This is a genomic window from Caenimonas sedimenti, assembly GCF_007833165.1.
Classification (GTDB): Bacteria; Pseudomonadota; Gammaproteobacteria; order Burkholderiales; family Burkholderiaceae_C; genus Ramlibacter; species Ramlibacter sedimenti.
Genome location: NZ_VOBQ01000003.1, coordinates 1 through 55646, shown reverse-complemented (window position 1 = coordinate 55646; position 55646 = coordinate 1). Strand labels below are relative to the sequence as shown.

The 55646-nt window shown below is 66.8% G+C and carries 55 protein-coding genes (1 of these 55 running past the window's edge); 26 read left to right on the top strand and 29 right to left on the bottom strand.

Going from position 1 to position 55646, the window contains the following annotated elements; all coding sequences use genetic code 11:
- The 7 genes in view from FN976_RS03430 to glpD are tightly spaced (at most 47 nt apart) and all read right to left on the bottom strand, a layout consistent with a single transcriptional unit that may run on beyond the window.
- On the bottom strand, window positions 1-483 hold the 5' end (the start) of the coding sequence (locus tag FN976_RS03430; RefSeq protein WP_145891009.1) for an ABC transporter substrate-binding protein. The gene continues 1248 nt to the left of window position 1, outside the view; 483 of the gene's 1731 nt are visible here — the first part of the coding sequence; it begins with the start codon at window positions 481-483; its stop codon lies beyond the left edge, outside the window.
- Between the two features lie 47 nt (window positions 484-530).
- On the bottom strand, window positions 531-839 hold the full coding sequence (locus FN976_RS03425) for a DUF2160 domain-containing protein (RefSeq protein WP_145891007.1): 309 nt from the start codon (window positions 837-839) through the stop codon (window positions 531-533).
- 13 nt (window positions 840-852) lie between these two features.
- Window positions 853-1665 (bottom strand): carbohydrate ABC transporter permease, encoded by an 813-nt coding sequence (locus FN976_RS03420; RefSeq protein ID WP_145891005.1) that lies wholly within the window; start codon window positions 1663-1665, stop codon window positions 853-855.
- Entirely contained in the window at window positions 1662-2546 is an 885-nt protein-coding gene (locus FN976_RS03415) for a carbohydrate ABC transporter permease (protein WP_145891003.1), read from the bottom strand. Before FN976_RS03415 ends, FN976_RS03420 begins: the two co-directional genes overlap by 4 nt.
- Window positions 2543-3619: an ABC transporter ATP-binding protein gene (locus tag FN976_RS03410; RefSeq protein ID WP_145891001.1), complete on the bottom strand. Its 1077-nt coding sequence runs from the start codon at window positions 3617-3619 to the stop codon at window positions 2543-2545. The genes FN976_RS03415 and FN976_RS03410 overlap by 4 nt, the downstream gene beginning before the upstream one ends.
- A 1-nt stretch (window position 3620) precedes the next feature.
- Window positions 3621-4694, bottom strand: a complete 1074-nt coding sequence (locus FN976_RS03405) for an ABC transporter ATP-binding protein (protein WP_145890999.1) — start codon at window positions 4692-4694, stop codon at window positions 3621-3623.
- Window positions 4694-6238: a glycerol-3-phosphate dehydrogenase gene (glpD, locus tag FN976_RS03400; protein WP_255440093.1), complete on the bottom strand. Its 1545-nt coding sequence runs from the start codon at window positions 6236-6238 to the stop codon at window positions 4694-4696. Before glpD ends, FN976_RS03405 begins: the two co-directional genes overlap by 1 nt.
- Window positions 6239-6368: 130 nt before the next feature.
- On the opposite strand from glpD, the gene FN976_RS03395 reads away from it, so the two are divergent.
- A complete protein-coding gene (locus FN976_RS03395) occupies window positions 6369-7136 on the top strand; it encodes a DeoR/GlpR family DNA-binding transcription regulator (protein ID WP_145890995.1) in 768 nt (255 codons plus the stop codon).
- Window positions 7137-7193: 57 nt separating this feature from the next.
- Here the strand turns inward: FN976_RS03395 and FN976_RS03390 are convergent, their stop codons facing one another.
- The 9 genes from FN976_RS03390 to FN976_RS03350 all read right to left on the bottom strand — a co-directional run bounded on the left by FN976_RS03390 (window position 7194) and on the right by FN976_RS03350 (window position 15477).
- A complete protein-coding gene (locus tag FN976_RS03390; RefSeq protein WP_145890993.1) occupies window positions 7194-8159 on the bottom strand; it encodes an AEC family transporter in 966 nt (321 codons plus the stop codon).
- A 4-nt stretch (window positions 8160-8163) separates the two neighbouring features.
- A complete protein-coding gene (locus FN976_RS03385; RefSeq protein WP_145890991.1) occupies window positions 8164-9060 on the bottom strand; it encodes an NAD(P)-dependent oxidoreductase in 897 nt (298 codons plus the stop codon).
- A 15-nt stretch (window positions 9061-9075) separates the two neighbouring features.
- Window positions 9076-10053, bottom strand: a complete 978-nt coding sequence (locus FN976_RS03380) for a tripartite tricarboxylate transporter substrate-binding protein (protein ID WP_145890989.1) — start codon at window positions 10051-10053, stop codon at window positions 9076-9078.
- Between the two features lie 4 nt (window positions 10054-10057).
- The gene (locus FN976_RS03375) at window positions 10058-10762 is read right to left on the bottom strand and encodes an ABC transporter ATP-binding protein (protein WP_145890987.1); all 705 of its coding nucleotides are present in this window, start codon (window positions 10760-10762) and stop codon (window positions 10058-10060) included.
- Window positions 10755-11522 carry an ABC transporter ATP-binding protein gene (locus FN976_RS03370; RefSeq protein ID WP_145890985.1) on the bottom strand — a complete coding sequence of 256 codons (768 nt, stop codon included), beginning with the start codon at window positions 11520-11522 and terminating at the stop codon, window positions 10755-10757. The genes FN976_RS03375 and FN976_RS03370 overlap by 8 nt, the downstream gene beginning before the upstream one ends.
- Window positions 11519-12481: a branched-chain amino acid ABC transporter permease gene (locus tag FN976_RS03365; protein WP_145890983.1), complete on the bottom strand. Its 963-nt coding sequence runs from the start codon at window positions 12479-12481 to the stop codon at window positions 11519-11521. Before FN976_RS03365 ends, FN976_RS03370 begins: the two co-directional genes overlap by 4 nt.
- On the bottom strand, window positions 12481-13356 hold the full coding sequence (locus FN976_RS03360; protein WP_145890981.1) for a branched-chain amino acid ABC transporter permease: 876 nt from the start codon (window positions 13354-13356) through the stop codon (window positions 12481-12483). Before FN976_RS03360 ends, FN976_RS03365 begins: the two co-directional genes overlap by 1 nt.
- Before the next feature lie 56 nt (window positions 13357-13412).
- Window positions 13413-14582 carry an ABC transporter substrate-binding protein gene (locus tag FN976_RS03355; RefSeq protein ID WP_145890979.1) on the bottom strand — a complete coding sequence of 390 codons (1170 nt, stop codon included), beginning with the start codon at window positions 14580-14582 and terminating at the stop codon, window positions 13413-13415.
- A 142-nt stretch (window positions 14583-14724) separates the two neighbouring features.
- Window positions 14725-15477: a GntR family transcriptional regulator gene (locus FN976_RS03350; protein ID WP_145891456.1), complete on the bottom strand. Its 753-nt coding sequence runs from the start codon at window positions 15475-15477 to the stop codon at window positions 14725-14727.
- A 118-nt stretch (window positions 15478-15595) separates the two neighbouring features.
- Between FN976_RS03350 and FN976_RS03345 the strand changes: the two genes are divergently transcribed.
- From FN976_RS03345 to FN976_RS03330, 4 genes are read left to right on the top strand one after another with little or no spacing between them, the layout of a single operon-like run.
- Complete coding sequence (locus FN976_RS03345) at window positions 15596-16654, top strand: aromatic ring-hydroxylating dioxygenase subunit alpha (RefSeq protein ID WP_145890977.1); 1059 nt, start codon at window positions 15596-15598, stop codon at window positions 16652-16654.
- Between the two features lie 4 nt (window positions 16655-16658).
- Window positions 16659-17615 carry a PDR/VanB family oxidoreductase gene (locus FN976_RS03340; protein ID WP_145890975.1) on the top strand — a complete coding sequence of 319 codons (957 nt, stop codon included), beginning with the start codon at window positions 16659-16661 and terminating at the stop codon, window positions 17613-17615.
- 22 nt (window positions 17616-17637) lie between these two features.
- A complete protein-coding gene (locus FN976_RS03335) occupies window positions 17638-18747 on the top strand; it encodes a 5-methyltetrahydropteroyltriglutamate--homocysteine S-methyltransferase (RefSeq protein ID WP_145890973.1) in 1110 nt (369 codons plus the stop codon).
- A gap of 15 nt (window positions 18748-18762) precedes the next feature.
- Window positions 18763-19827: a response regulator transcription factor gene (locus FN976_RS03330; protein ID WP_145890971.1), complete on the top strand. Its 1065-nt coding sequence runs from the start codon at window positions 18763-18765 to the stop codon at window positions 19825-19827.
- A gap of 38 nt (window positions 19828-19865) precedes the next feature.
- Here the strand turns inward: FN976_RS03330 and FN976_RS03325 are convergent, their stop codons facing one another.
- The 7 genes from FN976_RS03325 to FN976_RS29355 all read right to left on the bottom strand — a co-directional run bounded on the left by FN976_RS03325 (window position 19866) and on the right by FN976_RS29355 (window position 29027).
- A complete protein-coding gene (locus FN976_RS03325) occupies window positions 19866-20768 on the bottom strand; it encodes an SDR family oxidoreductase (RefSeq protein ID WP_145890969.1) in 903 nt (300 codons plus the stop codon).
- Between the two features lie 67 nt (window positions 20769-20835).
- Entirely contained in the window at window positions 20836-22386 is a 1551-nt protein-coding gene (locus FN976_RS03320) for a SpoVR family protein (RefSeq protein ID WP_145890967.1), read from the bottom strand.
- Window positions 22383-23651, bottom strand: coding sequence for a YeaH/YhbH family protein (locus FN976_RS03315; RefSeq protein ID WP_145891454.1), 1269 nt, complete (start codon window positions 23649-23651; stop codon window positions 22383-22385). Before FN976_RS03315 ends, FN976_RS03320 begins: the two co-directional genes overlap by 4 nt.
- A 120-nt stretch (window positions 23652-23771) precedes the next feature.
- Window positions 23772-25694, bottom strand: a complete 1923-nt coding sequence (locus tag FN976_RS03310) for a PrkA family serine protein kinase (RefSeq protein ID WP_145890965.1) — start codon at window positions 25692-25694, stop codon at window positions 23772-23774.
- A gap of 294 nt (window positions 25695-25988) precedes the next feature.
- Complete coding sequence (locus FN976_RS03305) at window positions 25989-27011, bottom strand: SIS domain-containing protein (RefSeq protein ID WP_432417844.1); 1023 nt, start codon at window positions 27009-27011, stop codon at window positions 25989-25991.
- Window positions 26989-28131, bottom strand: a complete 1143-nt coding sequence (gene nagA / locus FN976_RS03300; protein ID WP_145890963.1) for an N-acetylglucosamine-6-phosphate deacetylase — start codon at window positions 28129-28131, stop codon at window positions 26989-26991. The genes FN976_RS03305 and nagA overlap by 23 nt, the downstream gene beginning before the upstream one ends.
- A complete protein-coding gene (locus FN976_RS29355; RefSeq protein WP_145890961.1) occupies window positions 28128-29027 on the bottom strand; it encodes a glucosamine kinase nucleotide-binding domain-containing protein in 900 nt (299 codons plus the stop codon). Before FN976_RS29355 ends, nagA begins: the two co-directional genes overlap by 4 nt.
- A 228-nt stretch (window positions 29028-29255) precedes the next feature.
- Here FN976_RS29355 and FN976_RS03290 point away from each other — a divergent pair, with 228 nt between their 5' ends.
- The 6 genes from FN976_RS03290 to FN976_RS03265 are packed head-to-tail and all read left to right on the top strand — an operon-like array spanning window position 29256 to window position 34540.
- On the top strand, window positions 29256-30062 hold the full coding sequence (locus FN976_RS03290; RefSeq protein ID WP_145890959.1) for an NAD-dependent epimerase/dehydratase family protein: 807 nt from the start codon (window positions 29256-29258) through the stop codon (window positions 30060-30062).
- A gap of 4 nt (window positions 30063-30066) precedes the next feature.
- Window positions 30067-30948, top strand: a complete 882-nt coding sequence (locus FN976_RS03285; RefSeq protein ID WP_145890957.1) for an SMP-30/gluconolactonase/LRE family protein — start codon at window positions 30067-30069, stop codon at window positions 30946-30948.
- A gap of 35 nt (window positions 30949-30983) precedes the next feature.
- Window positions 30984-31946, top strand: coding sequence for a TRAP transporter substrate-binding protein (locus FN976_RS03280; RefSeq protein WP_145890955.1), 963 nt, complete (start codon window positions 30984-30986; stop codon window positions 31944-31946).
- Window positions 31947-32441 carry a TRAP transporter small permease gene (locus tag FN976_RS03275; protein WP_145890953.1) on the top strand — a complete coding sequence of 165 codons (495 nt, stop codon included), beginning with the start codon at window positions 31947-31949 and terminating at the stop codon, window positions 32439-32441. It abuts the gene before it with no gap.
- On the top strand, window positions 32432-33727 hold the full coding sequence (locus FN976_RS03270) for a TRAP transporter large permease (RefSeq protein WP_145890951.1): 1296 nt from the start codon (window positions 32432-32434) through the stop codon (window positions 33725-33727). Before FN976_RS03275 ends, FN976_RS03270 begins: the two co-directional genes overlap by 10 nt.
- 48 nt (window positions 33728-33775) lie before the next feature.
- Window positions 33776-34540, top strand: coding sequence for an SDR family NAD(P)-dependent oxidoreductase (locus tag FN976_RS03265; RefSeq protein WP_145891450.1), 765 nt, complete (start codon window positions 33776-33778; stop codon window positions 34538-34540).
- A gap of 7 nt (window positions 34541-34547) precedes the next feature.
- Here the strand turns inward: FN976_RS03265 and FN976_RS03260 are convergent, their stop codons facing one another.
- Genes FN976_RS03260 through FN976_RS03250 form a run of 3 tightly spaced genes read right to left on the bottom strand, consistent with a single transcriptional unit; the run spans window position 34548 to window position 37410 of the window.
- Window positions 34548-35867: a TRAP transporter large permease gene (locus tag FN976_RS03260; RefSeq protein ID WP_145890949.1), complete on the bottom strand. Its 1320-nt coding sequence runs from the start codon at window positions 35865-35867 to the stop codon at window positions 34548-34550.
- Entirely contained in the window at window positions 35864-36346 is a 483-nt protein-coding gene (locus FN976_RS03255; RefSeq protein WP_145890947.1) for a TRAP transporter small permease, read from the bottom strand. Before FN976_RS03255 ends, FN976_RS03260 begins: the two co-directional genes overlap by 4 nt.
- Window positions 36347-36405: 59 nt before the next feature.
- Window positions 36406-37410: a TRAP transporter substrate-binding protein gene (locus FN976_RS03250; RefSeq protein ID WP_145890946.1), complete on the bottom strand. Its 1005-nt coding sequence runs from the start codon at window positions 37408-37410 to the stop codon at window positions 36406-36408.
- Between the two features lie 145 nt (window positions 37411-37555).
- Here FN976_RS03250 and FN976_RS03245 point away from each other — a divergent pair, with 145 nt between their 5' ends.
- On the top strand, window positions 37556-38164 hold the full coding sequence (locus FN976_RS03245; protein ID WP_145890944.1) for a 2-hydroxychromene-2-carboxylate isomerase: 609 nt from the start codon (window positions 37556-37558) through the stop codon (window positions 38162-38164).
- Here FN976_RS03245 and FN976_RS03240 read toward each other — a convergent pair whose 3' ends face one another.
- Window positions 38165-40003: an AMP-binding protein gene (locus tag FN976_RS03240; RefSeq protein ID WP_145890942.1), complete on the bottom strand. Its 1839-nt coding sequence runs from the start codon at window positions 40001-40003 to the stop codon at window positions 38165-38167.
- Window positions 40000-40875, bottom strand: a complete 876-nt coding sequence (locus FN976_RS03235; protein ID WP_145890940.1) for an amidohydrolase family protein — start codon at window positions 40873-40875, stop codon at window positions 40000-40002. Before FN976_RS03235 ends, FN976_RS03240 begins: the two co-directional genes overlap by 4 nt.
- An 89-nt stretch (window positions 40876-40964) precedes the next feature.
- Here FN976_RS03235 and FN976_RS03230 point away from each other — a divergent pair, with 89 nt between their 5' ends.
- From FN976_RS03230 to FN976_RS03185, 10 genes are all read left to right on the top strand, one after another.
- On the top strand, window positions 40965-41735 hold the full coding sequence (locus FN976_RS03230; RefSeq protein ID WP_145890938.1) for a crotonase/enoyl-CoA hydratase family protein: 771 nt from the start codon (window positions 40965-40967) through the stop codon (window positions 41733-41735).
- A gap of 4 nt (window positions 41736-41739) precedes the next feature.
- On the top strand, window positions 41740-43581 hold the full coding sequence (locus FN976_RS03225) for a feruloyl-CoA synthase (protein ID WP_145890936.1): 1842 nt from the start codon (window positions 41740-41742) through the stop codon (window positions 43579-43581).
- Window positions 43578-44342: an SDR family NAD(P)-dependent oxidoreductase gene (locus FN976_RS03220; RefSeq protein WP_145890934.1), complete on the top strand. Its 765-nt coding sequence runs from the start codon at window positions 43578-43580 to the stop codon at window positions 44340-44342. The genes FN976_RS03225 and FN976_RS03220 overlap by 4 nt, the downstream gene beginning before the upstream one ends.
- A 34-nt stretch (window positions 44343-44376) precedes the next feature.
- Window positions 44377-45366 (top strand): Bug family tripartite tricarboxylate transporter substrate binding protein, encoded by a 990-nt coding sequence (locus FN976_RS03215; protein ID WP_145890932.1) that lies wholly within the window; start codon window positions 44377-44379, stop codon window positions 45364-45366.
- A 33-nt stretch (window positions 45367-45399) separates the two neighbouring features.
- The gene (locus FN976_RS03210; protein WP_145890930.1) at window positions 45400-46389 is read left to right on the top strand and encodes a Bug family tripartite tricarboxylate transporter substrate binding protein; all 990 of its coding nucleotides are present in this window, start codon (window positions 45400-45402) and stop codon (window positions 46387-46389) included.
- A 10-nt stretch (window positions 46390-46399) separates the two neighbouring features.
- Window positions 46400-48157 (top strand): tannase/feruloyl esterase family alpha/beta hydrolase, encoded by a 1758-nt coding sequence (locus FN976_RS03205; protein WP_145890928.1) that lies wholly within the window; start codon window positions 46400-46402, stop codon window positions 48155-48157.
- 10 nt (window positions 48158-48167) lie between these two features.
- Complete coding sequence (locus tag FN976_RS03200) at window positions 48168-48620, top strand: MarR family winged helix-turn-helix transcriptional regulator (RefSeq protein ID WP_145890926.1); 453 nt, start codon at window positions 48168-48170, stop codon at window positions 48618-48620.
- 132 nt (window positions 48621-48752) lie between these two features.
- Window positions 48753-49064 carry a winged helix-turn-helix transcriptional regulator gene (locus FN976_RS03195; RefSeq protein ID WP_145890925.1) on the top strand — a complete coding sequence of 104 codons (312 nt, stop codon included), beginning with the start codon at window positions 48753-48755 and terminating at the stop codon, window positions 49062-49064.
- Between the two features lie 14 nt (window positions 49065-49078).
- Window positions 49079-50245 (top strand): fumarylacetoacetate hydrolase family protein, encoded by a 1167-nt coding sequence (locus FN976_RS03190; RefSeq protein ID WP_145890924.1) that lies wholly within the window; start codon window positions 49079-49081, stop codon window positions 50243-50245.
- A gap of 18 nt (window positions 50246-50263) precedes the next feature.
- Window positions 50264-50614 carry an FKBP-type peptidyl-prolyl cis-trans isomerase gene (locus FN976_RS03185; protein WP_145890923.1) on the top strand — a complete coding sequence of 117 codons (351 nt, stop codon included), beginning with the start codon at window positions 50264-50266 and terminating at the stop codon, window positions 50612-50614.
- Window positions 50615-50621: 7 nt separating this feature from the next.
- Here FN976_RS03185 and FN976_RS03180 read toward each other — a convergent pair whose 3' ends face one another.
- Window positions 50622-51188, bottom strand: a complete 567-nt coding sequence (locus FN976_RS03180; RefSeq protein ID WP_145890922.1) for a carboxymuconolactone decarboxylase family protein — start codon at window positions 51186-51188, stop codon at window positions 50622-50624.
- A 103-nt stretch (window positions 51189-51291) separates the two neighbouring features.
- Between FN976_RS03180 and FN976_RS03175 the strand changes: the two genes are divergently transcribed.
- The 4 genes from FN976_RS03175 to dnaJ all read left to right on the top strand — a co-directional run bounded on the left by FN976_RS03175 (window position 51292) and on the right by dnaJ (window position 55560).
- Entirely contained in the window at window positions 51292-51636 is a 345-nt protein-coding gene (locus FN976_RS03175; protein ID WP_145890921.1) for a winged helix-turn-helix transcriptional regulator, read from the top strand.
- A gap of 86 nt (window positions 51637-51722) precedes the next feature.
- Window positions 51723-52274: a nucleotide exchange factor GrpE gene (gene grpE / locus FN976_RS03170; protein ID WP_145890919.1), complete on the top strand. Its 552-nt coding sequence runs from the start codon at window positions 51723-51725 to the stop codon at window positions 52272-52274.
- A gap of 91 nt (window positions 52275-52365) precedes the next feature.
- The gene (gene dnaK / locus FN976_RS03165) at window positions 52366-54312 is read left to right on the top strand and encodes a molecular chaperone DnaK (RefSeq protein ID WP_145890917.1); all 1947 of its coding nucleotides are present in this window, start codon (window positions 52366-52368) and stop codon (window positions 54310-54312) included.
- Between the two features lie 96 nt (window positions 54313-54408).
- The gene (dnaJ, locus tag FN976_RS03160; RefSeq protein ID WP_145890915.1) at window positions 54409-55560 is read left to right on the top strand and encodes a molecular chaperone DnaJ; all 1152 of its coding nucleotides are present in this window, start codon (window positions 54409-54411) and stop codon (window positions 55558-55560) included.
- Window positions 55561-55646: the final 86 nt, after the last annotated feature.

Genomic DNA, 55646 nt, shown 5'->3' with positions numbered 1-55646 from the left:
CAGGTCCAGGCCGGGGTTGGTGTACTCCTTGCCCTTGCCCGCCATGTAGTCGGTGAGGTTCAGCACCTTGCCGTAGCGGTAGTGCGTGCCGATCAGGTCGCTGTCGCTGATCCAGCCGTCGTAGATCGACTTGCCGGACTGCATCGAGGTCTGCAGCTTCTCGACCACGTCGCCTTCCTGGATCAGGTCGTGCTTGACCTTGATGCCGGTGATTTCCTCGAAGGCCTTGGCCATCGTCTTCGACTCGTACTCGTGGGTCGTGATGGTCTCGGACACCACCGAGATCTCCTTCACGCCCTTGGCCTGCAGCTTCTTAGCGGCCTCGATGAACCACTTCATCTCCGCCATCTGCTGGTCCTTCGACAGCGTGGACGGCTGGAACTCGCTGTCGACCCACTTCTTCGCCTCGGCCTCGCCGGCCAATGCATGGCTGCCCACCGCCAAGGCGGCGGCCAGGGCTAGGGCTGTGTATCGCATCTTCATGTCTTCTCCTGCTGGTGGTTGTGTGCTGGTGGTCGGGAAACTCGGAATCAGCCGCGGCGCATGACCAGCGCCAGTACTGCCATCGACAGCACGAAGCTGATCCAGATGCTGGGCTCCTGCTCGAGGCTGAACCATTGGGCAAACTTGCCCGCGAGGCCGATGAAGGCCAGGTTGATGTAGGCCGCGGTGAGCAGCCCGATGAAGAGCCGGTCGCCTCTCGTGGTGGCGATCGGCAGGAACCCCTTGCGCATCACGGTGGGCGACTTGAACTCCCACGCCGTCATGCCGGCGAGCATCAGAGCGATGCAGCTGAAGAACACCGCGACAGGCGTCGTCCAGACCATCCAGTCAAACATGGCTCACACCCTCCTAGACTCGGCCCATCGCGAAACCCTTCGCGATGTAATGGCGGACGAACCAGATCACGACGGCGCCGGGCAGGATGGTCAGCACGCCGGCCGCAGCCAGCGTCGCCCAGTCCATCCCTGAGGCGGACACGGTGCGCGTCATCGTGGCGACGATGGGCTTCGCATTCACGCTGGTCAGCGTGCGGGCCAGCAGCAGTTCGACCCAGCTGAACATGAAGCAGAAGAAGGCCGCCACGCCGACGCCTGCCTTGATCAGCGGCAGGAAGATGGTGAGGAAGAAGCGCGGGAAGGAGTAGCCGTCGATGTAGGCCGTCTCGTCGATCTCGCGCGGGATGCCGCTCATGAACCCTTCGAGGATCCAGACGGCCAGCGGCACGTTGAACAGCAGATGCGCCAGCGCCACCGCCAGGTGCGTGTCCATCAGGCCGACGGTGGTGTACAGCTGGAAGAACGGCAGCAGGAAGACGGCCGGCGGCGTCATCCGGTTGGTGAGCAGCCAGAAGAAGACGTGCTTGTCGCCCAGGAAGGAATAGCGCGAGAACGCATACGCCGCGGGCAATGCCACCGTGAGCGAGATGACGGTGTTGATGCCGACATAGATCAGGCTGTTGATGTACCCCGAGTACCAGGCGGGGTCGGTGAAGATGGTCTTGTAGTTGGCCCAGGTGAACTCGTTCGGGAACAGCGAGAAGCTGGAGACGATCTCGTTGTTCGTCTTGAAGCTCATGTTGACCATCCAGTAGATGGGCAGCAGCGCGAACAGCAGGTACGCGAACAGGAACAGGTTGCGGGCCTGGAACTTGGGCGCTTTCATGCCGCCTCCTTTTCCTGGGTGCCGACCCGCTGCATCCAGTTGTAGAGCACGAAGCAGAACAGCAGGATGATCAGGAAGTAGATGAGCGAGAAGGCCGCGGCGGGACCCAGGTCGAACTGGCCCACCGCCTTCTGCGTGAGGAACTGGCTGAGGAAGGTCGTCGAATTGCCGGGCCCGCCCCCGGTCAGCACGAAGGGCTCGGTGTAGATCATGAAGCTGTCCATGAACCGCAGCAGCACCGCGATCATCAGCACGCCGCGCATCTTGGGCAGCTGGATGTAGCGGAACACCGCGAAGCGGCTGGCGCCGTCGATGCGCGCGGCCTGGTAGTACGCGTCCGGGATGGAGCGCAGCCCGGCGTAGCAAAGCAGCGCCACCAGCGGCGTCCAATGCCACACGTCCATGACGAGCACGGTGATCCAGGCGTCGCGCGCGCTGCCGGTGTAGTTGTAGTCGACGCCGAGTTTCTGCAGCGTCGCGCCCAGCAAGCCGATGTCGGCCCGGCCGAAGATCTGCCAGATGGTGCCGACCACGTTCCAGGGGATCAGCAACGACAGCGCCACCGTGACCAGCACCGCCGAGGCCTTCCAGCCCTGCGCCGGCATCGACAGCGCCAGCGCGATCCCCAGGGGAATTTCCACCAGCAACACCGCGCCGGAGAAGACGAGCTGGCGCCACAGCGCGGCGTGCAGTTCCTCGTCGCGCATCACGTTGGCGAACCATTCGGTGCCGACAAACACGCGCCGCTCGGGCGAGATGATGTCCTGCACCGAGTAGTTGACCACCGTCATCAGCGGCAGGATCGCCGAGAAGGCGACGCAGAGGATGACGGGCAGGATCAGGAACCAGGCTTTCTGGTTGATCGGCTTGAAATTGCTCATGCCACCAACTCCTCGTTCTTGTAGAAACAGGTGTGTTCGCCCACCAGTTGCAGCCAGACGGCGTCACCGGCGGCGGGAACCGCCGTGTCGGGCGCCAGCCGCGCCTTGAGGGAGTGCGCGCCCAGCTGCGCCGTCAGCATGAGCGAGGTGCCAACGTCCTGAACCCGCGAGACTTTTGCGTGCACGGCGCCCGGTTCCTGGGCCGCGGCTTGCGAGACGTACTCGGGCCGCACGCCGAGCACCAGGTCGCCTTCGGGCAGCGCGCGTCCCGGGGTCAGTCGCAAATCGGTGTCGGTGATGCGCAGCGCGCCGCCATCGGCGCGCACCGGCAGGAAATTCATCCCCGGCGAACCGATGAAGTGACCCACGAAGGTGTGAGTCGGCCGCTCGAACAGCGCCTCCGCACTGCCCACCTGCACCACCCGGCCCCGCGTCATCACCACCACCTGCTGGGCGAAGGTGAGCGCCTCCACCTGGTCGTGCGTCACGTAGATCAGCGTCAGTTTCAGCTCGTGGTGGATCTGCTTCAACTTGCGGCGCAATTGCCACTTCAGGTGCGGGTCGATGACCGTGAGCGGTTCGTCGAACAGCACCGCGGCCACATCCGGGCGGACCAGGCCGCGGCCCAGCGAGATCTTCTGCTTGGTGTCGGCGGCGAGGCCCGCCGCGCGGTGCCCGAGCTGCCCGGAGAGCTCCAGCATCTCCGCGATCTCCCCCACCCGCTTGGCGATCTGCGCCTCGGGCATCTTGCGATTGCGCAGCGGGAAGGCCAGGTTTTCGGCCACCGTCATCGTGTCGTAGATGACGGGGAACTGGAACACTTGGGCGATGTTGCGTTGTTGCGGGCTGGCGTGCGTCACGTCCACGCCATCGAACTTCACGCCGCCGTGCGAGGGCGGCAACAGCCCCGAGATGATGTTGAGCATCGTGGTCTTGCCGCAGCCGGAAGGGCCGAGCAAGGCGTAAGCGCCGCCGTCCTCGAAGCTGAGTTGCAGCGGCAGCAGTGCGTAGTCGGCGTCTTCGAGCGGCTGCGCCTTGTAGGCATGCGCCAGGTCGAGATCGATGCGGGCCATCTCAGCGTCCCCCTGCCCGCTCGGGCGCAACCAGGAGGTCACCCTGCGCATCGAACACATAGGCTTGCGCCGGGCTCAGGTAGAGCGTGATCCCCGCGCCGAGCGCGAAGTCATGCACCCCGGTCAATTGCGCGACGACCTCGCCCACCGGCGTCTCGACGTGCACGAATGTGTCGGACCCGGAAATCTCCGCCAGCTCGACCCGGCCGGGCAAGGCGACATCGCCGTCGCGGGCGCGCACGCGCAGTGAGCCGGCACGCACGCCGATCATGAGCGCCTTCGACGCCGCCGCGGGCAAGGGGATCGAGAGCTGCGGACCGGCATCGAGCTTGACGCCGATGCTGGCGGCCTCGGCCGGGATCAGGTTCATCGGCGGATCGCTGAAAGCGCGCGCGACGCGCAGCGATTTCGGCGCATGAAACACCTCCGCCGTCGGACCGTACTGCAGCAGTTCGCCCGCATCCAGCACCGCGGTGTAGCCGCCCAGCAGCAGTGCCTCGCCGGGCTCCGTGGTGGCGTAGATCACCGTGGACTCCCCGGTCTCGAACAACTGCGTGAGTTCATCACGCAGTTCCTCGCGCAGCTTGTAGTCGAGATTCACGAGTGGTTCGTCCAGCAGCATCAGCGGCGCCCGTTTGGCGAGGGCGCGCGCCAGCGCCACGCGCTGCTGTTGCCCACCCGAAAGTTCGGCGGGCAAGCGGTCCAGGAACGGCTCGATGCGCAGCTTCGCGGCGATCTCGCGCACCCGGTCCATGATGTTCTTCTCGCCGCGCAGCTTGAGTGGCGACGCGATGTTGTCGGCCACCTTGAGCGACGGGTAGTTGATGAACTGCTGGTAGACCATGGAGACGTTGCGCTTGCGCACTGGCACCCCGGTCACGTCGACGCCGTCCACCATCACCCGGCCTTGCGTCGGCGCATCCAGGCCAGCCATGATGCGCAGCAGGCTCGTCTTGCCGGCCTGCGTCGCGCCCAGCAGCACGGTGACCGCGCCCGGTTGCGGCGCAAGGCTCATGGCGTGCAACCAGTCCTCGGCGCCCGCCTTCTTGCTGATGCTTTCCAGGGCCAACTGCATCACGCCACCTTCCGCATCGCCGTGTCCCCATCCATCCACCGTGCGACCCGCTCGCGCTCCGCCGCGGCCAGGTGCAATCCGAGCTTGCTGCGGCGCCACAGCACGTCGTCCGCCGTTTCGGCCCATTCATGCGCGCGCAGGTAGTCGATTTCGGCCTCGAACAGGCCGGGCACGACCTCCTCGCCCATGGCGGCCGCCGTGGGCCGAAGCACGCGGCCAATGTGCGCGCCATAGGCGCGCGCAATGCGTCGCAATGGCGACTCCGCGAGCCAGCCGTAACGGCTCCTTACCGCTGTGACAAAGCTGTCGAAGTCGGCGTCGGGCCGGCCGGTGGCCGGCGTCCAATCCGTGAAGTCGCCACCGGGCAGCACAGCGCCTTCCGTCCACGCGGCGCGCCGCTCTCCCAGCGCATCGCCCACGAGGTCGGCCGCTTCCTCCGAGAGCTTGCGGAACGTGGTGAGCTTGCCGCCCCAGATCGAGAGGATGGGCGCTGCGTCCGTCCGCGCCTCCAGCAGGTAGTCGCGTGTGACGGCCGACGGGTCGCCGGACTCGTCGTCGAGCAGAGGCCGCACGCCCGTGTAGCTCCACGCCACATCTTCCACGCGCACGGGCTGCCGGAAATAGCGGCTGGCCTGCTCGCACAGGTAGTGCAGCTCCGCGTCGTCGATGCGGGCGTCGACAGGGTCGCCCTGAAGTTCGACGTCGGTCGTGCCGATCAACGTGAACCGCCCTTCGTAGGGGATGGCGAAGATGACGCGCTTGTCCGCGCTCTGGAAGGCGTAGGCGTGGTCATGGTCGAACAGGCGCGGCACCACGATGTGGCTGCCCTTGACCAGGCGCAGGCTGCGGCCGGCAAGCGCTTCACTCCCTGCCGGGCGGGCCTGTTCGCGCAGGAAACGTTCGGCCCAGGGGCCGGCTGCGTTCACGAGGGCCCGCGCCCGCAGCTGGCGCGACGGACCGTGGCGAGGCTGCAGCGTGGCCACCCAGCCGGCCGAGTCGCGTTGCGAGGCCAGGCACCGCGTGCGGGTGAGGATCTCGGCACCGCGCTCGCGCGCATCCATGGCGACCAGCACGACCAGCCGCGCGTCGTCCACCCAGCCATCGGAATAGACGAACGCGCGGTCCAGGTGCGGCTTCAGGCAGCGCCCCATCGGATCGCGCTGCAGATCGATCGTGGCGGTTCCGGGCAGCAGGTCGCGGCGCGCCAGGTGGTCGTAGAGGAACAGGCCGGACCGGATCATCCAGGCCGGCCGCATCGCCGGGTCGTGCGGCAGCACGAAGCGCATGGGCCGCACGATGTGCGGCGCGCTGCGCAACAGCACCTCGCGTTCACGCAGGGCCTTGCGCACCAGTCCGAACTCGAAGTGCTCCAGGTAGCGCAGGCCGCCATGGATCAGCTTGGTGGCCGCCGACGAGGTGTGCTGGCCCAGGTCGTCCTGCTCGCACAGCGTGACGCGCCAGCCGCGGCCGGCCAGGTCGCGGGCCACCCCGCAGCCATTGATGCCGCCGCCCACCACCAGCACGTCGCAGTCGAAATCGCTCAAGATGTATCTTTTTGTGTTGCGCTTTGGTTCTATTTTTCTTCGTTTCTGCGCGATTTAACTCAGCGTTTTCCCTAGAACGTAGTCAACAAGGCTTCACGCTGCTTGCACTGCGGAACAGAATCGAACGCAAATGAACTCGAATCCCCGGCAGTTGCAGTTGGTGGAAGTGGTCCGGGCCCGCGGCTCGGTGAGCGTCGAAGCGCTGGCCGACCAGTTGGGCGTGACCTTGCAGACCGTGCGGCGCGACGTTCAGCGGCTGGCCGACGAAGGCCTCGTCGTGCGCTTCCATGGTGGCGTGCGATTGCCGGGCTCGACGACACAGAACCTGGGCCACCAGCAGCGCGTGTCACTGCACGCGGCGGGCAAGGCAGCCATTGCGCGGGCCGTCGCCAGCCAGGTGCCCAATGACTGCTCCCTGCTCATCAACATCGGCACGACGACGGAGGCGATCGCCCGCGAACTCCTGGGTCACAAGGGGCTGCGCGTGATCACCAACAACCTGAACGTGGCGGCCATCCTCAGCCCCAATCCGGAGTGCGAGGTGATCGTGGCGGGCGGCGTGGTGCGGGCGCGCGATCTCGGCATCATCGGCGAGCCCGCGATCGACTTCATCCGCCAGTTCAAGGTGGACATCGGCCTCATCGGCATCTCGGGGATCGAGGCCGACGGTTCCCTGCGCGACTTCGACTACCGGGAGGTGAAGGTCGCCCAGACCATCATCGAATGTTCACGCGAGGTCTGGCTGGCGGCCGACCACAGCAAGTTCAACCGGCCGGCCATGGTGCAGCTGGCAACGCTGGCGCAGGTGGACCGCCTGTTCACCGACCAGGCGCCGCCCGAGCCCTTTCCGCAACTGCTGCAGGATGCGAACGTTCGTAGCATGGTGGCACCGCCCTGAGCGGTCGACTGGAAACGAGCGATAACGAACCGGCACCTCGGCGCGCTTGCTCCCAGCTCAGGAGGCGCCCGATTTCAGCAGCCAGACCAGGGATGTCAGCGTGAAGAACGACAGCACGGTCGCTCCAAGCTGCGCCGCCGCGGCCATCGCGTCCTGCCCGTGCTTCTGCGCGAGGATGGGATAGATGCCCAGCATCGGCACGGCGGCCATCAGCACCACGGCCATCTGCAGTTCGTGCGCCATCGGCGGCAACAGCAGCACCGCGCCCAGCACGGCAACCGGATGCAGCAGCAGCTTGCCGGCGGTGATGGCGAAGACATCGTTGCCCATCCCGCGCATCCGCAGACCGACCAGCGAGCCGCCGATCACGAACAGGGAGATCGCGCCGCAAGACATCGCCAGCAGGTCGATGGCCTTGGCCACCGGGACCGGCAGCCGCCAACCCATCAACGAGAACAGGAAGCCCAGCGCGATGCCATGGATCATCGGGTTGCGCACAAAGCCTTTGAGCGACTGCGCGAGCGCGGCTCGCACGCGGGCCGCGCGGCTCTCCGCGGGTGCGCCGGGCGGCAGTTCGGCGTCGGCGATCGCCAGGGCCAGCGGCAGCAACAGCAGGTTCTCCACCACCATCGCGAGGGCCAGGCCCACGCCCGCCGTCGCGGCGCCGAACACCTGGGCCACCAGGGGATAGCCGATGAAACCGCTGTTCGGGCACGACATGCCCATGCCCATGATGGCGGCGGCCGAAAGCGGTTTGCCCGAGACTTTGCGCGCCCACATCAGCCCGACCGCCATGGCAACCAGCGAACCGAGTGCATAGGCGGCAAGGAACACCGGGTTCAGCACTTCGGCGAGGCTGCGTTGCGACAGCGCGTTGAACAGCAGCGCCGGCAGCGCCACGTTCACGACGTACTTGCCGAACACGCGCATCTCGCCGCGTTCGAACAGCCCGAGCCGCGTGCTCAGGTATCCCGCCGCCACCACCAGGTAGATCGGGCCGGTGATGGCGAGGATGTCGAGCACTGGCTCAAGTCTTCTTGCGCGACGCCAGCAGGCGGTCCGCGTAGTCCTGCCACGCGGCGTCCTTGGCAACGCCATCGAACACGCCCGCCGCAGCCGCGTCGGCCACCCCCTGCTGCTTGTCGGCGATGGCGCTCGCCATCAGGGGCTCGAAGCCGGCTTCACGCACCGTGTTGGCGGCTTCGCGCATCTCTTCCGCGCGGCGCTTGCCGTGCTGCACCACCCGGCTGAAGAAGTACGCCCCCTGCCGGCTCCAGTCGATGCTGGGAAAGGTCTCCTGCAGCGTCGGCAGCACGTGGTCTTCCACCCCGTAGGCGCGCGCCGTCGCATAGCTCTCGATCACCAGGGCTTCGAGCCCTTTGATCATCACGCTGCGGCACATCTTGATGGCGCTGGCAACGCCGAGCTGCTCGCTGACTGCCTTGGCGTCCATGCCCCAGCCGGTCAGCAACGCGGCGAGTTCGGCGGCGCGTGCGCCACCCAGGAGCATGGGCACGCGGATGCCGTAGGGCGGCACCGAAGTCATCACGCCGGCCTCGACGTAGTGCGCGCGGCGAGCATCGACCAGGGCTGCGGCGCGCTGCTTGGTGCCCGGCGAGGCCGAGTTCAAGTCCAGGAACACGGTGCCCGGCCGCAGGTGCGGCGCGGCTTCCTCCGCGACGGCGAGCGTGTTCGAGGCCGTGACGGCGGAGATGACGAGATCGCTCGCCTCGCATAACTCGCGCATCGAACCGCAGGCCGTGACGCCGTGGTCTCGCGCGTGCGCATGCTCGTGCTCACGGGTCGCAGCTTGCGCGAACTTCAAGTCCCACGCCGCCACGGCCTCCACTTTCGGCTTCAGCCCGAGCGCGAACGTCCTGCCCACTTCCCCGTAGCCGACCAGCCCGATGCGGCGCATTTCCATGATGTCCCCTTCGCTCTACTGCCGCGGGATCTTCGCCCGCGCGATCACTTCGCTCCAGCGGCGCGTGTCCGCGTCCAGCTGCGCCGCGGCCTGCGCGGGGGTGCTGCCCTGGGCCGTGAGGTTCAACTCCGCGAGGCGCTGCTTCACGTCGGGCTGCGCCAACGCGGCCTGCACTTCACGCGCCAGCCGCGCCACGACCTCCGGTGGCGTCCGCGCGGGCACCGCCAGCCCGTTCCACGACGACACGTTGAAGCTCGCCAGCGAACCACCCGCCTCCCTGGCCGCCGGTACATCCGGCAACTGCGGCGCGCGCGCGCCGCCCAGCACCGCCAGCGGGCGCAACGCCTTCGAAGTGATTTGCGGCATCAGCGGACCCAGGATGTCGACCATGGCGTCGATCTCGCCGCCGCGCAAGGCGGTGATGACCGGTGGGGTCCCGTTGAAAGGCACGACCTGCGCCTCGATGCCGGCGCTGGACTTGAACAGTTCGGCTGCCAGGTTCTGCGTGGTGCCGACCTGCGGCGTGCCGATGTTGAGTTTGCCGGGATTGGCGCGCCCGTAGGCCAGCAGGTCGGCCAGCGTCTTGAAGCGGCCGCTTTCGCTCACCGCGATGCACAGGTCGAAGGTCGCCAGCAGCGACACCGGCGCGAAATCCTTCTGCGTGTCGAACGGCAGTGCCTTGAACAGCGCGGCGCTGACCGCCGTGCCGCTGCTGATCAGCAGCATCGTGTGGCCGTCCGGCTCGGCGCGCGCCACCAGCTCGCCGGCCACGATGCCGCCGGCACTGGGCTTGTTCTCGACCACCACGGATTGGCCAAGCGGCCCGGCGATCTTCTGGGCCACGGTGCGGGCGGTGATGTCCGCCGCGCCGCCGGCCGCGTTCGGCACGACGATGCGCAAGCCCCTGGACGGGAAGGCCGGCTGGGCGCGCAGGAGCGGGGCGGCGGCCAAGGCGGCAGCGGCCGCCAGCAGTTGCCTGCGTTGGTGTTTCATGGCGCTATCGTGCCACGCCCAGCAGGCGGTCAAGCAGCTCGGGCGCCTCGCGCAGCGCGCGCGCCGAGTCCGCATGCACCACCGTGCCGCGGTCCAGCACGATCGCCTGGTGGGAGATCGCCAGGATCGCCTGCGGATGCTGCTCCACGATGATCGCGGCCAGCCCCTCCTCGCGCGTGATGCGGCTGATGGCTTTCAGCAACTCGCTCACGATGATGGGCGCCAGGCCTTCCAGCGGCTCGTCCAGCAGCAGCAGCTTCGGGTTGACGACCAGCGCGCGGCCGATGGCCAGCATCTGCTGCTCGCCGCCCGAGAGCTGCGTGCCCAGGTTGCCCTTGCGCTCGGCCAGGCGCGGGAACATTTCGTAGACACGCTGGGGGTTCCACTTGCCCGGACGCTCCACGGCCGTCAGGTTCTCCTGCACCGTGAGCGACTTGAAGATGTTGCGCTCCTGCGGCACCCAGCCGATGCCGGCGGCGGCGCGTTCATGCGAAGCAAGCTTGTGCAACGCGACTCCGCCCAGCGCGATGCTGCCGGCGTGCTGGCGCGTGGCGCCGGCGAGAGTATTGATCAGCGTCGTCTTGCCCGTGCCGTTGCGCCCGAGCAAGGCCAGGGTTTCACCCTCGCCCAGCGCGAAGCCGATGCCGTGCAGGACCACCGCTTCCCCATAACCCGCGCTCAGGTTTTCGACCTTGAGGAGTTCAGCCATGCGCCGCCTCCTCGCCGTGGCCGAGGTAGACCGCCTTGACTTCAGGATCGTTGGCGATTTCGTCCGGCGACCCTTCGGTCAGCACCGCGCCGTTGACCAGCACTGTCATGCGGTCGGCGAAGCTGAAGACGAGGTCCATGTCGTGTTCGATCAGCAGCACCGAAACGTCGGCGGGCAACGCCGCCACGGTCTGCAACAGCTCCTCGCGCTCACCGGCTGGCACGCCGGCCACAGGCTCGTCGAGCAGGAGCACGCGCGGCTCGCAGGCCAGCGCGATGGCGATCTCCAGCAGCCGGCGCTTGCCGTAGGCGAGATGCTCGGTCCGCTGGTCAGCCACTTCAGCCAGGTGGAACTGCTCCAGCAACGCGGCGGCGCGCTCCGCCACGGCCTTGTCCGCGCCCAGGGATGGCCACCATCGCGCGCCCAGCCCGCGCTGCTGCGACACCACCAGCGCGATGGTCTCCAGCGGCGTCATGCTGGCGAACAGCTGGTTGATCTGGAAGGTGCGGACCATGCCGCGCCGCACGCGCTGGTGCGGCGCCAGGGTGGTGATGTCCTGGCCTTCCAGCACGATGCGCCCTTCGCTCGGCTCCAGCACGCCCGTCAGCAGGTTGATCAGCGTGGTCTTGCCCGCCCCGTTGGGGCCGATCAGCGCATGGCGCGCGCCGCGCCGCAGGTTCAAAGTGACGTTCTGTGTGGCCGTGATGCCGCCGAAGCGCTTCACCAGCCCCAGGGCGCTGAGGACGATCTCATCGCTCATGATTGCCCCCGCTTGAACCAGGTCCAGGGCTTGAGCAGACGGTCGCGTCCGACCAGCACCAGGACCACCAGGAACAGTCCGATCCAGAACGTCCAGTACTGCGGCGTGATGGCCGAGAGCGCGTCCTGCATCAGCTTGAAGACGATGGCACCGGCGATGCCGCCGTACAGCCAACCGGTGCCACCGATCACCAGCATCAGCATCACGTCGGCCGAGCGGTGGAACTCGAACACGTCGAGCGAAGCGAAGCCCGTGGTCTGCGCCAGCAGCGCACCCGCCGCACCCGCCACGCCGGCGGCCACCGTGTAGATGACGCCCAGGCGCGAGCTGACGGGGATGCCGATGGCCATGGCGCGCAGGCGGTTGTCGCGGATGGCCTTCAGGGTCCCGCCGAACGGTGAATGCACCAGCCGCCGCACCAGCAGGAAGAAGATGAGGGCGATGCTGAGCGAATACCACGCCGCGGTGCGCCCGCTCAGGTCGAAAGCGAACATCCCCAGCACCGGACCCATCACAACGCCCTGCAAGCCGTCGGCACCGCCGGTCAGCCAGTCGAGCTTGTTGGCGAGTTCGAGCAGGATCAACGCGGCGCCCAACGTCACCATCAGCCGTGTGAGGTCGCTGCCCCGCATGATGGTCAGGCTGCCGATGGCGCCGAAGACGGTCGCCACCGCGGTCGCGACCAGCAGCCCCACGAGCGGATCCGGCATCACGTGCTTGGCGAACAGCGCCGCCGTGTACGCCCCCATGCCGAAGAAGGCCGCGTGCCCCAAAGACACGATGCCGGTGTAGCCCAGCACCAGGTCCAGCGAGATCGCGAACAACGCCACGATGGCGATCTCGTTGACGATCAGCGCGTGCTTGGACATCAGGAGCGGCATCGCGAACGCGAGTGCCCACAGAATGAATTCCCAGGGCCGCCAGCGTGAGGACGTGAGCAAGGATTGCTGCGCTTGCATCAGGCCTTCCCTCCCTGGCGCACGAAGAGGCCCTGCGGCCGCCAGATCAGGATGGCGATCATCAGGCTGTACACGATGAAGGCGCCCAGCTTGGGGATGTAGTACTTGCCCGCGACGTCGGCGATGCCGAGCAGCAAAGCCGCGAGCAGCGGCCCGGTGATCGACGAGGTGCCGCCGACGGCCACGACGATCAGGAAATAGATCATGAACTTGAGCGGGAAGGTCGGGTCGAGCCCCAGCACTTCGGCGCCCAGCGCACCCCCCAGCCCCGCGAGCCCCGAGCCCATCGCGAAGGTGGTGAGGAAGACGATGTTGACGTTGATGCCGAGACCGGCCGCCACCCGCTGGTCATCCACCGCCGCGCGCAGCCGGCTGCCGAAGCGGGTGCGGCTCAGCACGTATTGCAGAGCGATCGTCAACGCCGCGCAGACGGCAATGATGAACAGCCGGTAATGGCCCATGCCCAGGACGAACGGATCGGCGCCCAGCTCCGTGCGGCCGCGCAGGAAATCCGGCAGCTGGATGATCTGCTGGGTCGAGCCCATGAAATAGTCGGTGGCCGCCACCGCCATGAACGTGAGGCCGATGGAGAACAGCACCTGGTCGAGGTGCGGCTTGGCGTACATCGGCCGGTACAGCGTGCGCTCGAGCACGCCGCCGAGCAGCGCCGATCCGAGAAAGGCGATCGGCAGGCACACCAGGAAGGGCACGCCCAGTTTCTGCATCAGCAGCACGGTGATGTACCCGCCGGCCATGGCGAAGGCGCCGTGCGCGAGGTTGATGAAGTTCATCAACCCCATGGTCACGGCCAGGCCGACCGCGAGCACGAAGAGCAGCATGCCGTAGGCGATGCCGTCGAAAAGAATCGTGAGCAAGCGGACCCCAATCCAAAAACAGAAGGACGCGGCCCGCAGGGCCGCGTTATCGTCCGTTACTTCTTTCCCGGATCCTTGACGTCCTTCAACGTCTCGAACTCCACGTTGTACAGCTGCCCGTCCTTCTTCTCGACCTTGCGGATGTAGATGTTGTGTACGACGTCGCGTGTCTGGGCATCGATGAACATGGGGCCGCGCGGGCTCTCGAAGATCTGGCCCTTCATCGCGGCCAGCAAGGCATCGCCGCCGCCGGTGCCGCCCTTGGTCTTCTTCAGTGCTTCGTAGATGACGTGCATGCCGTCATAACCGCCCACGGCCATGAAGTTCGGACGCAGGTTGTTGTTGGCCTTGAGGAAGGCATCGACGAACTTCTTGTTGGTGGGCGAGTTGTGCGCGGTCGAATAGTGGTGCGAGGTGACCACGCCGACGGCGACGTCGCCCATGCTGTTCAGGATGTCATCGTCGGTCACGTCGCCGGTGCCGATCAGCTTGACGCCCGCCTTGTCGAGGCCCCGCTCGGAGAACTGCTTCATCAGCGCCGCGCCGGCGCCCGAGGGCACGAACGTGAACAGCGCGTCCGGCTTGGCGTCGCGCACCTTCTGCAGGAACGGCGCGAAGTCGGGGTTGCGCAGCGGCACCCGCAGGCTTTCGACGACGGTGCCGCCGTTGAAGATGAGGCGGTCCTTGAAGAACTTCTCGGCGTCGATGCCCGGGCCGTAGTCGCTCACGAGCGTGACCACCTTCTTGATGCCATTCTTCGGCGCCCAGTCGGCGATGCCGACGGCAGCCTGCGGCAGCGTGAAGCTGGTGCGGATGATGTAGGGGGAGGCTTCCGTGATGCTCGACGTGGCGGCGGCCATCACCACCAGCGGCGTCTTCGACTGCGTGGCGATGGGTGCGGTGGCCAGCGCCAGCGGCGTGAGGCCGAAGCCGGCCAGCACCGCCACCTTCTCGTTGACCACCAGCTCCTGCGCGATGCGCTTGGTGACATCAGGCGTGCCGGTGTCGTCCTTGACGATCAGTTCGACCTTCTTGCCGGCGACCGTGTCGCCGTTCTGCGCCATGTACAGCTTGGCCGCGGCCTCGATCTGCTTGCCGGTGGAAGCGAAGGGGCCGGTCATCGGCAGGATGAGCCCGATGCGGATCCTGTCCTGCGCCAGGCCCAGGGTGCTGGCACCCAGCAGGCCCAGGGCCAGGGCGGTCTTCAATACGTGTCTCTTGTGCATGGCGGTCTCCGTGGGGGTTGCGAATTTTGTGCTTCGCGCGGCGGAACGCAAAGCCCCGGGCGCACACTACCAGTTATGAGGCTTTGCGATAGCCAAGGGCAGGTTATCGCAATCGGGTTTGGGAACAGCGCGTTTCGCATGTCTACCCCCGGATCAGGCGCACGCCAGGCATCCGCCCGCTGTCCGGGCTGCGCACGGCTTCGCGCAGGTTGCGCTGGGCCAGGCGCGAGTGCTCGCGCATGATGGCCTCGGCCCGCGCGCCCTCGCGGCGTTCGATCGCGTCCAGCACCTGGCGGTGCTGGTCCTGCGCAACAATCAGCATGTCGCGCGCCTGCGGCGAGTTCGCCTGCATCACGACGAACCCCGAGGGAGAGGCGAAGGGCAGACGCACCACCCGCTCCAGCTCGCGGGTGATCACCGGGCTGCCCGCCATCTCGCAGAACAGGTTGTGGAATTTCTGGTTGAGGGTGACGTAGCGCAGGAAAGCATCGTCATCCAGTGCCGGCTGGCTGAGGACGATGTCGATCTGTTCGAGGCAGGCGCGCGCCTCCTGCAGCACCGGTGCCTCGACGCCACGCTCCGCAGCCAGGCGCGCCGCCAAACCCTCGACCGTGCCCCGCATCTCGATGGCGTCGGAGACATCGCGCTCGGAGAAGGTGCGAACGCCATAGCCGCCGCTGGGCAGGCCTTCCAGCAGTCCCTCCTGCTCGAGGCGCATCAGCGCGGCCCGGATCGGTGTGCGCGACACCCCCAGCTTCTCCACGATCGCCAGTTCAGCGATCCGCGCGCCCGCCGGCAGCTCGCCCGCCAGGATCATCTCGCGCAGCCGCAGTTGCGCCTTGACTGCCTGCGACGAGGTCGGGTCTGTCGTTTCGATGGGGGGCGCTGTATACATCAGACTCAGATTTACCGGAAATAACGGCTTCGAATAGCTGATTTCCTTCTTCATTGTATACATCGATGGGGCGGTGACGCATAATTTGCCTTCCTTCGAAAGCCACGCCCGCTCCGTCATGTTCCTCAAAAATGCCTGGTACGTCGCCTGCACCCCCGACGAGATCGACGAAAAGCCGCTGGGGCGCACCATCTGCGGCGAGAAGATCGTCTTCTATCGCGGCGCCGGCAACCAGGTCGCGGCGCTGGAGGACTTCTGTCCGCACCGGGGCGCCGCGCTGTCGCTGGGCGAGGTCTGTGAGGGGCAACTGGTCTGCGGCTACCACGGCCTCGTCATGGGCTGCGACGGCAAGACGGTGGCCATGCCGGGCCAACGCGTGGGCGGGTTCCCGAAGATCCGCGCCTACCCCGCGGTCGAGCGCTACGGATTCATCTGGGTCTGGCCCGGCGAAGCCGCGCAGGCCGATCCGGCGAAGATCCACCACCTCGAGTGGGCGGAGAACCCCGAATGGGCCTATGGCGGCGGGCTGTACCACATCCAGTGCGACTACCGGCTGATGATCGACAACCTGATGGACCTCACGCACGAGACCTACGTGCACGCCACCAGCATCGGGCAGAAGGAGATCGACGAGACGCCGGTGACCACGAAGACGGTCGGGGAAAGCGTCGTCACCAGCCGCTTCATGAACAACGTGATGCCGCCGCCCTTCTGGCGCGCCAACCTGCGCGGCAACCACCTGGCCGACGACGTGCCGGTGGACCGCTGGCAGGTCTGCCACTTCACGCCGCCCAGCCACATCATGATCGAGGTGGGCGTGGCCCACGCCGGCAAAGGTGGCTACGATGCCGATCCCAAGGACAAGGTCTACAGCATCGTGGTGGACTTCCTGACACCGGAGACCGAGACGAGCATGTGGTACTTCTGGGGCATGGCGCGCAACTTCAATCCGAAGGACAAGGCGCTCACGGCGCAGATCCGCGAGGGACAGGCCAAGGTGTTCGCGGAGGACATGGCCGTGCTCGAGGCGCAACAGCGCAACCTGAACCGCTATCCCGGGCGCAAGCTCCTGATGCTGAACATCGACGCCGGCGGCGTGCAGTCGCGCCGCATCCTGGACCGGCTGCTGGCGCAAGAGCAGGCGGCCGATCCGCAGCAGCAACCGGCGCTGGCCTGACGTCATGGCGCAAATCGCCGTCAGGGTCGTCCGCAAGGCGCAGGAAGCGCTCGACATCGCATCGTTCGAACTGGCGCGCCCGGATGGCGCGCCGTTGCCCGCGTTCAGCGCGGGTTCGCACATCGACGTGCAGGTACCGGGTGGCCTCACCCGGCAATACTCGCTGTGCAACGACGCCGGCGAGAACCACCGCTACCGCATCGCGGTGTTGCGCGACGCGGCATCGCGCGGTGGTTCCGCCGGCATGCACGACTCGCTGCATGAAGGCGACATGCTGCTGATCAGCGAGCCGCGCAACCACTTCCCGCTGGTGCACGCGAAGCGCAGCCTGCTGTTCGCGGGCGGCATCGGCGTCACGCCCCTGCTCTGCATGGCGCAGCGGCTCGCCCAGCTCGATGCCGACTTCGCCCTGCACTACTCGACCCGCTCGGCCGAACGCACGGCGTTCCGCGCCGAGATCGCCGCTTCGCGGTTCGCCGACCGCGTGCAGTTCCATCACGACGACGGCCCGCCGTCGCAGAAGCTCAACCTGCCGCGCGTGCTGGGCCAGCCCGATGCCGGCACGCACCTGTATGTCTGCGGTCCTTCGGGGTTCATCGACTTCGTGCTGAAGACCGCCAAGGAGCATGGCTGGCCGCCGGAGCAGATCCACCTGGAATACTTCGGCGCCGCGCCGCAGGACACCACCGGCGACCGTGCCTTCGAAGTGAAGCTGGCCGGCAGCGGCAAGACCTACGCCGTGGCCGCGGACCAGACCGTCGTGCAGGCGCTGCAGGCGCAAGGGATCGAGATCCTCACCTCCTGCGAGCAAGGCGTCTGCGGCACCTGCATCACACGTGTGCTGGACGGTGAGTGCGATCACCGCGACATGTACTTCACCGATGAAGAAAAAGCGAAACACGACCAGTTCACGCCCTGCTGCTCGCGCGCGAAGAGCGCGGTGCTGGTGCTAGATTTGTGACAACCGAAGGAGACCCCGAGACATGATGCAACTCCCCGCCCGCTACGACCACGTCGGCAGCTTCCTGCGCCCGCAATACCTGCTGGAGGCGCGCGCGCAGAAAGCGCAGGGCGACATCAGCGCTGCGCAGCTGCGCGAAGTCGAAGACAAGGCCATCGCCGAGATCGTGAAGTTCCAGGAAAGCATCGGCCTGAAGAGCATCACCGACGGGGAATTCCGCCGCACCTATTTCCACATCGACTTCCTCGACCAGTTGGGTGGGGTGAAGACCGACATCCCGGTCACCATCCGCAAGGCGGACGGCACGGAGGAACTGGCGCCGCCCGTGATGAAGGTGGTCGGCAAGGTCCACCATGCCAAGGACATCCAGAAGGCGGACTTCGAGTACCTGAAGACGCAGGTGTCGTCCGGGTTCACGCCCAAGGTCACCATCCCCTCGCCCACCATGCTGCACTTCCGGGGTGGCCGCGCCGGCATCAGCAAGGAGGCCTATCCCGAACTCGACCCGGCGTTCTATGACGACGTGGCCAAGGCCTACGGCGACGAGCTCCAGTCTCTGTACGACGCGGGCTGCCGCTACGTGCAGATGGACGACACCAACCTGGCCTACCTGTGCGACGAGAAGATGCGCGAGGCCGCACGCCAGCGTGGCGACGATCCCAACGAGCTGCCGCATCGCTACGCGAAGTTCATCAACAAGGTGGTGGCGCGCAAGCCGCAAGGCATGCTGCTGGCCATGCACCTGTGCCGCGGCAACTTCAAGAGCACGTTCGCCGCCGCCGGCAACTACGAGCCCGTCGCCGAGGCACTGCTGAAGGAGATGGACATCGACGCGTACTTCATGGAGTACGACGATGACCGCTCCGGCGACTTCCGGCCGCTGCGCTTCCTGCCGAAGGGCAAGACCGTCGTGCTCGGCCTGGTCACCACCAAGTTCGGGCAGCTCGAGAGCAAGGACGTCTTGAAGCGCCGGATCGACGAAGCGGCGCAGCACGCGCCGCTGGAGCAACTGGCGCTGTCGCCGCAATGCGGCTTCTCCAGCACCGTCCACGGCAACAACATCGCGGTGGAAGACCAGCGCAGCAAGCTGCGCCTGGTGGTGGAAACCGCCGATGAGGTGTGGGGCCGCTGACCGGTCCGCCCCGCCATGGCGCAAAATAGCGCCATGGCCGTGCTGCTGCTGATCGAGGACGACGACGCGCAACGCTTCGTCGCCGCTTTTGCTCTCAAGAAGGCGGGGCACTCCGTGCACGAGGCCGCGGACGGCCCGTCCGGCCTGGCGCTGGCGCGCGAGATCAAGCCCGAGGCCATCGTCTGCGACGTGATGATGCCGGGGATGACCGGCTACGAAGTCGTCACCGAACTGCGGCAGGACGCCGAAATCGGCCACACGCCCTTCGTGCTGCTCACCGCCATGTCGGACCGCAAGCAGGTGCGCAAGGGCATGACCTCGGGTGCCGACGATTACCTGACGAAGCCCTATCGTCCCGAGGAACTCTGCGAAGCAGTGGACGCCGTGCTCGAGCGCCGGCTCTCGCAGCAGGAGGCCTTCCTCAGCTCGGTCAGCGGCGTCGTCGAGGACGCGCTGTTGCAACAAAAGGAGCATCTCGGGCGCCGCTACGAGCAGCAGCTGGCCAAGGAGGTCAGCGCCCGCTGGGAGCGCAAGGCCGACGCGAAAGGCGACCTGCATTACGAAAACGCCGTCCTGCTCCAGGCTGACTTGCTGGGCCCCGGGGCCAACGGGACCTCGAGCCAGGAAGGCCTGGCGGAGCGCGTGAAGCGCGCGCACCAGCAGGCGCGCGACACGCTCTACCTGTTCGGCGCCGACCACGTGCTGCCGTACGGCGCCGACCTGCTGAGCGTGTTCGCCGGCGACTCGGGCACGGCCACGATGTCCGCGGAACTGCGCGCTGCGCGTGCGGCCTTTGCCCTGGGCAAGGCCGCGCCGGGGGCCTGCGGCCTGCACCGGGGGCCGGTCAGCCTGGTGGCCGTGCACGACGAGCTGCACGACGTCCAGGGCCACTCCATCGTGCCAGGCCCGGCCGTCAGCTCCGTGGGCGGCATGCGGGACCACGCGCGGAGCGCCGGCTGGCGCGTGGCGGCCTCTTCGGCCGCCGCGGAAGGCTTGCAGGGGCAGGTGGCCACGGGCCAGCGTGCCACCACGGCGCAGGGGGAACAAGCCGTCGAGCTGCTGCCGCTCGAGCCCGGCTGAAGCCGCGGCAGCGGGCCGCGGAGCGACCCGTCCGGCTTCTATCGCTGGGCCTTGTCCTTCGCGTTCTGCGCTTCGATGCGTTCGCGCGCGGCCTGCCAGTCGCCGTCGCTCCAGTTGCGCAACTCGTAGAAGTTGCCTCCGGTGGCCAGCGCATTGCCGCCGTCCATCATGATGCTCTGGCCGGTGAGCCAGTCGCACCGGCCCGGGGCCATCAGGAAGGCCGCCAGGTTCTGCAGCTCGCTCATCTTGCCGGCCCTGGCCATGGGGTTGTGGGCCTTGCTGCGCGCGCCCGGCTCCTCGCCGGGGTTGAGGCGCTTGCTCATGCCTTCGGTCGGGATCTCGCCCGGGCCCACGGCATTCAGCCGGACGCCGTAGCGCGCCCACTCGACCGCCAGCGACTTCGTCATGACGTCGATGCCGGCCTTGCTCATGGCCGAGGGCACCACGAAGGGGCTCCCGTTGTCGACCCAGGTCGTGATGATGCTCATGACGCTGCGGTAAGGCTGGCCCGGCTGCCACTTCCCCGCCTTCGACTCGGCCACCCAGCGCTTGCCCACCGCCTGGGTCACGTAGAACGTGCCATGGAAAACGATGTTGGCAATGGCGTCGAAGCCGCGCGGCGACAAGGCCTCCGTGGGGGAGATGAAATTGCCGGCGGCGTTGTTGACCAGGCCGGTGAGGCCGCCCGATTGCCACAGCGCCTCGACCATCTCCTCCACCGCCTGCGCGACGCGGATGTCCACGCCGAATGTGTCCACCCGGCGGCCGGGGAATTGCTCGCGCCAGGCGGTGGCGGTCTCGTCGCAGACGGATTGGCGGCGCCCGCAGATGGCGATGTCGGCGCCCAGGGCAAGGAAGTTCTCCGCCATCGCGCGGCCCAGGCCGGTGCCCCCACCGGTGACGAGGAAGCGCTGGCCTTGCAGCAGGTCGGGTTGGTACATGAACAGTCTCCTGGGTTGACCGTTCAAGTCTAGGGCGGCGGCGCCGCGCCCGCCAGTGGCGGCTGTCTCAGTGGTGCACCTGCGGCGGCGTGACTTCCCAGTGCTGCATCACCCGTTCGTGCGTGTCCACGCTTTCCAGCCGGACGCGGAAGCCCCACAGGCGCGCCACGTGCTTCACCACCTCTTCGGCGCTGTTGTCGAGCGGGCGGTCGGTGCTGCGCACGTGGCGCAGCGTGAGAGAGCGGTCGCCGCGGGCGTTGACGTTCCAGACCTGGATGTTGGGTTCGCGCCAGCTCAGGTCATGTTGCCGGGCGAGCGATTCGCGCAGGCGGCGATAGCCGTTCGCGTCGTGGATGGCGGCGACCTCCAGCTCGGACTGCGCTGCGTCGTCGAGCACGGCGAACATGCGCAGTTCACGCATCAGCTTGGGCGAGAGATACTGGCCAATGAAGCTTTCGTCCTTGAAGTGCCGCATGGCGTAGTCGAGCGTCTTCACCCAGTCCGACCCTGCGATGTCCGGGAACCACTCGCGATCCTCGTCGGTCGGCTTTTCGCAGATGCGGCGCAGGTCGGTGAACATCGAGAAGCCCAGCGCATAGGGGTTGATGCCGTTGTAGGCCGGGTGCGTGATGGGCGGCTGGAACACGACATTGGTGTGCGAGCTCAGGATCTCCATCATGTAGCCGTCCGAGAGGCGGCCTTCGTCGTACATCGTGTTCAGCAGCGTGTAGTGCCAGAACGTGGCCCAGCCCTCGTTCATCACCTGGGTCTGGCGCTGCGGGTAGAAGTACTGTGCGACCTTCCGGACGATGCGCACGATCTCGCGCTGCCAGGGCTCCAGCAGCGGCGCGTTCTTCTCGATGAAGTACAGGATGTTTTCCTGCGGCTCCTCGGGAAAGCGCTTGGCTTCCTTCTTGGCGGCCTTCCCCGCCTTGGTGGGCAGCGTGCGCCAGAGGTCGTTGACCTGCTGCTGGAGGTAGGCCTCGCGGTCCTTGCGGCGGATCTCCTCCTCCACCATCGAGATCTTCTGCGGCCGCCGGTAGCGGTCGACCCCGTAGTTCATCAGCGCGTGGCACGCGTCCAGCGTCTGCTCCACCGTGTCGATGCCGTGGCGCTCCTCGCACTCGGCGATGTACGCCTTGGCGTAGACCAGGTAGTCGACGATGGAACTGGCGTCCGTCCACATGCGGAACAGGTAGTTGCCCTTGAAGAACGAGTTGTGGCCGAAGCACGCATGCGCCATCACCAGGGCCTGCATCGGCATGGTGTTCTCCTCCATGAGGTAGGCGATGCAGGGGTCGGAATTGATCACGATCTCGTACGCCAGCCCCATGTGGCCACGCCGGTACGTTTTCTCGTTGGAGATGAAGTGCTTGCCGAACGACCAGTGGCGGTAGTTCACCGGCATGCCGACCGACGCGTAGGCGTCGAGCATCTGCTCGGAGGAGATCAGTTCCAGCTGGGACGGGTAGGTGTCCAGCCCGAAGCGCTCGGCCGTCTTGCGGATCTCGTTGAAGTAGAGGTCGATCAGCTCGAAGTTCCAGTCCGAAGGACTCGGCAGCCGCCTGGTATCGCTGGGCATCAGGCCCGCTTCCTCGGGGAGTTCGATGATGCTCATACGTTCACCGGCGATTTCTTGAAGAGGTCGCGGAACACCGGGAAGATCTGCGACGGCGTGCAGATCTTCTGCATGGCGAAGTTGATGTTGGATTCGCGCACCCGGTTGTATTCCTCCCACAGGTTCTGGTCTTCGTCGGCCACCTGCACATAGGCGTAGTAGCGCACGAGGGGGAGGATCTTGTTGTCCAGCAGCTCACGGCACTTGGACGAATCCTGCTGCCAGTTGTCGCCGTCCGAGGCCTGCGCCCCGTAGATGTTCCATTCGCTGCCCATGTAACGTTCGCGGATGATCTCGTTCATCAGCGTGAGCGCGCTGGACACGACCGTGCCGCCGCTTTCAGTGGCATGGAAGAACTCGTCTTCGGTGACCTCGGCGGCCTGCGTGTGGTGGCGGATGAAGACGACCTCGGTCTTCTCGTAGTGCCGCGAGAGAAACAGGTACAGCAGGATGAAGAAGCGCTTGGCGAGATCCTTGCGGGATTCGTCCATGGAACCGGAGACATCCATCAGGCAGAACATCACGGCCTTGCTGGTCGGCAGCGGTTCCCGCACGCGATTGCGGTACCGCAGGTCGAACGGGTCGAGGAAAGGCACGCGCTTCAGGCGGTCGCGCAGCTCCTGGACGACCTCGCGTTGCTTCTCGATCTCGGCCTCGGTCCCGGAGGCTTCCAGCGTCGCGAGCAACGCTTCGGCTTCCCGCAGCTCACGCCTCGGGTCTCCGCCCATCGCGATGCGGCGTGCGAGCCCCACCCGCATCGAACGGACGACGTGCAGGCTGGTCGGGTTGCCTTCCGAGACCACCCCGGCGCGGCGCACCTTCCACTCCGGGACGTCGGCCAGCAGCTGCGTGCGGATCATCCGCGGCAGCGCCAGGTCGTCGAAGAAGTAGTTCATGAACTCTTCGCGGGTGATGCGGAAGACGAAATCGTCTTCGCCCTGGCCGTCCTGCGAAGCGCCGCTGCCCCCGGAGCCGCCCGCGCCGCCTTGCGGCCGCTGGATGCGGTCGCCGCGCACGTACTCCTGGTTGCCGGGATGCACCAGCTCGCGGCTGCCACCGGGCGCATGCCCGAACACGGGCTCGGACACATCGCGCTTCGGCAGCGTGATGTCGGCGCCGTCCTCGATGTCGCGGATGCCGCGGTCCCCGACGGCCTTGCGCACGGCTTCCTTGATCTGCTCGCGGTAGCGCCGGAGGAAGCGTTCGCGGTTGCCGATGGACTTGTTCTTGCCCGAGAGGCGGCGGTCGATGACCTGGTGGAGCATGGAGCGGCTGATGTTGCTCACGCGCGCTCTCCATCGCGGGCCACCGCGGAGCCGGCTTTGCCGGGCCGCTGGTGGCGCCCCTTGAGGGGAGGCGCCGAAGGCGCTTCGGGGTGGATCAAGTTATGAGCTCTTGCGGACTCGCAGATACCACTCGCACAACAGGCGGACCTGGCGGCGTGTGTAGCCCTTCTCCACCATGCGGTTGACGAAGTCCTCGTGCTTCTTCTGCTCGTCGGCGCTGGCCTTCGCGTTGAAGCTGATGACGGGCAGCAGCTCCTCGGTGTTCGAGAACATCTTCTTCTCGATCACCGTGCGCAGCTTCTCGTAGCTGGTCCAGTGCGGGTTCTTGCCCGCGTTGTTGGCCCGCGCCCGCAGCACGAAGTTGACGATCTCGTTGCGGAAGTCCTTGGGATTGCTCAGGCCGGCCGGCTTCTCGATCTTCTCGAGTTCGGCATTCAGCGCGGCGCGGTCGAAGATCTCGCCGGTGTCGGTGTCGCGGAACTCCTGGTCCTGGATCCAGAAGTCGGCGTACGTGACGTAGCGGTCGAAGATGTTCTGGCCGTACTCGGAATACGACTCCAGGTAGGCGGTCTGGATTTCCTTGCCGATGAATTCCGCGTAGCGGGCGGCCAGGTGCTCCTTGATGTAGGCGAGGTACTTCTGCTCGGTCTCGGCCGGGAACTGCTCGCGCTCGATCTGCTGTTCGAGCACGTACATCAGGTGCACCGGGTTGGCGGCGACCTCCTCCGAGCCGAAGTTGAAGACCTTGGAGATGATCTTGAAGGCAAAGCGGGTGGAGATGCCCGTCATGCCCTCGTCGACCCCCGCGTAGTCGCGGTATTCCTGGTAGCTCTTGGCCTTGGGGTCGGTGTCCTTCAGGTTCTCGCCGTCGTAGACCAGCATCTTGCTGAACAGGCTGGAATTCTCCGGCTCCTTCAGGCGCGTCAGCACCGAGAACTGCGCCATCATCTTCAGCGTGCCGGGCGCGCAGACAGCATCCTTCAAGGAGGAGTTCTGCACCAGCTTCTCGTAGATCTTGACCTCCTCGGTCACGCGCAGGCAATACGGCACCTTGACGACGTAGATGCGGTCGAGGAAGGCCTCGTTGTTCTTGTTGTTCTTGAAGGCCTTCCACTCGCTCTCGTTGGAGTGGGCCATGACGATGCCGTCGAACGGGATCGCGCCGAAGCCTTCGGTGCCCTTGAAGTTGCCTTCCTGCGTGGCCGTCAGCAGGGGGTGCAGCACCTTGATGGGCGCCTTGAACATTTCGACGAATTCCAGCAGGCCCTGGTTGGCCAGGCACAGGCCGCCGGAGTAGCTGTAGGCATCGGGGTCGTCCTGCGCATAGCTCTCGAGCTTGCGGATGTCGACCTTGCCGACGAGCGCGGAGATGTCCTGGTTGTTCTCGTCGCCCGGCTCGGTCTTGGCGATGCCGATTTGCTTGAGGATGGACGGGTAGCGCTTGACGACCTTGAACTTGCGGATGTCGCCGCCGTATTCCTCGAGCCGCTTCACGGCCCAGGGCGACATGATGCGCTGCGTGAAGCGGCGCGGGATGCCGAACTGCTGCTCGAGCAGCGGGCCATCCTCGTCGTTGCTGAACAGGCCCAGCGGCGACTCGTTCACGGGCGAGCCCTTGATGGCGTAGAACGGCACCTGCTCCATCAACTGCTTCAGGCGCTCGGCGATCGACGACTTGCCGCCGCCCACGGGGCCCAGCAGGTAGAGAATCTGCTTCTTTTCTTCCAGGCCCTGCGCCGCGTGGCGGAAGTGCGAGACCACCTGCTCGATCGGTTCCTCGAGCCCGTAGAAATCCTTGAATGCGGGGTACACGCGGATCACCTTGTTGCCGAAGATCCGCGACAGCCGCTGGTCGTGCCGGGTGTCGACCATCTCGGGCTCGCCGATCGCGGCGAGCATGCGCTCGGCGGCGGTGGCGTAGGTGAGCGGATCCTGCTTGCAGAGCTCGAGGTATTCCTCGATCGACAACTCTTCCTCGCGGGTCTTCTCGTAGCGGGCCAGGAAATTACGGACGACGTCCATGAAGCCTCCTTCGTTCAGCGGACTGCTGGGTCACCTGCAGTGCGAAGTCACTGTACTCCAGCGCCTTCGGCGGTGACGAAAACGCGATGTAGGAAAGACACTGTCTTGACTGTAGGTGAACGGTAGATAAAAACAAGGGGGCGGAGTTTCTAAGTGGAAACCACTGCGTCCTGCGCAACACTGCCGCGTTGCGTCGTTGCCCGCTCGCGAATGCTTCTGTAAACGTGACGCGCATGCAGGCCATGCGGATGACAATGCAAGACTCGCGCCGTCGAACGGCACCGCGGCGTGCACTCAGTGCGTGCGCGTGACCTTGCGCAAGTGGCGCGGCCGGTCGGGGTCCAGGCCACGGGCGCGGGCCAACGCCTCCACCATCGGGTAGAAGCTCTGGATCGCGCAGATCGGGTCCAGCTCCACGGCGGCCGCGCCGGCCAATGGCAGGTCACAGCCGGGCGTGCCCGCAGGCGCCGCGAGCAGCACGCGCGCACCACGCTCGCGCATTGCATCGGCCAGCTCCAGCAAGCCCCCTTGCGCGGGCCCGCGCGGCGCGAACAGCAGCAGCGGGTAGCCTTCGTCGATCAGCGCCATGGGGCCGTGCTGGATCTCGGCGCCCGAGAAGGCCTCGGCCTGGATGCCGCAAGTCTCCTTGAACTTCAGCGCGGCCTCCAGTGCCACCGGCAAGCCGAGTCCGCGGCCGACCACGAACAGGCGATCCGCATCGCGCAGCACGCCGACCGCCGGACTCCAGTCCTGCTGGGTCGCCTCGCGCAGGGCTTCGGGCAGGTGGTGCAGGCCGCGCTCCAGCACTTCGTCGTGCTGCCATGCCGCCACCAGCCGCGCGCCGGCCACCAGCTGCGCGATGAAGCTCTTGGTCGCCGCGACGCTGGCTTCTTCGCCCGCGTGCAGCGGGAAGGTCCACTCGGCGGCGCGGGCGAGCGGGGAAGCCGTATCGTTGACGAATGCGCAGGTGATGGCGCCACCTTCGCGGAAGTATTGCGTGGGCCCGACGAGATCGGGACTCTGCCCCGACTGCGAGAACGCGAGCGACGCGAGCCCGGCGCACTGGATCCGCGACTGGTACAAGGTCACCAGCGACATCGGCATCGAGGTGACCAGGCGGCCCAGGCGCGCCATGATCAGGTAGGCCGCGAAGTGGGCGGCGTGATCGGAGCTGCCGCGCGCGATGGTCAGCAGCGACTGCGCCGGCTGCCGGCGCAGCAGTGCGCCAAGTTCGGCGTAGCGGCTGGTGTCCTCGACCAGCTGGCGCGCGACCGCGCCCGGCGCCTCCAGCGCTTCATGCAGCATGCGCGAGTTCAATCGCTTCTCCTTCGACGTGAACGGCCTGCAACTGCAGGTCGCGGTCCAGGACGACCGCGTCGGCCCAGGCCCCCGGCGCCAGGCGGCCGCGGTCCGCCAGGGCGAGAAAATCAGCGGCGTGCGCCGCCGTGCGGCGCGATGCGTCGGCGAGCGGCAAACCCATCGTGTCCACCAGGTTGCGCAGGGCCCGGTCCATGGTGAGCGTCGATCCGGCCAATGTGCCGTCGGCCAGCCGGACGCCGCCCAGGCATTTGGTGACGGGCTGGCGGCCCAGCTTGTATTCGCCGTCGGGCATCCCCGTGGCCGAGGTGGAATCCGTCACGCAGTACGCGCAGGGGATCGCGCGCAACGCCACCCGGATCGCACCGGGGTGCACGTGCAGCAGGTCCGGAATCAGTTCGGCGTACTCGGCATGCGCGAGTGCCGCGCCGACCATGCCGGGCAGCCGATGGTGCAGCGGCGTCATCGCGTTGAAGAGGTGCGTGAAACCGCGCGCACCACGCTCCAGCGCGGCGACGCCGTCCTCGTAGGTTCCTTGCGTGTGGCCGATCTGGACGCGGATGCCCGCGGCCACCAGGTGGCCGATCGCCTCCAGGTTGCCGGGGACCTCCGGCGCGATGGTGACGAGCCGGATCGGCGCCAGTTCCTGCAGGCGCTGGATTTCCTCGAGGCGGACCGGCCGGGCGAAATCAGGCTGGGCCCCCAGCCTGGCGGCGCTGATGAATGGGCCTTCGAGATGGACGCCGAGCACCCGGGCGGCTTGCGGCGCGCGTTGCCGGCAAAGGCCGCCGAGCCCGGCCAGCGCCTGCTCCAGGTCTTCGACCGGCGCCGTCATGGTGGTGGCCAGCAGGCACGTGGTGCCATGCCTCGCGTGGCGGCGGGCGATCTGCACTGCGGCGTCTCCACCTTCCATCACGTCACGCCCGGCGGCACCGTGGACATGCAGGTCGATGAAGCCGGGCAGGATGATCGGACGGTCCGCCTTGCTCTCGTTCCGGACTTCGGCCTCGGTGGCGGGCGTCCCCTGGATGGCTTGCACGCGCCCGGCGCCGTCGATGGCGAGCGTGCCGGCCACGAAGCCTTGCGGCGTGAGGATGAAGCCCTGCAGCGTTGCCGTCACGAAATCTCTTCCAGCTCCTGTCGTTGCACGGCTTGCGCCGCAAGTTCCAACGCGCCTTCGACCGCGCCGCCGCGCGGCTGCACCAGCCGGTTTCGCAAGGCGGGCCGCATCCGGGGCGCCAGGCGCTCCGCGATGCTGCCACCCACGGCCAGTGGCAGGCGGCCGCGCGGATCGATCGCCAGCGCCAGGTCTTCCAGCGCGGCCGTGGCCTGCTGCAGCAAAGCTGCCGCGGCCGGATCGCGCTCCTCGCATTCAAACACGGCGCGCGCCAGTTGTGCGTAGCCATGCTGCCCGGCCTGCGCGCACCAGGCTTGCAAGGCCTCGCGTTCATCGCCGCAGAGCATCCAGACGCGGCGTGCCAGCGGGCTGGCATTCGCCCGGCCATCGAAAGCCTGCTGCGCATGCCGGACCGCATGCAGGCCCAGCCAGGCACCACTGCCTTCGTCTCCGGCGGGGAAGCCCCAGCCGCCGACTGTGGTGCGCTCGCCATTCGCGGCCAGCGCTTCCGCGACGCTGCCGGTCCCGCTGATCACGATGGCCCCCGGCCTGCCCCCGTGCGCCCCCACCAGCATGGCGAACGCATCGGTTTCCGCGGCGAGATGAGCGAGGCCCGGGTCGGCAGCGAGGAAGGCCGTGCGCCACGGCCCATGGCTGGCACCTGACAGCGCCGCCACCATCGCGCACTGCCGCCACCCAGGGCGCCGGATGTTGGCGGCCACGAAGGCGGCCTGCACAGCTTCCTGGATGTGGCGCCATGCCTGCGCCACGCCCTGGCCCAGCGCGGAGGGTCCGGCACGCCCTGCTCCGACCACCGCACCATCGCGGCTGCGCACCAACGCCCGCGTGCTTGTGCCGCCGCCGTCGATGCCGATGAGGTAGCCGACCTGATCTCCCATCCACCTTGGAACGCCGCGGGCGCGCCAAGTGCCCGGTTCAAGGGCAACAAAACATTGCGACCACGGCCGAGCTTCGGTAGTTGTCGTACCACATGCGTGCCATGGGCCAGCCGTCCTTGGCGAAGAAATTCACCCTGGATCCTCAGGGATTCCCCTGAGTAGAAACGGTTGACGCGCCAGCCCTCGTCTACGCACAATCGGCACGTTGTATGACAACCGATACCACCCATGCCTGACGTCATTTCCCGGCTGCTGCTCACCGGCGCCGCCGGCGGCCTGGGCCGCGTGCTGCGCGAGAGCCTGCAGCCCTTCGCCGGACACATGCGATTGTCCGACATCGCCCCGCTCGGCCCGCCCGCGCCGCACGAAGAGATCGTGCCCTGCGACCTGGCCGACAAGGCGGCCGTCGATGCGCTGGTGGCCGGCTGCGACGCAATCGTGCATCTGGGCGGCGTGTCGGTGGAACGGCCGTTCGAGGAGATCCTGGGGCCCAACATCCAGGGCATCTTCCACCTCTACGAAGGCGCACGCCGCCATGGCGTCCAGCGCGTGGTGTTCGCGAGCTCGAATCACGTGATCGGCTTTCACAAGCAAGGCGAACTGCTGGACGCGAATTCGCCGCGCCGGCCCGACGGCTACTACGGCCTCTCCAAGTCCTTCGGCGAAGACGTCTCGCGCTTCTACTTCGATCGCTACGGCATCGAGACGGCCTGCCTGCGGATCGGCTCGTCGTTTCCTGAACCGAAGGACCGCCGGATGCTCATCACCTGGCTCAGCTACGGTGACCTCACCGAACTCGTGCGCTGCTGCCTGTTCGCGCCGCGCCTCGGCCACACCATCGTCTATGGCGCCTCGGCCAATCGCGACAAATGGTGGGACAACAAGGAGGCCGCGCACCTGGGCTTCGTGCCGCGCGACAGCTCCGAAGTGTTCCGCGCCAAGGCCGAAGCGGCGCCGCACCCCCCGGCCGACGACCCTGCCGCGCAATACCAGGGCGGCGGCTTCGTGAAGGCCGGACCGTTCGATACCCTGTGAAGCCATGACAGCCGAACTGGTCATCGACGCGCGCAACGCCGTGGGCGAAAGCCCCGTCTGGGTGCCAGCCGAGCAGGCGCTCTACTGGGTGGACATTCCGGCCCGCGCGATCCACCGTTGCGATGCCGCCGGCGGCGGACATGTGCGCTGGACCCTGCCTGAAATGGTCGGCTGCATCGCGCCGCATGCGGCTGGCGGCTGGGTCGCCGCGATGGAGTCAGGCATCTTCGCCGTCGACCTCGGGCTCGACGGCCCCACGGCGACTTTGCTGGCTGCCGTGGACCATCCGCGCACCGGCATGCGGTTCAACGACGGCCGCTGTGACCGCCAGGGCCGCTTTCGCGCCGGCACCATGCTCATGGACATCCCGGCGGCGCAACCGGTCGGCACGTTGTTCGCGCTGGAGCAGCACGGCAGCCTGCGCGCCATCCACAGCGGCTTGATGACTTGCAATGGCCTGGCCTTCAGCCCGGACGGCCGGACGATGTACCTGAGCGACTCGCACCCGCTGGTGCGCCGCATCTGGGCTTTCGACTACGACGTCGAAACAGGGCTGCCAGCGAGGCAGCGCCTGTTCGTCGACATGGCCCGGCATCCCGGGCGGCCCGATGGCGCGGCGATCGACGCGGAAGGCTGCTACTGGATCTGCGCTGCCGACGCCGGGCTGGTGCACCGCTTCACGCCAGGCGGCGAACTCGACCGCTCGCTGCCGGTCCCGGTGAAGAAGCCGACCATGTGCGCTTTCGGCGGCACCAACCTCGACACGCTTTACGTCACTTCGATCCGGCCTTCCGGCATCGACCTGGCGGACCAACCACTGGCGGGTGGCCTGTTCGCGCTGCGCCTCGGCGTGGGCGGACTGGCCGAACCGGCCTGCCGTCACTGACCCGCTTTCCACCTTTTTCAACCCACGAGGACGACATGAAGCTTCAGCAAACCCTCATCGCCATGGCCGCGGCCCTGGCCTTCGGCGCCCAGGCCACGGAGTTCCGCTCCTCCGACGTGCACAACAGCGACGACTACCCGACCGTCGCCGCGGTGAAGTACATGAGTGACCTGCTCAAGACGGCCACCGGCGGCAAGCACAGCATCAAGGTGTTCAACAAGGGCGCGCTCGGCAGCGAGAAAGAGACGATCGACCAGACCAAGATCGGTGCGCTCGACTTCACGCGCGTGAACATCAGCCCGATGAACGCCATCTGCTCCAAGACCATGGTGCCGACCATGCCCTTCCTGTTCCGCTCCGTCGACCACATGCGCAAGGTGCTGGACGGCCCGGTCGGCGAGGAAATCCTGAAGGACTGCGAGCAGCACGGCTTCGTCGGCCTGGCGTTCTACGACTCCGGCGCCCGTTCGATCTACGGCAAGAAGCCGGTGAAGAGCCTGGCCGACACCAAGGGCATGAAGATCCGTGTGCAGCAGTCCGATCTGTGGGTGGCCCTGATGGGCGCGATGGGCGCGAATCCCACGCCGATGCCCATCGGCGAGGTCTATACCGGCCTGAAGACAGGCCTGCTCGACGCCGCCGAGAACAACGTGCCCTCGTACGACGGTTTCAAGCACTACGAAGCCGTCAAGTACTACAGCCGCACCGAGCACTCGATGGCGCCCGAGATGCTGCTGATGAGCAAAGCGGTCTACGACAAGCTCCCGCCGGCGGAGCAGCAGGCGATCCGCAAGGCCGCCAAGGATTCGGTCGCCTTCCAGCGCAAGAAGTGGGACGAGCAGGAAGCCAAGTCGCTCGCCGTGGTGAAGGGCGGCGGCGCCGAGATCGTCGAGGTCGACAAGGCTTCGTTCGAAAAGGCCATGGGCCCCGTCTACGACAAGTTCATCACCACGCCGGACCTGAAGCGCCTGGTGAAGGCCGTGCAGGACACGAAGTAGATGTTGCTTTACACGAGGCTGTGCGCGGGCCTGTCCCGCGCCAGCCTGATGCTGGCCGTCTTCCTGCTGCTGGCCGTGGTGGCCTGCGTCCAGTGGCAGGTGATCGGCCGGTACGTCCTGAACGACACACCCACCTGGGCCGAGGCACTGGCCCTGTTGCTGGTGCTGTACATGACCTCGCTGGGTGTGGCCGTCGGCGTCCGTGACGCCGGCCACATCGGCCTGGAGTCGCTGGCGACGCTGCTGCCGGAACGCTTCCAGCGCAAGCTGGCGATCGTGGTGCACCTGCTGGTGGCGACCTTCGGCGTGCTGATGGCCAAGAGCGGCTGGCTCTGGGCCACCGGCAAATGGAACGAGAAGAAGCCCATGCTCGGCCTGCCCGAAGGCGTGGACTACATCCCCCTGGTCGTGGCCGGCACGCTGATCGTGCTGTTCTCGGTCGAACACATCATTGCGCTCGTGCGTGGCCACGACGTGGAACCCGCATGGAATTGACCGTCCTCGCCATCAGCTTCGTCATCCTGCTGCTGATGGGTGTGCCCGTGGCTTTCGCCATCGGCCTTTCTTCCGTCGCCACCATCCTGGCCGCCGGCCTGCCGGTCGCCGTCGTCTTCCAGAAGATGGTGGGCGGCATGCAGATCTTCTCGTTCCTGGCGATCCCCTTCTTCATCTTCGCCGGCGAGCTGATGCTGTACGGCGGCATCGCCGACCGCATCGTGCGCTTCGCCAACAGCCTCGTCGGCCACGTCCGCGGCGGCCTCGGCATGAGCAACGTGGTGGGCTGCACGCTGTTCGGCGGCGTGGCCGGCTCGCCGCTGGCCGACGTTTCGGCCATGGGCTCCGTGATGATCCCGCTGATGAAGAAGGAGGGTTACCACGCGGACTACGCGGTCAACGTGACGACGCACGCCGCATTGGTCGGCGCGCTCATGCCGACCAGCCACAACATCATCATCTTCACGCTCGCCACGACCGGCATCGCGTCGGTGAGCGTGCTGGGGCTGATCGTGGCCTGCCTGATCCCGGCGCTGATCCTCACGCTGTGCAACCTGGCGGCGGCCTACTTCGTCGCCGTGAAGCGTGGCTACCCGACGCGCGGCGACTTCGTCGGCTGGGCCGAGGTGGCACGCAGCTTCGCGGCGGCGCTGCCGGGCCTGTTCATCATCCTCATCATCCTGGGCGGCATCCTTTCCGGCGTGTTCACGGCCACCGAATCGGCGGCCACGGCGGTGATCTGGGCGCTGGTCGTCACGGGGCTGGTCTACCGTTCGCTGTCCTGGAAGCACTTCCTCAAGGCTTGCGCAAAGGCATGCAAGACAACCGGCGTGGTGCTCCTGCTGATCGGGATTTCCGCGGCCTTCGGCTACTTCATGGCGCTGTACGAAGTGCCGCAGAAGACCGGCGCGCTGATGTCGTCCGTGACCCAGGAGGCCTGGCTGATCTTCCTGATGGTCAACGTGATGCTGTTCGTGCTGGGTACCTTCCTGGACATGGCCGCCACCATCCTGATCTGCACGCCCATCTTCCTGCCGATCTGCGCGCAGTACGGGATGAGCCCCGTGCAGTTCGGCGTGATGATGCTGATCAACTGCGCGCTCGGCCTGAACACGCCGCCTGTGGGGACGACCCAGTTCGTGGGGTGCGCCATCGGCGGCATCTCGGTCGGCGAGGTGATGCGAACCATCTGGCCGTTCTACGGTGCGCTGGTCGCGGCGCTGCTGCTGGTCACCTATGTGCCCGCGTTCTCTCTCTGGCTGCCCTCCGTCCTGCTCGGCAAGTAAAGGAAATCCACCATGGCCAACGCCAGCTCCGCATTCTCGAACATGGCTTTGCCCGACCTGCGCGGCCGCGTCGCGCTCGTCACCGGCGCCAGCACCGGCATCGGCGCGGCGGTCGCTTGCGCGATGGGCGCGCAGGGGATGAAGGTCGCGGTGCACTACAACCAGTCCCAGGGCCCCGCCGAGGAAGTCGCGAATGCGATCCGCCAGGCCGGCGGCGAAGCGCTGCTGGTGAAGGCCGACGTCCGTGAGAGCGCGGCGATTCCGGTGGCGGTGGCGCATGTGCTCGACGCGTTCGGGCGCATCGACGTACTGGTCAACAACGCCGGCGGCCTGGTGAAGCGCGTGCCCATCGCCGAATTCACCGATGAACTGTTCGACGAGATCCTGCATGTCAACGCCCGCTCGATGCTGGCTTTCTGCCGGGAAGTCGTGCCTGCCATGCGCAGGCAAGGCGCGGGTGGCAGCATCATCAACGTGACGTCGGTGGCGGCGCGCCATGGGGGCGGTCCTGGGGCCTTCCTCTATGCGGGCTCCAAGGGTTTCGTGAGCACCGCGACCCGTGGCCTGGCCAAGGAACTGGTCGGCGACCGGATCCGCGTCAACGCCGTCGCGCCCGGCGTCATCACGACGCCATTCCATGATCGGTACTCGACGCCGCAGATGATGGAGTCCTTCAAGGCGACCATTCCGATGGGGCGCATCGGCACCGCCGACGAATGCGTGGGCGCTTTCCTGTACTTCGCCTCGGAAGCCCTTTCGGGCTATGTGACCGGCCAGATCATCGACGTGAACGGCGGCCAGTACATGCCTTGAGGCCGCTTCACTTGACGAATTCCGGTGCGATCAGCCGCGGCAGGAAGAGCGCGATCTCGGGCCAGACGATCAGCGCCAGCAGCACGAGCAGCATTGGAACCAGCATGATGAACGTGTCCTTCAACGCGAACCGCATGCGGACTTTCGCTACCGAGCAGGCAATCATCAGGCACAGGCCGTAGGGCGGGGTGACCAGGCCGAAAGCCAGCGCCACGATGCCCACGATGGCGAACTGGATCGGGTGCATCTGCACGGAGCGCGCCAGCGGCTCCAGCGTCGTGCCGACGATGATGATGGCAGGGATGGCGTCCAGGAAGCAGCCCACCACCAGGAAGCACAAGGCGATGAACAGGCCGACGCCGATGGCGCCCATGCCCCAGGAGGTGACGTTCGACAGCAGCGCCTGCGGGATCTGGTAGTACGCCAGCAACCAGCCGAACGCGGACGCGGTGCCGACGCAGAACAGGGCGATCGCGGACAGCCGGCCCGTCTCCAGCAGCGCCGTGTACAGGTGCTTGTGGTCCATTTCGCGGTAGACCACCATCGACAGGATGGCTGCGTAAATGACGGCGATCGCGGCCGACTCGGTCGGGGTGAACCAGCCCAGCAGGATGCCGCCAATGATGATGAAGGGCGTCATCAGCGCGGGCACCGACTCGAAGATGGAAACGAAGAACTCCTTCGCCGTCGCGCGCGGGTACACAGGGTACTTGCGCCGCACGGCGTACACGTGCACGGTCACCATCTGCGCCCCGGCGATCAGCAGGCCGGGGATGATGCCAGCGAGGTAGAGCGCCCCGATGGAGGTCGAGATCACGCCCCCCCAGACGACCATCAGGATCGACGGCGGGATGATCACCGCCAGCACGGCGGAAACCGCGGTGATGGCGATGGAGAAGGACAGGTCGTAGCCTTCGCGGGTCTGCGCGTCGATGAAGATCTTGCTCTGGCTGGCGGCGTCGGCGGTCGACGAGCCGGAGATGCCGGCGAAGAACACCGAGAGAACCACGTTGATCTGGGCCAGCGCGCCCGGCATGCTGCCCACCATCGTGCGCGACAGTTTCACCAGCCGGTTGGTGATGCCGCCAATTCCCATCAGGTTGGCGGTCAAGAGGAAGAACGGCACGGCCAGCAGGATGAACGAGTTGTAGGCCTTGAAGGTCTCGTTGAACAGGACCATGGGCGACAGCCGCGGCTCGAACAGCAAAGACGGCAGGCACGCCAGCCCGAGCGCGAAAGCGACAGGCACACGCGCCACCAGCAGGACGAAGAAGGTGCCGAACAGCAGCAGTGCCGCCATGCCGGGGGTGAGCGCGGCCTGCGTCATGCGGTTTCCTTCGAGGTCAGCAAGCGGATGTCACGCACGAACGCTTCCCCCAGGAAGACCAGCCAGGTGAGGCCCGCCACCGGCCAGGCCAGGAAGATGAAGGGCATGGGAAGCTCGGCCAGTTCGGATTGCTGGCTCCAGCCGAAGCGCACGAACCGCACGCCCCAGTACACGAACACCAGTGCGAACAGGAGCACGAAAATGTTCGAAACGATGCGCAGCAGCGCGGCCGCCCTGGGCGACAGGTCGGGCCAGACGTCGACTTCGAAATGCGTGCCTTCGCGCACGGCGACCATGGCGCCGAGCATGACCATCCAGATGAAGAGGAAGCGAGAGAGCTCTTCGGTCCAGATGTAGGAAGGCACGAGGCCCGTGTAACGCGACACGATCTGCATGGTGACGGGAACGACCAGGATGGCCACGGTACCCACCAGGAGCCAGGTCAGGATCTTGTGAAAATAGTCAATCAGCGTCTTCATCGCCCACTGGCAAAAAAACGCCTTTCCGTCGCAACGGAAAGGCGTTGTTGAGGGATCGGTTACTTGATCGACAGGATCTTGGCGTGGATGGCCTCCGCGCCGATTTCCTTGGCGTAGGCGGCCATCACGGGATCGACCATGCTCTGCATCTGCGCGCGGTCGGCGAACGGAACGCGCTTGAGCTTCCCGGCCTTTTCCAGTGCCTCGAGCTTGGCGGTATCTTCACTCGACTCGATCTGGCGGCCGTAGGCGCCCGCTTCCTTGCCGGCCCGGACGATCGCGGCCTGCAGGTCGGGCGGGAGCTTGGCAAAGGTCTTGCCGGAAAAGCAGATCGGCCGGATGGTGATGGCGTGCTGCGTCATGTTGAGGTTGGGTGCGACTTCGAAGAACTTCATCTGCTCCACGCCCGCTGCCTCGTTTTCTCCGGCGGCGATGACGCCATTCTGGATGCCGTTGTAGACCTCGTTGTATGCGATCACGGTCGGAGCCATTCCCACGGCGGCGAATGTCCGGCTCCAGATTGGCGCGCCCTGCACCCGGACCTTCAGCCCTTTCAATTCAGCGAGGTTCCGGGCCGGCTTGTTCGCAAAGATGTTGCGCGTGCCGCCGCCCGCATAGCCGATCAGCATCACTTCGGCCTTCTGCGCGACTTCATCGGCGATGGGCTTGAGCACGTCGGCGTCCAGCACCTTGTTCCAGTGCGCGAGGTCGCGGAAGAGGAAGGGTGCGTCGATGAACGGCGCGGCCTTCGAGAAGGTGGACATGTGCGCCGGCGAGACGATCCCGTAGTCGACCGAGATGCCCTGGTTCATGTAGGCGAAATAGTCCTTTTCGAGCCCCAATGTGCTGTTGCGGTGCAGGACGAAATTGATCGGCTTGCCGTAGTATTTCTTGACCAGTTCCTCGAACTTGAGGAGCGACTTGTTGAACGCGTGGTCGTCGTTGAACTGCACGGCGCCGTGCAAGGTGATCGCCGGTTGCGCGAACGCCGTCATCGAGACGCCCGCCAGGGCGACCGCCGCGGCGAACGTCCGACGCCCCAGACCCGAACCCGATTTGCTCATGTCTTGTCTCCTGCTGGATTGGCCAAGCTACGCCGAAAAGCAATATAGGGGCATCCTCGGGGCATGTCATAGGCGTTAACGCGAAGTCATCTCCTTGTACGGGCGCCGATAGATACAACCGGCCTGGCGCCGTATGCTTGGGTGGATGGCCGCACCCCTGCACTTCTATTTCGATTTCATCTCGCCGTACGGATGGCTGGCGTCGCTGGAGGTCGATGCGCTCGCCGGACGGCACGGCCGCACCGTGGAGTGGCATTCGATGTTGCTCGGGGTGTCCGTGCTGAAGGTGATGGGCCTGAAACCCCTGCTCGACACGCCGTTGAAGGGCGACTACGCCCGCCGCGATCTGGCGCGCGCCTTGCGCAAGCGCGGACTCCAGCCCAGGCGCGGGTTCGACCAGCCGGTGATGGACCCGCTGCCGGCGGCGCGGGCCTTCTACTGGGTCAAGCATCACCACCCCGGACAGGAGGCTGCTTTCGCCGCCGCCGTCTATGACGCCTGCTGGATGCAGGGCCTGGATCTTTCCAGCGCCCAGGCCGTCGCGGCGATCAGGCTGCCGGCGGGCATCGATGCGCAAGCACTGCGCGCGGGAATCGAGAGCGACGAAGCCCGGGGCTGGCTGCGCGAGGCGGTCGCAGCGTCCCTCCAGGCCGGCGTCTTCGGCTCACCGACCATCGTGGTGGACGGTGAGCCGTTCTGGGGCCAGGATCGCCTGCCTGAAGTCGAGGAGTGGCTGGTGCGGGGCGGCTGGTAGTCAGCGCTCGAAGACGAATTCGACAGTCACGGCCATGGCCGCCAGGGCGTCGCGCAGCTTGCGCTCCAGCGCGGGATCGGTGGGCGCGCCGATACTCACCACCACGACGACGGCCGAGCCTCGTTCTTGCGCGTTGACTGACACGGCTGCGGGTCGGGCAGCGTCAGCCATCACTTCCTGCAATTTCACTTCGATCGCGCGCAGACGCAGGGCGGGTTTGTAGACCTTGCCGACGGCCGTGACCGGCATCGCGTCGATCAAGGTGACCCGCTTTGGCGTCGCGGGCCGCTCGTAGACATGAGGCCCGACTTCGGCCAGCAAGGTCTGGGCATCACACGTCGCGCCGGGCCTCAGCGTCACGAAGGCAACCGGAACCTCGCCCGCGTGCGCATCGGGCTCGCCGACCACCGCGCACATGGCGACGGCGGGATGGGCGAGAAAGGCGTCCTCGACCAGGCCGGGATCGATGTTGTGGGAACCGCGGATGATCACGTCCTTGGCACGACCGGTGACATGCAGATAGCCCTGTGCATCGACGTGGCCGAGGTCGCCGGAGATGAGCCAGCCGGCCTCGAACATGCCCGCGTTGCGCGCTTCGTCGGTGTAACCCGCGCTCACATGCGGACCGCGCAGCGCCAGCACGCCAGTCTCTCCGGGGTGGCACGTTTCGTCCAGGAGAATGCTGCCGTCGCGCCACGGGACGATGCGTACCTGGCTGTAGGGGAGGCGCAATCCGGCCGAGCCGGGCACGCGTGGCGCCGCGGCGGGCTCGATGGACACCAGCCCCGCGCATTCGGTCATGCCCAGGATGTTGCGCACCGCGATCCCGGTGTGCTGCTCGAAGCGTGCCGCCAGTTCGGTTGGCAACGGCGAGCCGCCGGTGTAGGCCACCCGCACGCCCGAGACGTCAGCGTCCACTTCAGTGTTGCAGAGGTTCGCGAGGATGGTCGGTACACAGGCCAGGGCTGTGACGTCTTCGCGTTCGCAGAACTTCCAGTAGTTGCGCAGGAAGTCGGTGTTGCGCATGCCCGTGACCGTGGGAAGCAGTTGCGTGGCGCCGATGGCCAGCAGCGCCAGGCCATAAACGAAAGCGCCGGCCACATGGAACAGCGGAAAGCCGTTGATCTCGACCGTGTGCTGGTCGAAGCCGTAGAACTGGTGCGCGAACCAGGCGGTGTGCGCCTCGTTGCCGTGGCTGTGCCGCACCAGCTTGGGCGCACCGGTCGTGCCGCCAGTGTGGAACAGCGCCGCGACACGGTCAGGATCCGACGGGGGATCGAATTGCAGGTCGGGGGATTGCGCGTGAAGGGCGTCCTCGAACGAACCGGGCGCATCGTCGTCCGGGTGCAACCCGAGGACCTGGCGTCGGGCGATTCCGGGGACACGCTGGACGGCCGACCAGACGTCCAGGGCCGGATGCGGACCCAGCGCGACGACCACCTTGGCACCGCTGGCCTCCAGGAGCGCCGCCACATGGTCCGGCTGCAGCATGAAATTGATCGGGCATGCTCGTCCCGCGATCTGTGCGCCCCACAAAGCGTACTGGGTGCTGGGCACATTCGGGCCAAGGATCGCGACGGCATCGTCCGGCCCGACGCCGAGCGAGCGGAACAGGTTGGCGGCACGGTGGATGTTCGCCAGCAACTGCGCATAGCTCACGCGCTCGATGGGGGTGTCGAGCGTGCCGTCGCGCAGGTAGGCGAATGCCGTGCGGTCCGGATGCAAGCCCGCGGCCCGAGCGATCAGGCCGTAGGTCGTGCGCGCAGGTATTGCTTTTTCGTAGGGCGTGGATTCGAGAGCCTCGATCCCCGAGAGGTCCCGAAAGAACCCCGTGGTCACGCGGCGGCCTTGTCCAGCCCCAGCAGGCGGATGGCGTTTCCCTTCAGGATGCCGGGCATCACGTCGGGCTTGAATCCCGCGTCCTCGAAGTCCTTCATCCAGCGCTCCGGCGTGATCAGCGGGTAGTCGCTGCCGAACAGGACGCGGTCCTTCAGCAGCGTGTTCGCGTACTGCACGAGCTGCTTGGGAAAGTACTTCGGGCTCCAGCCGGAGAGGTCGATCCACACGTTGGGCTTGTGCGTGGCCACCGAAAGCGCTTCGTCTTGCCAGGGGAAGCTCGGGTGCGCCATGACGATCTGCATGTCGGGGAAGTCGATGGCGACGTCGTCCAGGTGCATCGGGTTGCTGTACTCGAGCCGCAGGCCGCCGCCGCACCGCATGCCGGAGCCGATCCCGCTGTGGCCGGTGTGGAAGATCGCCGGCATCTTGTGCGCGTTGATCACCTCGTAGATCGGCCAGGCCATCTTGTCGTAGGGGTGGTAGCCCTGCACGGTGGGGTGGAACTTGAAGCCCCGCACGCCCTCCTCCTTGATCAGCCGCTCGGCTTCGCGGGCGCCCATCTTGCCCTTGTGCGGGTCGATGCTCGCGAAGCACATCATCATGTCGCTGTTCTCGCGCGCCGCCAGGGCGATCTCTTCGTTCGGGATCCGGCGCCGGCCGAGCTTGGACTCGCTGTCGACCGTGAACATCACGAGGCCGATCTTGCGTTCCCGGTAGTAAGCAATCGTTTCCGCGATCGTCGGGCGGCGGCTGTTGCGGAAGTACTTGTCGGCGGCGCGGTCGTACTCCTCGCCGTAATTGTCGAACGGGTTCCAGCAACTCACTTCGGCATGGGTGTGGACGTCGATGGCAATCAGGTTGGCGTGGTCCATGTTGTCTCCTGGATCAGGGAAACCCCTAGGGATCCCGTCTTGAATTGGTTATTATTTATAACAATAATCAGCCCACTTCGCAAATCCACATGACCCAAGACCTGCTCATCGAGATCCGCGGCCCCATCGCCATCATCCGCCTCAGCCGGCCCGCCAAGCGTAACGCGCTGAGCGACAGCCTGGTGCTCGAGATCCGGGATGCGTTCCAGTCCCTGCCCGATGGTGTTCGCGCGGCGGTGCTCGACGGCGAAGGGGACCATTTCTGTGCCGGGCTGGACCTCTCGGAACTGAAAGATCGCGATGCCGGTGCCGGCATGCTGCACTCTCGCATGTGGCATGCCGCGCTGGAGGAAGTGCAGTACGGCCCGGTGCCCGTGATCGCCGCCTTGCATGGTGCGGTGGTCGGCGGCGGCCTCGAACTGGCGGCGTGCTGCCATATCCGCGTGGCGGACGAGACGGCGTTCTATGCCTTGCCCGAAGGCTCGCGCGGCATCTTCGTCGGCGGTGGCGGCGCGGTGCGCATCCCCCGGTTGATCGGCACGGCGCGGATGACGGACATGATGCTGACCGGCCGGGTCTACAACGCCGCCGACGGCGAGAAGGCTGGCTTCGCGCAATACCTGGTTCCTCCAGGCCAGGCCACGACCAAGGCCATCGAACTCGCCGAACGCGTGGCGCAGAACGCGCCGCTGACCAACTACGCGCTCATGCATGCGTTGCCCCGCATCGCGGAGCAGCCGGCCGACCAGGGCTTCCTGACTGAAGCGCTGATGGCCGCCATCGCCCAGAGCGCACCGGAAGCCAAGGAACGCGTCCGCGCTTTCCTCGACGGCAAGGCCAACAAGGTCCAGAAGGGCTGATCGCATGGGTGCCGAGATTTCGTCCGCCGTGCGTTACCGCCCCCTGAAGTTCGGGGTGACGCGGGCCGTGCTCCACGATGCGCCCGGCGGCGTGCGCTACCTGCGCGCCGAGCAGGAATTGCAACCCTACGCCAAGCGCATCACGGACCGCCTGCTGCATTGGGCCGACGCCCAGCCGGACCGCACTTTCATGGCACGCAGGCAGCGCGATGCCAGCGGCCAGGCCGGCGACTGGCGCCATGTCACCTACCGTGAAGCGGTGGCCACCGGGCGCCGCATCGCCCAGGCCATGCTCGACCGCGGGCTCTCCGCCGAGCGGCCCGTGGCGATCCTCAGCGAGAACGATCTCGAGCACGCATTGCTGGTGCTGGGCTGCCTGATCGCGGGTGTTCCATACTGCCCGGTCTCACCGGCCTATTCCACCGTCAGCCAGGACTACGAGAAGCTGCGCCACGTCCTGGCCACGCTCACGCCTGGACTGGTCTTCGCCAGCGACGAGAAACGCTACGGCAAAGCCGTCGCGGCCACGGTGGGCAAGGACACCGAAGTCATCTATGGCTCGCCGCCCACGGCCGACCCGACGCCGGCAGTCGATGCCGCGATGGCGGCCACCGGCCCGGACACCATCACCAAGTTCCTCTTCACCTCCGGCTCCACCAAACTTCCCAAGGCCGTGGTGAATACCCACGGCATGTGGTGCGCCAACCAGCAGCAGATGCGGCAGTCCATGCCCGTGCTGGCCGAGGAGCAGCCCGTCCTGGTGGACTGGTTGCCATGGAACCACACCTTCGGCGGCAACCACAACTTCGGCCTGACCATCTACAACGGGGGCACGCTGTACATCGACGACGGCAAGCCCACGCCCGCGCTGATGGGTGAGACGCTGCGCAACCTGCGCGAGATCGCGCCCACGATCTATTTCAACGTGCCGACCGGCTTCGAGGCGATCGCCAACGCCATGAAGGCCGATGAGGTGCTGCGCAAGAATCTGCTGTCGCGCGTCCGCATGTTCTTCTATGCCGGCGCGGCCCTCGCGCAGCCGGTATGGGACACGCTGCACGAAGTGCAGGAAGCCGAGATCGGCGAACGCATCGTCATGGGCACCGGGTTGGGAATGACCGAGTCGTCGCCCTTCGCGATCTTCATCACCAACCCCGATGTCAGATCCGGCTACCTCGGCCTGCCGACGCCAGGGGTGGAACTGAAGCTCGTCCCCACAGACGGCAAGACCGAGGTCCGCTACAAGGGCCCGAACATCACGCCCGGCTACTGGCGCAACCCGGAAGCGACGGCCGAGTGCTTTGATGACGAGGGTTTCTTCAGCACCGGCGACGCCGTGCTCTGGATCGACGAAAACAACCCGCACCTCGGACTGAAGTTCGACGGCCGGATCGCGGAGGATTTCAAGCTGGCCACGGGCACCTTCGTGAGCGTGGGGCCGCTGCGTGCGAAGATCATCGCCGCCGGCGCGCCGTACGTGCAGGACGCCGTCATCACCGGGATCAACCGCAAGGAAGTCGGTGCGCTTCTCTTTCCCACGGCGGAAGTGCGCCGGCTGGCCAAGCTGCCTGGCGACGCCAGCTGGAAAGATGTGCTCGAAAGCCCGCCAGTCCAGGCGCACTTCCAGCAGGTGGTCGACGGACTGGCGGCCAGCGGCACAGGCAGCGCCAATCGCGTGGCCCGACTGCATCTTCTGCACCAGCCGCCCTCCATCGACAAGGGCGAAGTCACGGACAAAGGCTCCATCAATCAGCGCGCCGTGCTGAAGGAACGCGACGCGCTGGTGCAGGACTTCCACGACGGCCGCCTCGCTTTCACGCTGACCCCCAAGGAACAGAACGCATGAACATCTCGGGACAAGCCGCGCTGGTCACAGGTGGCGCCTCCGGTCTCGGTGAGGCCACCGCGCGCGAACTCGCGAAACTGGGCGCCAAGGTCGCGGTGCTCGACGTGAACCTTGAACTCGCGCAGAAGGTCGCCGCGCAGATCAACGGCGTCGCATGCAAGTGCGACATCACGAACACCGACAGCATCGCGGCAGCGCTGGAGCAAGCGGCTGCCGCCCACGGCCCGGCCCGCATCCTCATGAACATCGCCGGCATCGGCGGCGCCAAACGCGTCGTCGGCAAGGACGGCAACGCCGCGCCGCTGGAAGATTTCGCGAAGGTGATCAACGTCAACCTGATCGGCACCTACAACGCCACTCGGCTTTTCGCGGCGGCCTGTGCCAAGCTGGACCCGCTGGAAGACGGCGAGCGCGGGGCCATCCTGTTCACCGCCTCGGTCGCCGCGTTCGATGGACAAGTCGGCCAGCAGGCTTACAGCGCCTCCAAGGGCGGGCTGGTCGGCATGACCCTCCCGATGGCGCGCGACCTCGCGCAGCACGGCATCCGCGTGTGCACGATCGCGCCGGGGCTCTTCTCCACCCCGCTGATGCGCCAGTTGCCCGAGCCGGTGCAGCAATCGCTCGCCGCCTCGATCCCGTTCCCGTCGCGCCTGGGCAAGCCCGAAGAGTTCGCCCAGCTCGCCTGCCACTTCGTGACCAACACCCACCTGAATGGTGAGGTGATCCGCCTCGACGGCGCGCTGCGCATGGCGCCGCGCTGAACCACTTTCATTTCACCAACGAAGGAGACGCCTGATGTCGACCACCCGCCGCGCATTCGCCCAACGTTCCGCCGCGCTCGCCGCCCTGGCAGCTGGCGCCGGGCACCTCCCCGCCTTCGGCCAGAGCCTCGACCTGGCGAAGATCATCTGCGGCTTCCCGCCCGGCGGGACCAGCGACGCCATCTCGCGCCGCATTGCCGACAAGCTGCGCGGCAACTACGCGAACAACGTGGTGGTCGAGAACAAGCCGGGCGCCGGCGGCCAGATCGGCGTGTCGACGCTCGTCGCCAGCCCGCCTGACGGCAGCGCGATGCTGCTGACGCCTTCGTCGATGCTGTCGATCTACCCGTTCGTCTACAAGACCCTGCCCTACAAGCCGCTGGAAGACGTGCAGCCGGTGTCGCTGGCCTGCTACTTCAACCACGCATTCGGCGTCGGCCCGGCGGTTCCCGCCAGCGTCAGGACCATCAAGGACTTCCTCAACTGGTCCAAGGACAACCCGGGCAAGGGCAACTACGGCTCGCCCGGCGCCGGCTCCATGCCGCACCTGATCGTCGCCCTGCTGAACAAGCTGACCGGCTCGGACCTGAAGCACGTCCCCTATCGCGGTTCGGCGCCGGGCATCCAGGATCTGCTGGGCGGCCAGATCTCGTCCATGTCCTCACCCATCGGCGACTACCTGCCCTACCTGAAGAGCGGCCGCCTGCGCTTGCTCGCCATCTCCGGCCAGAACCGCAGCCCGTTCGTGCCGGATGTCCCCACGTATCGCCAGCAGGGCTATCCCATCACGGTGCGGGAATGGTATGGCGTGTTCCTGCCCGGCAAGGCGTCCCCCGACGTCGTGCGCCGCGCCGCTGCCTACCTGCAGCCCGCACTCGCGCAAAAGGATCTGATCGAAAGCATGGCGGCTGTCGGCATGGAGGTCGAGTCGTCCAGCCCGCAAAAGCTGGGCGACCTGCTCCGCTCGGATGCCGACGAATGGCGCCGCCTGATCAAGCAGATCGGCTTCACCGCAGAGTCCTGATCGTTCCCGCCCCACTACAAGGATCTTCCGCCCATGACCACCCGCCGCCAGTTCGTCCAGTCCGCCGCATCCTTCGCGGCGCTCGGCGCCTTCCCGCACACCACCTTCGCGCAGGCGCTGGACGCCGTGAAGATCATCAACGGCTTCCCCGCGGGGGGCACCGCGGATGCCACGAGCCGGCGGGTCGGCGACAAGATCGGCGGCACGGCCTACGCGAAGAACGCGGCGGTGGTGGAAAACAAGCCCGGCGCCGGCGGACGCATCGCCTGCGAGGTCGTCAAGGCGGCGCCGGCGGACGGGTCAACGTTGCTGCTCACACCGTACTCCTGCACGGCCATCTATCCGCACATCTACAAGAACCTGAGCTACGACCCGTTCAAGGACCTCGTGCCGGTTTCGATCGCGGCGGTGATGACCCATGCGCTCACGGTCGGGCCGCTGGTGCCAGCCAGCGTCCGGACCGTGAAGGACTATCTCGCATGGGCCAAGGCCAACCCCGGGCAGGCCAACTACGGCTCGCCGGCGGCCGGCTCCACGCCGCACTTCCTCGCGGCGCTGCTGGGCATCAACAACGGGGTCGACCTGAAACACGTCCCTTATCGCGGTTCATTGCCCGCGGTGGCCGACATGATCGGGGGCACCCTCGCGTCCACGTCGACGCCCACGGGCGACGCGCTGGCGAACCACAAGGCCGGCAAAGTGCGCATCCTCGCCACCTCCGGCGCGCAGCGCACGCCTTTCACGCCAGAGGTCGCCACCTTCGCCGAACAAGGCTTCGCCGATTTGACGACCGAGGAATGGTTCGGCTTCTACGCGCCCGCCAGGACCCCGGCCAACGTCATCGCGAACGCCAACGCGGCCATCAATGCGGCGCTGAAGGACAAGACCGTGATCGACTCGCTGGCCTTGATGGGCCTGGTCGCGCAAGGCTCGACCGCGGCCGAGATGGACAGGAGCCAGAAGGAAGAGAACGTGCGCTGGGGCCCGCTCGTCAAGAAGATCGGGTTCACGGCGGAATCCTGAACGGCTGACCATGCAAAGAAAGATCCTGTCGGCGCTTCCGCTCGGTGCGGCAGCGGGGGCGGCCATGCTGTTGGCCGGGTGTGCAACCTCCACGGATGGATCGCAAGCGCGCCGCGCGCGACCCGGCTCGCCCGCGCTTGCTTGCGAAGCTGTCGCCGCCAGCTTCAAGGCGGACCACACACGGGTCACGTCGGCCGAGCGCATTGCCGCAGGCGCGCTCACGCTGCCCGGCATCGCGCAGCCCATGCCCGAGCATTGCGTGGTCAAGGGCCTCATCCGGGAACGGAAGGGCGTGGACGACAAGCCGTATGCCATCGGGTTCGAAATGCGGCTGCCGACGGCCTGGAACGGCCGCTTCTTCTACCAGGCCAATGGCGGACTCGACGGCTTCATCACCCCGGCCTATGGCGACATCCTCGGCGGCGGCCCGGCCAGCAACGGCCTGCTGAAGGGTTTCGCGGTCGTCAGCTCCGACGCCGGCCATGCCTTCGATCGCAGCACGCCCATCGGCGGTGCCACCTTCGGGTTGGACCCGCAGGCGCGCCGTGACTATGGGTACAACGCGGTGGCCGAGGTGACGATCGTGGCCAAGGGCCTGATCCGCAGCTACTACGGCCGCAACGCGGACACCTCGTACCTGGTCGGCACCTCGAATGGCGGCCGCCACGGCTTCGTCACGGCCTCGCGCCTGCCGAACGAATACCACGGCATCCTGGCCAGCACACCGGGGTACCGGCTGCCGCTCGCCGCCGTGGCACAGGTGTGGGGTGCGCAGCAGTTCGCCAAGGTCGCGCGCACCAACCCCGCCACCGGCCGGCCTGACCTGAGCACGGCGTTCACCCCGGCCGACATGGGGCTCGTGGCGCGCAGCGTGCTGGCGCGCTGCGACGCGCTCGACGGCCTGGCCGATGGCATCGTCGGAGATCTGCAAGCTTGCCAGGCCGCTTTCCGCATGGATCGCGACGTTCCGACCTGCGGTGCCGCGCCGGCTCCCGGCAGCTGCCTCAGCGCAGCCCAGAAGACGACGCTGGCCGACGTGCTGGCCGGCCCGAAACGGTCCAACGGTGTCGCGATCTATGCCGGCCTGCCGGCGGACCCCGGCCTGGCCGGCCGCGACTGGGCCGCGTGGAAGTTCGTGAACAGTGTGGGGCCGCGCGACGCCGTCGCGCTCGCCTTCGTGATGACGACGCCGCCCTCGTCGCCCGACGTAGTGACCGGGCAAGGCAATACGCTGATCGACTATGCGTTGGGATTCAATGTCGAGCGTGACCTCGGCAAGCTGGTCGCTTCGGACGGCCGCTTCAACCCTTCGGCGATGGCCTTCATGACACCGCCTGACCCGACGTTCCGCGACTTCGTCACGTACGGCGGCAAGCTGATCGTCTTCCATGGCACCGCCGACCCGGTGTTCTCCGCGCTCGACACCATCGCCTGGCACGATGCCTTTCGCGCGACGCACGGCGCCAAGGCGGACCAGCATGCTCGGCTCTACCTGATCCCAGGCATGAACCACAGCCGCGGCGGCCCCGCCACCGACCAGGTCGACATGCTCGATGCGCTCGTCGCCTGGGTCGAGCGCGGCGAACAGCCGCAGGCGATGGTGGCACGCGCGCGTGGCGCGGGCAGCGCTGTGCCCAATCCGGAAGTACCGGGTGACTGGAGCCCGTCCCGCACCCGCCTGCTGTGCCCCTACCCGGCCGTGCCTCGCTACCAGAGCGGCGACAAGGAGCTCGCCGCCAGCTTCGCGTGCGTGGCGCCGGCCCGCTGACCGTCGACGCATGGCGAAACCCGTACCCACCGTCGAGCAGGTCGACACCGGCTTCCTCGAAAGCCTGCTCGGGTACAACGCGCGCCGGGCCTCCCTGGCGGTGATCGAAGTGTTCCTGGAGCGCATGGCGCCCTATGGGCTGAAGCCGGTCGACTTCTCGGTGCTCTCGCTGGTCGCGCACAACCCCGGCATCACCTCCCGCCAGTTGTGCGCGGCGCTCGGCATCCTGCCGCCGAACCTCGTGGGCATGGTCAACCAGTTCGAGAAGCGCGAGCTCATCGAGCGCCAGCCGCACCCGCACGATGGCCGCGCGATGGGCCTGCACCTCACGTCGGCCGGGCAGAAACTGATCCGCGATGCCGAGCGCACGGCCGCGCAACTCGAAGCCGAAGTGGCCGGCCGCCTGACCCCGGCGGAACAGCGTACGCTTTTGCGCCTGCTGCGCAAGGTCTATCTGAAGTAAGGGTTGCCCCGTCCGTTGCGCGCGCGTCACGCGCGCATCCGCGCCGCCGCGGCGCTATTGTTTGTGTAGCAGGAACTGCGTACACTCCGCTCCCCCGGGTCTGTTTTTCATTGGGCCCGGGCCAGGAGAGCAATGAGTTCCAAGGAGAATGCCGCCACCAACCAGCTGCTCGGCCTGCTGGAGGCGCGCTATGCCATCCGGGTGCTGTGGGCGCTGCGCGATGGCCACCCGCAGACGTTCCGGCTGCTGCAGGACAGCGTCGGCGGCATCACGCCCAACACCCTGAACACGCGCATCAAGGAACTGCGGGAGGCCGGCTTCCTGCAGCACAACGGCGATGGCTACAGCGTGACGGCGTCAGGCATGGACCTCCTCAAGCGCCTGAGCGAAATCCAGGCTTTCGCGGCTCGCTGGGTGGCCAGCCAGGCCAAGAAGAAAAACTGATCCATGGTGGTGCGATGCAATCATTCCTGAAGTCAGCCCTTCCGTCCGACGCCGACCAGGCCACGCTCGTCGGGCGCGCCTGGGTCGAAGGCCAGGGCCCGGTCCTCGTGCGTGCCGACGGCGACGCGCTGATCGATCTTTCCGGCCTCGCCCCGACCAGCAGCGAATTGCTGGAGCTGCCGGATCCGGCCGCCGCCGTGCGGGCGCATGCCGGTCCGCGCGTCGCTGACTTGCACCGGGTGCTCGCCAACAGCGCTTTCGACGCGCGCGACCCCGCCTTGCCGTGGTTGCTGGCGCCGTGTGACCTGCAGGCGTTGAAGGCGGCCGGCGTCACATTCGTCGCGTCGATGCTCGAGCGCGTGATCGAGGAGCAGGCGCGCGGCGACCCGGCCAAGGCCGAGTCGGTGCGGGCGGCCGTGGTCGCCGTCATCGGTGACAACCTGGCGGCCGTGCGCCCGGGCTCCCCCGAAGCCGCCCGCCTGAAGGAAGTGCTCCTGCAGCAAGGCCTCTGGTCGCAGTACCTGGAAGTGGGGATCGGCCCGGACGCCGAGATCTTCACCAAGTCGCAGCCGATGAGCGCGGTCGGCACCGGCGCCGAGGTCGGCATCCATCCCGGCAGCGAATGGAACAACCCGGAACCCGAGGTCGTGCTGGCGGTCAACAGCCGGGGCGAAGTGTGCGGTGCCAGCCTGGGCAACGACGTCAACCTGCGCGACTTCGAAGGCCGCAGCGCGCTGCTTCTCGGCAAGGCCAAGGACAACAACGCCAGCTGCGCGATCGGTCCTTTCATCCGCCTGTTCGACGCCGGCTTCGGCATCGATGACGTGCGCCGCATCGACCTCGGGATGAAGGTACGCGGGCCCGAAGGTTTCGAGATGGACGGCGCCAGCAGCCTCTCGAAGATCAGCCGCGATCCGCTGGACCTCGTCGCCCAGGCCATCGGCGCCAACCACCAGTATCCGGATGGCTTCATGCTCTTCCTGGGGACGATGTTCGCGCCCACCAAGGACCGGCATGGCCCCGGCCAGGGTTTCACGCACGTGCCCGGCGACCTGGTGGCCATTTCGACGCCGCGCCTCGGTACACTCGCCAACCGCGTGAACACCTCCGATCGCGTGCCCCCGTGGCGCTACGGCACCGCCGCGCTGATGCGCGACCTGGCCCGCCGCGGCCTGCTCTGACTGCCCAAGGAACAAATCATGATCACCACCCCCAGCGGCCTGCAATACGAAGACGAAGTCGTCGGCAGCGGCCCCGAAGCGACCAACGGGCAGGACGTGCGCGTGCACTACACCGGCTGGCTGTTCAACGGCGGCACGCAAGGTGCCAAGTTCGATTCCAGCCGCGACCGCAACGATCCGTTCGAGTTCTCGCTCGGCGCCGGCATGGTCATTCGCGGCTGGGACGAAGGCGTTGCCGGCATGAGAGTCGGTGGCAAGCGCACGCTCGTCATCCCCGCGGAGCTCGGGTATGGCGCGCGCGGCGCGGGCGGGGTGATCCCGCCGAACGCGACGCTGAAGTTCGACGTCGAGCTGCTCGCGACGAGCTGAGCATCCCTCACGCCGCGAAGCGCGCGGCCCAAGGCTCCAGCGGCACCTGCGCGGCGTTGCAGACGTAGCTGATCGCGTGGTACCACCCCGCGAGCACCAGCAGCTCGATGCACTGCGCCTCCGACCAGGTGGCGCCGAGCTGGCGCCACAAGCCATCGCTGACGGTGCTCGTGTCGTGCAGCTCGTCGGCCAGTTGTACCAGCAGGCGGTCACGTTCGGTCAGGGCTGCGTCGTCCACCGCAGGATCCGCGATCGCGCGGGTCTGCCCGGCGCTGAAGCCGGCGGCCGCGGCGAACGCGGCAACGTGAACGCCCCACTCGTATTCCGCGCCGCAACGCGCGCAGACGCGGTCGATGACGACCTCTCGGTCGCGCAGGCTGAGTTGTGCCTGGCGGCCGAGCAGCAGACCGCCGACGGCCGTCATCCGTTCGGCCAGCGCCGGATGCCGGGCGAGCACGCGGAACAACGCGAGGATGTTCGGCGCCGCCGGCGGCGTCATCTTCGTCAACAGGGCCTGCAGGTCGCCCGCGAAGGGCGGCTCCAGCGGGGGAATGCGGGGCGTCGAATCAGTCATGAGGCTCCTTGCGCTTCGGTTTCCGTAGCAAGCAGCATGATGCGCTACGGAATCCGAAGCGTCCGTCACGCCGGCGACAGGAGGGCACCTACAATCGCGCCCCATGGTCTCGCGCACCCCCCTGCCCGGCCGGCCGGTCCGCGGGTCCGGCACCGGACGCCCCGTCATGGCCTTGCTGGACCTGCTGGGACGGCGCGGCACGCTGCGGTTGCTGTGGGAGCTGCGCGATGGCCGCGACCAGACTTTCCGCTCATTGCAGGAGACCGCGGGCGGCATGTCGCCGTCCGTGCTCAACGACCGGCTGAAGGAGTTGCGGGAGGCCCAGCTCGTCGAGCTGGGCGCGGCGGGCTACGGGCTGTCGGCGTCGGGACGCGAGCTGGTGAAGCGGCTGAAGCCGCTCAACAGCTGGGCGGAGACCTGGGCCGCCGAGACCAACCTGCCTTTTTGAGGCTGAACGCATGTCCTTGTCTTGAAAAGGTCTTCTGCGGCCCCAAGCTGCCCACCGATTCCCGCGAACCAGACCGAACCCGAATAATGTCCGAGCTCCCTCCATCCGACAACGAAACCCTGCCGCCCGCCGATGCGGCCTCTCCGGAGGCCATCGCGGAGCCCGCGGCGCCCAACATCCCTGACCTGCAGGCGGCGCTGGTCGCCCTGCAGGCAAAGAACACCGAGCTGTCCGACCAGTTCCTGCGCGCCCAGGCCGACATGCAGAACACGCGGCGTCGGGCCGAAGAGGAAGTGGCCAAAGCCCGCAAGTTCGCGCTGGAGAGCTTTTCCGAAAGCCTGTTGCCGGTGATCGACAGCCTGGAGGCCGGGCTCGCCCACAAGGACGCCACGGTGGAGCAGATCCACGAAGGCGCCAGCGCCACGTTGCGCCAGCTGAAGGCGGCCCTCGAGCGCAACAAGATTCTCGAGATCAATCCTGGCGCGGGCGCCAAGTTCGATCCGCACCAGCACCAGGCGATCTCCGTGGTGCCCGCCGACCAGGAGCCGAACACGGTGGTGTCGGTGCTGCAGAAGGGCTATTCCATCGCGGACCGCATCCTGCGGCCGGCGCTGGTGACGGTCACGGCGCCGAAATGAAGTTCATGCGCCTTGAATCCCGGCCAGTTATCCACAATTAATCAACAACATTTGAACGGGTCTTCCAGGCCCTACGCACAGGAGAAGCATCATGGGAAAGATCATCGGCATTGACCTCGGCACCACCAATTCGTGCGTTGCCATCATGGAAGGCAACAACGTCAAGGTGATCGAGAACTCGGAGGGCGCGCGCACCACGCCCTCCATCGTCGCCTACCAGGAAGACGGCGAAGTCCTCGTGGGTGCTTCGGCCAAGCGGCAGGCCGTGACGAACCCGAAGAACACGCTGTATGCGATCAAGCGCCTGATCGGCCGCAAGTTCAGCGAGAAGGAAGTGCAGAAGGACATCGACCTGATGCCCTACACCATCGCCGCCGCCGACAACGGCGACGCCTGGGTGGAAGTGCGCGGCAAGAAGATGGCGCCGCAGCAGGTGAGCGCCGACATCCTGCGCAAGATGAAGAAGACCGCCGAGGACTACCTGGGCGAAGAGGTCACGGAAGCCGTGATCACGGTGCCCGCGTACTTCAACGACAGCCAGCGCCAGGCCACCAAGGACGCCGGCCGCATCGCGGGCCTGGACGTCAAGCGCATCATCAACGAGCCCACCGCCGCGGCCCTGGCCTTCGGCCTGGACAAGCACGGCAAGGGCGACCGCAAGCTGGCCGTGTACGACCTGGGCGGCGGCACGTTCGACATCTCGATCATCGAGATCGCCGATGTCGACGGCGAGAAGCAGTTCGAGGTGCTGTCCACCAACGGCGACACGTTCCTGGGCGGAGAGGACTTCGACCAGCGCATCATCGACTACATCATCGCCGAGTTCAAGAAGGACCAGGGCGTCGACCTGGGCAAGGACGTCCTCGCGCTGCAACGCCTGAAGGAAGCCGCCGAGAAGGCGAAGATCGAGCTCTCCAGCAACTCGCAGACCGACATCAACCTGCCGTACGTCACGGCTGATGCCTCCGGCCCGAAGCACCTGAACATCAAGCTGACCCGCGCCAAGCTGGAGTCGCTGGTCGAGGAGCTGATCGCCCGCACGATCGAGCCCTGCAAGATCGCCATCAAGGACGCCGGCGTGTCCGTCAACGACATCCAGGACATCATCCTGGTGGGCGGCATGACGCGCATGCCCAAGGTGCAGGACAAGGTCAAGGAGTTCTTCGGCAAGGAACCGCGCAAGGACGTGAACCCGGACGAAGCCGTGGCCGTCGGCGCCGCCATCCAGGGCCAGGTGCTCTCCGGCGACCGCAAGGACGTCCTCCTGCTCGACGTCACTCCGCTCTCCCTGGGCATCGAAACCCTGGGCGGCGTGATGACGAAGATGATCAAGAAGAACACCACGATCCCGACGAAGTTCGCGCAGACCTTCTCGACCGCCGACGACAACCAGCCGGCCGTGACCATCAAGGTGTTCCAGGGCGAACGTGACATCGCGACCGGCAACAAGCTGCTGGGCGAGTTCAACCTCGAAGGCATCCCGCCGGCCGTGCGCGGCACGCCGCAGATCGAGGTGAGCTTCGACATCGACGCCAACGGCATCCTGCACGTGGGCGCCAAGGACAAGGGCACCGGCAAGGAAAACAAGATCACCATCAAGGCGAACTCCGGCCTCACCGAGGACGAGATCCAGAAGATGGTGCGCGACGCCGAGGCCAACGCCGCCGACGACAAGAAGAAGCTCGAGCTGGTGCAGGCGCGCAACCAGGGCGAAGCCATGGTGCACTCCATGCGCAAGAGCCTCACCGAGTACGGCGACAAGCTGGAAGCCGGCGAGAAGGACAAGATCGAGGCCGCCGCCAAGGAGCTGGAAGAAGCGCTCAAGGGCGAGGACAAGGAAGCCATCGAGGCCAAGACCAACGCGCTGATGACCGCCGGCCAGAAGCTGGGGGAGAAGATGTACGAAGGGATGCAGGCGCAGGCCGGGGCGGAAGCCGCGGCCTCGGGCCCGGGCCCGGAAGCTGCTTCCGGGTCGGCCAGGCCGGCGAACGACGACAACGTGGTGGATGCCGAGGTCAAAGAGGTCAAGAAGGGTTGATGTCGGACGCATAGCGCCGAATCAAGTCGCCGCGTTCGACGCTCTCGCCTTCGGCGGAGGTCAACGCGGCGTTCTCGCAAGTGCATGACGGACAACATGGCCACCAAACGCGACTATTACGAAGTCCTCGGCGTTCCCAAGAACGCCTCGGATGAAGAAATCAAGAAGGCTTATCGCAAGCTGGCGATGAAGTACCACCCTGACCGCAACCAGGGGGAAGGCGGCGCCAAGGATGCGGAAGTGCGCTTCAAGGAGGCGAAGGAAGCCTACGAGATGCTGTCCGAGCCGGAGAAGCGGACGGCCTACGACCAGTTCGGCCACGCAGGCGTCGACCCGAACATGCGCGGACCCGGGCCGGGGCAGGAAGGCTTCGGTGGATTTGCTGAAGCTTTCGGCGACATCTTCGGCGACATCTTCGGGCAGCAGCGCGGCGCCGCCGGCGCGCGCGGTGGGCGGCAGGTCTATCGCGGCAGCGATCTCTCCTATGCCATGGAGATCAACCTCGAAGAGGCGGCCAAGGGCAAGGACGCGCAGATCCGCATTCCCTCGTGGGACGAGTGCGAGATCTGCAAGGGCAGCGGCGCCAAGCCGGGCACACAGGCCAAGACCTGCGCGACCTGCCAGGGCGCGGGCGTGGTGCAGATGCGCCAGGGCTTCTTCAGCGTGCAGCAGACCTGCCCCCAATGCCGTGGCACCGGCAAGATCATTCCCGAGCCCTGCACCACCTGCCATGGCCAGGGCAAGATCAAGAAGCAGAAGACGCTGGAAGTGAAGATCCCGGCCGGCATCGACGACGGCATGCGCATCCGCAGCGCCGGCAATGGCGAGCCGGGCACCAACGGCGGGCCGCCGGGTGACCTCTTCATCGAGATCCGGCTGAAGAAGCACGACATCTTCGAGCGGGACGGCGATGACCTGCATTGCGTGGTGCCGATCAGCATCGCCCGCGCGGCGCTCGGCGGCGAGATCGAGGTGCCCACGCTGGAGGGCAAGGCAGCCATCGACATCCCCGAAGGCACCCAGGCGGGCAAGCAGTTCCGGCTGCGGGGCAAGGGCATCAAGGGCGTGCGCTCCAGCTACCCCGGCGACCTGTATTGCCACATCGCCGTGGAGACGCCCGTCAAGCTCACCGAGCATCAGCGCAAGCTGTTGAAGGAGCTCGACGAGTCGCTGAAGAAGGGCGGGGCGAAGCACTCGCCGAATGAAGGTAGCTGGGCGGACAAGCTCAAAGGCTTCTTCAGCGCGTAGCCGAACGCTGGGGTTCGCCTTCGGGCTCACCCCAGCCTACGGACGTCGTAGGCTGGCGGTGAGCCCGGAGGCGAACCCCAGCACCG

What these genes read in the sequence shown, in the direction of transcription:
- FN976_RS03230 (WP_145890938.1), top strand. Translation starts at nt 40,965, where the DNA reads ATGACCCAAGACCTGCTCATCGAGATCCGCGGCCCCATCGCCATCATC.
- FN976_RS03410 (WP_145891001.1), bottom strand. Translation starts at nt 3,619, where the DNA reads ATGGCCCGCATCGATCTCGACCTGGCGCATGCCTACAAGGCGCAGCCG.
- FN976_RS03195 (WP_145890925.1), top strand. Translation starts at nt 48,753, where the DNA reads ATGAGTTCCAAGGAGAATGCCGCCACCAACCAGCTGCTCGGCCTGCTG.
- grpE (WP_145890919.1), top strand. Translation starts at nt 51,723, where the DNA reads ATGTCCGAGCTCCCTCCATCCGACAACGAAACCCTGCCGCCCGCCGAT.
- FN976_RS03220 (WP_145890934.1), top strand. Translation starts at nt 43,578, where the DNA reads ATGAACATCTCGGGACAAGCCGCGCTGGTCACAGGTGGCGCCTCCGGT.
- FN976_RS03215 (WP_145890932.1), top strand. Translation starts at nt 44,377, where the DNA reads ATGTCGACCACCCGCCGCGCATTCGCCCAACGTTCCGCCGCGCTCGCC.
- FN976_RS03270 (WP_145890951.1), top strand. Translation starts at nt 32,432, where the DNA reads ATGGAATTGACCGTCCTCGCCATCAGCTTCGTCATCCTGCTGCTGATG.
- FN976_RS03380 (WP_145890989.1), bottom strand. Translation starts at nt 10,053, where the DNA reads ATGAAACACCAACGCAGGCAACTGCTGGCGGCCGCTGCCGCCTTGGCC.
- FN976_RS03365 (WP_145890983.1), bottom strand. Translation starts at nt 12,481, where the DNA reads ATGCAAGCGCAGCAATCCTTGCTCACGTCCTCACGCTGGCGGCCCTGG.
- FN976_RS03320 (WP_145890967.1), bottom strand. Translation starts at nt 22,386, where the DNA reads ATGAGCATCATCGAACTCCCCGAGGAAGCGGGCCTGATGCCCAGCGAT.
- FN976_RS03275 (WP_145890953.1), top strand. Translation starts at nt 31,947, where the DNA reads ATGTTGCTTTACACGAGGCTGTGCGCGGGCCTGTCCCGCGCCAGCCTG.
- FN976_RS03415 (WP_145891003.1), bottom strand. Translation starts at nt 2,546, where the DNA reads ATGAGCAATTTCAAGCCGATCAACCAGAAAGCCTGGTTCCTGATCCTG.
- FN976_RS03290 (WP_145890959.1), top strand. Translation starts at nt 29,256, where the DNA reads ATGCCTGACGTCATTTCCCGGCTGCTGCTCACCGGCGCCGCCGGCGGC.
- FN976_RS03185 (WP_145890923.1), top strand. Translation starts at nt 50,264, where the DNA reads ATGATCACCACCCCCAGCGGCCTGCAATACGAAGACGAAGTCGTCGGC.
- FN976_RS03225 (WP_145890936.1), top strand. Translation starts at nt 41,740, where the DNA reads ATGGGTGCCGAGATTTCGTCCGCCGTGCGTTACCGCCCCCTGAAGTTC.
- FN976_RS03355 (WP_145890979.1), bottom strand. Translation starts at nt 14,582, where the DNA reads ATGCACAAGAGACACGTATTGAAGACCGCCCTGGCCCTGGGCCTGCTG.
- dnaJ (WP_145890915.1), top strand. Translation starts at nt 54,409, where the DNA reads ATGGCCACCAAACGCGACTATTACGAAGTCCTCGGCGTTCCCAAGAAC.
- FN976_RS03350 (WP_145891456.1), bottom strand. Translation starts at nt 15,477, where the DNA reads ATGTATACAGCGCCCCCCATCGAAACGACAGACCCGACCTCGTCGCAG.
- FN976_RS03375 (WP_145890987.1), bottom strand. Translation starts at nt 10,762, where the DNA reads ATGGCTGAACTCCTCAAGGTCGAAAACCTGAGCGCGGGTTATGGGGAA.
- FN976_RS03280 (WP_145890955.1), top strand. Translation starts at nt 30,984, where the DNA reads ATGAAGCTTCAGCAAACCCTCATCGCCATGGCCGCGGCCCTGGCCTTC.
- FN976_RS03175 (WP_145890921.1), top strand. Translation starts at nt 51,292, where the DNA reads ATGGTCTCGCGCACCCCCCTGCCCGGCCGGCCGGTCCGCGGGTCCGGC.
- FN976_RS03335 (WP_145890973.1), top strand. Translation starts at nt 17,638, where the DNA reads ATGATGCAACTCCCCGCCCGCTACGACCACGTCGGCAGCTTCCTGCGC.
- FN976_RS03255 (WP_145890947.1), bottom strand. Translation starts at nt 36,346, where the DNA reads ATGAAGACGCTGATTGACTATTTTCACAAGATCCTGACCTGGCTCCTG.
- FN976_RS03385 (WP_145890991.1), bottom strand. Translation starts at nt 9,060, where the DNA reads ATGGAAATGCGCCGCATCGGGCTGGTCGGCTACGGGGAAGTGGGCAGG.
- FN976_RS03210 (WP_145890930.1), top strand. Translation starts at nt 45,400, where the DNA reads ATGACCACCCGCCGCCAGTTCGTCCAGTCCGCCGCATCCTTCGCGGCG.
- dnaK (WP_145890917.1), top strand. Translation starts at nt 52,366, where the DNA reads ATGGGAAAGATCATCGGCATTGACCTCGGCACCACCAATTCGTGCGTT.
- FN976_RS03425 (WP_145891007.1), bottom strand. Translation starts at nt 839, where the DNA reads ATGTTTGACTGGATGGTCTGGACGACGCCTGTCGCGGTGTTCTTCAGC.
- FN976_RS03250 (WP_145890946.1), bottom strand. Translation starts at nt 37,410, where the DNA reads ATGAGCAAATCGGGTTCGGGTCTGGGGCGTCGGACGTTCGCCGCGGCG.
- FN976_RS03395 (WP_145890995.1), top strand. Translation starts at nt 6,369, where the DNA reads ATGAACTCGAATCCCCGGCAGTTGCAGTTGGTGGAAGTGGTCCGGGCC.
- FN976_RS03260 (WP_145890949.1), bottom strand. Translation starts at nt 35,867, where the DNA reads ATGACGCAGGCCGCGCTCACCCCCGGCATGGCGGCACTGCTGCTGTTC.
- FN976_RS03370 (WP_145890985.1), bottom strand. Translation starts at nt 11,522, where the DNA reads ATGAGCGATGAGATCGTCCTCAGCGCCCTGGGGCTGGTGAAGCGCTTC.
- FN976_RS03180 (WP_145890922.1), bottom strand. Translation starts at nt 51,188, where the DNA reads ATGACTGATTCGACGCCCCGCATTCCCCCGCTGGAGCCGCCCTTCGCG.
- FN976_RS03345 (WP_145890977.1), top strand. Translation starts at nt 15,596, where the DNA reads ATGTTCCTCAAAAATGCCTGGTACGTCGCCTGCACCCCCGACGAGATC.
- FN976_RS03285 (WP_145890957.1), top strand. Translation starts at nt 30,067, where the DNA reads ATGACAGCCGAACTGGTCATCGACGCGCGCAACGCCGTGGGCGAAAGC.
- FN976_RS03315 (WP_145891454.1), bottom strand. Translation starts at nt 23,651, where the DNA reads ATGCTCCACCAGGTCATCGACCGCCGCCTCTCGGGCAAGAACAAGTCC.
- FN976_RS03200 (WP_145890926.1), top strand. Translation starts at nt 48,168, where the DNA reads ATGGCGAAACCCGTACCCACCGTCGAGCAGGTCGACACCGGCTTCCTC.
- FN976_RS03205 (WP_145890928.1), top strand. Translation starts at nt 46,400, where the DNA reads ATGCAAAGAAAGATCCTGTCGGCGCTTCCGCTCGGTGCGGCAGCGGGG.
- FN976_RS29355 (WP_145890961.1), bottom strand. Translation starts at nt 29,027, where the DNA reads ATGGGAGATCAGGTCGGCTACCTCATCGGCATCGACGGCGGCGGCACA.
- FN976_RS03245 (WP_145890944.1), top strand. Translation starts at nt 37,556, where the DNA reads ATGGCCGCACCCCTGCACTTCTATTTCGATTTCATCTCGCCGTACGGA.
- FN976_RS03325 (WP_145890969.1), bottom strand. Translation starts at nt 20,768, where the DNA reads ATGTACCAACCCGACCTGCTGCAAGGCCAGCGCTTCCTCGTCACCGGT.
- FN976_RS03340 (WP_145890975.1), top strand. Translation starts at nt 16,659, where the DNA reads ATGGCGCAAATCGCCGTCAGGGTCGTCCGCAAGGCGCAGGAAGCGCTC.
- FN976_RS03420 (WP_145891005.1), bottom strand. Translation starts at nt 1,665, where the DNA reads ATGAAAGCGCCCAAGTTCCAGGCCCGCAACCTGTTCCTGTTCGCGTAC.
- FN976_RS03310 (WP_145890965.1), bottom strand. Translation starts at nt 25,694, where the DNA reads ATGGACGTCGTCCGTAATTTCCTGGCCCGCTACGAGAAGACCCGCGAG.
- FN976_RS03190 (WP_145890924.1), top strand. Translation starts at nt 49,079, where the DNA reads ATGCAATCATTCCTGAAGTCAGCCCTTCCGTCCGACGCCGACCAGGCC.
- FN976_RS03235 (WP_145890940.1), bottom strand. Translation starts at nt 40,875, where the DNA reads ATGGACCACGCCAACCTGATTGCCATCGACGTCCACACCCATGCCGAA.
- FN976_RS03405 (WP_145890999.1), bottom strand. Translation starts at nt 4,694, where the DNA reads ATGCAGTTGGCCCTGGAAAGCATCAGCAAGAAGGCGGGCGCCGAGGAC.
- FN976_RS03330 (WP_145890971.1), top strand. Translation starts at nt 18,763, where the DNA reads ATGGCGCAAAATAGCGCCATGGCCGTGCTGCTGCTGATCGAGGACGAC.